49 protein-coding genes (1 of these 49 running past the window's edge) are annotated in these 56722 nt (G+C 68.8%); 15 read left to right on the top strand and 34 right to left on the bottom strand.

Going from position 1 to position 56722, the window contains the following annotated elements:
* The 4 genes from ACIA03_RS13350 to ACIA03_RS13335 form a co-directional block, all read right to left on the bottom strand.
* On the bottom strand, window positions 1-1667 hold the 5' portion of the coding sequence (locus ACIA03_RS13350; protein ID WP_396983112.1) for a choice-of-anchor J domain-containing protein. It extends 622 nt beyond the left edge of the window; 1667 of the gene's 2289 nt are visible here — the first part of the coding sequence; its start codon is at window positions 1665-1667; the stop codon falls past the left edge of the window.
* A 200-nt stretch (window positions 1668-1867) separates the two neighbouring features.
* Window positions 1868-2602, bottom strand: coding sequence for a hypothetical protein (locus ACIA03_RS13345; RefSeq protein WP_396983110.1), 735 nt, complete (start codon window positions 2600-2602; stop codon window positions 1868-1870).
* A 31-nt stretch (window positions 2603-2633) separates the two neighbouring features.
* Window positions 2634-2978, bottom strand: a complete 345-nt coding sequence (locus ACIA03_RS13340; RefSeq protein ID WP_396983108.1) for a VOC family protein — start codon at window positions 2976-2978, stop codon at window positions 2634-2636.
* Window positions 2979-3075: 97 nt separating this feature from the next.
* On the bottom strand, window positions 3076-3243 hold the full coding sequence (locus ACIA03_RS13335; RefSeq protein WP_396983106.1) for a hypothetical protein: 168 nt from the start codon (window positions 3241-3243) through the stop codon (window positions 3076-3078).
* A 295-nt stretch (window positions 3244-3538) separates the two neighbouring features.
* On the opposite strand from ACIA03_RS13335, the gene ACIA03_RS13330 reads away from it, so the two are divergent.
* On the top strand, window positions 3539-3757 hold the full coding sequence (locus ACIA03_RS13330) for a DUF1918 domain-containing protein (protein ID WP_396983104.1): 219 nt from the start codon (window positions 3539-3541) through the stop codon (window positions 3755-3757).
* A 33-nt stretch (window positions 3758-3790) separates the two neighbouring features.
* On the opposite strand, the gene ACIA03_RS13325 is transcribed toward ACIA03_RS13330, so the two are convergent.
* Together ACIA03_RS13325 and ACIA03_RS13320 are read right to left on the bottom strand one after the other, a co-directional pair.
* Window positions 3791-5227, bottom strand: coding sequence for an MBL fold metallo-hydrolase RNA specificity domain-containing protein (locus ACIA03_RS13325; RefSeq protein ID WP_396983102.1), 1437 nt, complete (start codon window positions 5225-5227; stop codon window positions 3791-3793).
* Between the two features lie 104 nt (window positions 5228-5331).
* Window positions 5332-6528, bottom strand: coding sequence for an AAA family ATPase (locus ACIA03_RS13320; protein ID WP_396983100.1), 1197 nt, complete (start codon window positions 6526-6528; stop codon window positions 5332-5334).
* 205 nt (window positions 6529-6733) lie between these two features.
* On the opposite strand from ACIA03_RS13320, the gene ACIA03_RS13315 reads away from it, so the two are divergent.
* Both ACIA03_RS13315 and ACIA03_RS13310 read left to right on the top strand, forming a co-directional pair.
* Entirely contained in the window at window positions 6734-7597 is an 864-nt protein-coding gene (locus tag ACIA03_RS13315) for an Fpg/Nei family DNA glycosylase (protein ID WP_396983098.1), read from the top strand.
* A 9-nt stretch (window positions 7598-7606) separates the two neighbouring features.
* Entirely contained in the window at window positions 7607-7933 is a 327-nt protein-coding gene (locus tag ACIA03_RS13310) for a rhodanese-like domain-containing protein (RefSeq protein WP_141791191.1), read from the top strand.
* Here ACIA03_RS13310 and aat read toward each other — a convergent pair.
* A complete protein-coding gene (aat, locus tag ACIA03_RS13305; RefSeq protein ID WP_396983096.1) occupies window positions 7930-8664 on the bottom strand; it encodes a leucyl/phenylalanyl-tRNA--protein transferase in 735 nt (244 codons plus the stop codon). The genes ACIA03_RS13310 and aat overlap by 4 nt on opposite strands.
* 57 nt (window positions 8665-8721) lie before the next feature.
* On the opposite strand from aat, the gene ACIA03_RS13300 reads away from it, so the two are divergent.
* On the top strand, window positions 8722-9417 hold the full coding sequence (locus ACIA03_RS13300; protein ID WP_396983094.1) for an EcsC family protein: 696 nt from the start codon (window positions 8722-8724) through the stop codon (window positions 9415-9417).
* A 5-nt stretch (window positions 9418-9422) separates the two neighbouring features.
* Here ACIA03_RS13300 and ACIA03_RS13295 read toward each other — a convergent pair whose 3' ends face one another.
* The 10 genes from ACIA03_RS13295 to ACIA03_RS13250 all read right to left on the bottom strand — a co-directional run bounded on the left by ACIA03_RS13295 (window position 9423) and on the right by ACIA03_RS13250 (window position 22427).
* Complete coding sequence (locus ACIA03_RS13295; protein ID WP_396983092.1) at window positions 9423-10619, bottom strand: hypothetical protein; 1197 nt, start codon at window positions 10617-10619, stop codon at window positions 9423-9425.
* A gap of 12 nt (window positions 10620-10631) precedes the next feature.
* The gene (locus ACIA03_RS13290; RefSeq protein ID WP_396983089.1) at window positions 10632-11750 is read right to left on the bottom strand and encodes a hypothetical protein; all 1119 of its coding nucleotides are present in this window, start codon (window positions 11748-11750) and stop codon (window positions 10632-10634) included.
* Window positions 11750-12859: a hypothetical protein gene (locus ACIA03_RS13285; RefSeq protein WP_396983087.1), complete on the bottom strand. Its 1110-nt coding sequence runs from the start codon at window positions 12857-12859 to the stop codon at window positions 11750-11752. Before ACIA03_RS13285 ends, ACIA03_RS13290 begins: the two co-directional genes overlap by 1 nt.
* A 100-nt stretch (window positions 12860-12959) precedes the next feature.
* Window positions 12960-13898, bottom strand: a complete 939-nt coding sequence (locus ACIA03_RS13280; protein WP_396983084.1) for a hydroxymethylglutaryl-CoA lyase — start codon at window positions 13896-13898, stop codon at window positions 12960-12962.
* A 126-nt stretch (window positions 13899-14024) separates the two neighbouring features.
* The gene (locus ACIA03_RS13275; RefSeq protein WP_396983082.1) at window positions 14025-15890 is read right to left on the bottom strand and encodes an acetyl/propionyl/methylcrotonyl-CoA carboxylase subunit alpha; all 1866 of its coding nucleotides are present in this window, start codon (window positions 15888-15890) and stop codon (window positions 14025-14027) included.
* Window positions 15890-17416 carry a carboxyl transferase domain-containing protein gene (locus tag ACIA03_RS13270; protein ID WP_396983080.1) on the bottom strand — a complete coding sequence of 509 codons (1527 nt, stop codon included), beginning with the start codon at window positions 17414-17416 and terminating at the stop codon, window positions 15890-15892. Before ACIA03_RS13270 ends, ACIA03_RS13275 begins: the two co-directional genes overlap by 1 nt.
* 66 nt (window positions 17417-17482) lie before the next feature.
* Window positions 17483-18046: a TetR/AcrR family transcriptional regulator gene (locus ACIA03_RS13265; RefSeq protein WP_396983078.1), complete on the bottom strand. Its 564-nt coding sequence runs from the start codon at window positions 18044-18046 to the stop codon at window positions 17483-17485.
* Between the two features lie 34 nt (window positions 18047-18080).
* Complete coding sequence (locus ACIA03_RS13260; RefSeq protein ID WP_396983076.1) at window positions 18081-18767, bottom strand: hypothetical protein; 687 nt, start codon at window positions 18765-18767, stop codon at window positions 18081-18083.
* A 10-nt stretch (window positions 18768-18777) separates the two neighbouring features.
* The gene (locus ACIA03_RS13255) at window positions 18778-21477 is read right to left on the bottom strand and encodes a DEAD/DEAH box helicase (RefSeq protein ID WP_396983074.1); all 2700 of its coding nucleotides are present in this window, start codon (window positions 21475-21477) and stop codon (window positions 18778-18780) included.
* A 56-nt stretch (window positions 21478-21533) separates the two neighbouring features.
* Window positions 21534-22427 carry an alpha/beta hydrolase gene (locus ACIA03_RS13250; RefSeq protein WP_396983072.1) on the bottom strand — a complete coding sequence of 298 codons (894 nt, stop codon included), beginning with the start codon at window positions 22425-22427 and terminating at the stop codon, window positions 21534-21536.
* Window positions 22428-22604: 177 nt separating this feature from the next.
* On the opposite strand from ACIA03_RS13250, the gene ACIA03_RS13245 reads away from it, so the two are divergent.
* From ACIA03_RS13245 to ACIA03_RS13230, 4 genes are all read left to right on the top strand, one after another.
* A complete protein-coding gene (locus ACIA03_RS13245; protein ID WP_396983070.1) occupies window positions 22605-23327 on the top strand; it encodes a molybdopterin-dependent oxidoreductase in 723 nt (240 codons plus the stop codon).
* A gap of 34 nt (window positions 23328-23361) precedes the next feature.
* Entirely contained in the window at window positions 23362-24969 is a 1608-nt protein-coding gene (locus tag ACIA03_RS13240) for a DHA2 family efflux MFS transporter permease subunit (RefSeq protein WP_396983068.1), read from the top strand.
* Window positions 24970-25031: 62 nt separating this feature from the next.
* Window positions 25032-25805, top strand: a complete 774-nt coding sequence (locus ACIA03_RS13235) for an endo alpha-1,4 polygalactosaminidase (protein ID WP_396983066.1) — start codon at window positions 25032-25034, stop codon at window positions 25803-25805.
* 113 nt (window positions 25806-25918) lie between these two features.
* Complete coding sequence (locus ACIA03_RS13230; RefSeq protein ID WP_396983064.1) at window positions 25919-26458, top strand: hypothetical protein; 540 nt, start codon at window positions 25919-25921, stop codon at window positions 26456-26458.
* Between the two features lie 7 nt (window positions 26459-26465).
* Here the strand turns inward: ACIA03_RS13230 and ACIA03_RS13225 are convergent, their stop codons facing one another.
* Together ACIA03_RS13225 and ACIA03_RS13220 are read right to left on the bottom strand one after the other, a co-directional pair.
* Complete coding sequence (locus tag ACIA03_RS13225) at window positions 26466-26978, bottom strand: hypothetical protein (protein ID WP_396983062.1); 513 nt, start codon at window positions 26976-26978, stop codon at window positions 26466-26468.
* Window positions 26978-28294 carry a putative T7SS-secreted protein gene (locus ACIA03_RS13220; protein WP_396983060.1) on the bottom strand — a complete coding sequence of 439 codons (1317 nt, stop codon included), beginning with the start codon at window positions 28292-28294 and terminating at the stop codon, window positions 26978-26980. The genes ACIA03_RS13225 and ACIA03_RS13220 overlap by 1 nt, the downstream gene beginning before the upstream one ends.
* A gap of 601 nt (window positions 28295-28895) precedes the next feature.
* Here ACIA03_RS13220 and ACIA03_RS13215 point away from each other — a divergent pair.
* Window positions 28896-29195 carry a DUF4333 domain-containing protein gene (locus ACIA03_RS13215; protein WP_396983058.1) on the top strand — a complete coding sequence of 100 codons (300 nt, stop codon included), beginning with the start codon at window positions 28896-28898 and terminating at the stop codon, window positions 29193-29195.
* A gap of 62 nt (window positions 29196-29257) precedes the next feature.
* Here the strand turns inward: ACIA03_RS13215 and ACIA03_RS13210 are convergent, their stop codons facing one another.
* A complete protein-coding gene (locus tag ACIA03_RS13210) occupies window positions 29258-30508 on the bottom strand; it encodes a hypothetical protein (RefSeq protein WP_396983057.1) in 1251 nt (416 codons plus the stop codon).
* Between the two features lie 186 nt (window positions 30509-30694).
* Between ACIA03_RS13210 and ACIA03_RS13205 the strand changes: the two genes are divergently transcribed.
* The gene (locus ACIA03_RS13205; RefSeq protein WP_396983055.1) at window positions 30695-31282 is read left to right on the top strand and encodes a hypothetical protein; all 588 of its coding nucleotides are present in this window, start codon (window positions 30695-30697) and stop codon (window positions 31280-31282) included.
* 14 nt (window positions 31283-31296) lie between these two features.
* Here the strand turns inward: ACIA03_RS13205 and ACIA03_RS13200 are convergent, their stop codons facing one another.
* From ACIA03_RS13200 to ACIA03_RS13190, 3 genes are all read right to left on the bottom strand, one after another.
* Complete coding sequence (locus ACIA03_RS13200; RefSeq protein ID WP_396983053.1) at window positions 31297-31683, bottom strand: hypothetical protein; 387 nt, start codon at window positions 31681-31683, stop codon at window positions 31297-31299.
* A gap of 68 nt (window positions 31684-31751) precedes the next feature.
* Window positions 31752-33026 carry a cytochrome P450 gene (locus ACIA03_RS13195; protein ID WP_396983051.1) on the bottom strand — a complete coding sequence of 425 codons (1275 nt, stop codon included), beginning with the start codon at window positions 33024-33026 and terminating at the stop codon, window positions 31752-31754.
* Window positions 33013-33318 (bottom strand): hypothetical protein, encoded by a 306-nt coding sequence (locus tag ACIA03_RS13190; protein WP_396983049.1) that lies wholly within the window; start codon window positions 33316-33318, stop codon window positions 33013-33015. The genes ACIA03_RS13195 and ACIA03_RS13190 overlap by 14 nt, the downstream gene beginning before the upstream one ends.
* 162 nt (window positions 33319-33480) lie before the next feature.
* Between ACIA03_RS13190 and ACIA03_RS13185 the strand changes: the two genes are divergently transcribed.
* Complete coding sequence (locus tag ACIA03_RS13185) at window positions 33481-34683, top strand: sensor histidine kinase (RefSeq protein WP_396983047.1); 1203 nt, start codon at window positions 33481-33483, stop codon at window positions 34681-34683.
* On the top strand, window positions 34680-35360 hold the full coding sequence (locus ACIA03_RS13180) for a response regulator (protein ID WP_396983045.1): 681 nt from the start codon (window positions 34680-34682) through the stop codon (window positions 35358-35360). Before ACIA03_RS13185 ends, ACIA03_RS13180 begins: the two co-directional genes overlap by 4 nt.
* A 111-nt stretch (window positions 35361-35471) precedes the next feature.
* Here ACIA03_RS13180 and ACIA03_RS13175 read toward each other — a convergent pair whose 3' ends face one another.
* From ACIA03_RS13175 to ACIA03_RS13150, 6 genes are all read right to left on the bottom strand, one after another.
* The gene (locus ACIA03_RS13175; protein WP_396983043.1) at window positions 35472-37553 is read right to left on the bottom strand and encodes a DEAD/DEAH box helicase; all 2082 of its coding nucleotides are present in this window, start codon (window positions 37551-37553) and stop codon (window positions 35472-35474) included.
* Between the two features lie 216 nt (window positions 37554-37769).
* Window positions 37770-39443, bottom strand: coding sequence for a M4 family metallopeptidase (locus ACIA03_RS13170; RefSeq protein ID WP_396983041.1), 1674 nt, complete (start codon window positions 39441-39443; stop codon window positions 37770-37772).
* A 165-nt stretch (window positions 39444-39608) separates the two neighbouring features.
* The gene (locus tag ACIA03_RS13165; protein ID WP_396983039.1) at window positions 39609-41561 is read right to left on the bottom strand and encodes a M13 family metallopeptidase; all 1953 of its coding nucleotides are present in this window, start codon (window positions 41559-41561) and stop codon (window positions 39609-39611) included.
* A gap of 50 nt (window positions 41562-41611) precedes the next feature.
* Window positions 41612-42820, bottom strand: a complete 1209-nt coding sequence (locus ACIA03_RS13160) for a M15 family metallopeptidase (protein ID WP_396983037.1) — start codon at window positions 42818-42820, stop codon at window positions 41612-41614.
* A 61-nt stretch (window positions 42821-42881) separates the two neighbouring features.
* Complete coding sequence (locus ACIA03_RS13155) at window positions 42882-43451, bottom strand: TetR family transcriptional regulator (protein WP_396983035.1); 570 nt, start codon at window positions 43449-43451, stop codon at window positions 42882-42884.
* Window positions 43452-43477: 26 nt separating this feature from the next.
* Window positions 43478-44899 (bottom strand): fatty acid desaturase, encoded by a 1422-nt coding sequence (locus tag ACIA03_RS13150; protein WP_396983032.1) that lies wholly within the window; start codon window positions 44897-44899, stop codon window positions 43478-43480.
* A gap of 77 nt (window positions 44900-44976) precedes the next feature.
* Between ACIA03_RS13150 and ppgK the strand changes: the two genes are divergently transcribed.
* Entirely contained in the window at window positions 44977-45732 is a 756-nt protein-coding gene (gene ppgK / locus ACIA03_RS13145) for a polyphosphate--glucose phosphotransferase (RefSeq protein ID WP_396983030.1), read from the top strand.
* A gap of 2177 nt (window positions 45733-47909) precedes the next feature.
* Here ppgK and ACIA03_RS13140 read toward each other — a convergent pair.
* The gene (locus ACIA03_RS13140) at window positions 47910-48524 is read right to left on the bottom strand and encodes a nitroreductase family protein (RefSeq protein WP_396983028.1); all 615 of its coding nucleotides are present in this window, start codon (window positions 48522-48524) and stop codon (window positions 47910-47912) included.
* A gap of 114 nt (window positions 48525-48638) precedes the next feature.
* On the opposite strand from ACIA03_RS13140, the gene ACIA03_RS13135 reads away from it, so the two are divergent.
* Complete coding sequence (locus ACIA03_RS13135; protein WP_396983026.1) at window positions 48639-49931, top strand: hypothetical protein; 1293 nt, start codon at window positions 48639-48641, stop codon at window positions 49929-49931.
* A gap of 8 nt (window positions 49932-49939) precedes the next feature.
* Here the strand turns inward: ACIA03_RS13135 and ACIA03_RS13130 are convergent, their stop codons facing one another.
* Window positions 49940-50575, bottom strand: a complete 636-nt coding sequence (locus ACIA03_RS13130) for a YitT family protein (protein WP_396983024.1) — start codon at window positions 50573-50575, stop codon at window positions 49940-49942.
* Window positions 50576-50699: 124 nt separating this feature from the next.
* Here ACIA03_RS13130 and ACIA03_RS13125 point away from each other — a divergent pair, with 124 nt between their 5' ends.
* Window positions 50700-52487, top strand: coding sequence for a phosphatidylglycerol lysyltransferase domain-containing protein (locus ACIA03_RS13125; protein ID WP_396983022.1), 1788 nt, complete (start codon window positions 50700-50702; stop codon window positions 52485-52487).
* Here ACIA03_RS13125 and pntB read toward each other — a convergent pair.
* The 3 genes from pntB to ACIA03_RS13110 form a co-directional block, all read right to left on the bottom strand.
* A complete protein-coding gene (gene pntB, locus ACIA03_RS13120) occupies window positions 52477-53877 on the bottom strand; it encodes a Re/Si-specific NAD(P)(+) transhydrogenase subunit beta (RefSeq protein WP_396983019.1) in 1401 nt (466 codons plus the stop codon). The genes ACIA03_RS13125 and pntB overlap by 11 nt on opposite strands.
* 11 nt (window positions 53878-53888) lie before the next feature.
* Window positions 53889-55418 (bottom strand): Re/Si-specific NAD(P)(+) transhydrogenase subunit alpha, encoded by a 1530-nt coding sequence (locus tag ACIA03_RS13115; RefSeq protein WP_396983868.1) that lies wholly within the window; start codon window positions 55416-55418, stop codon window positions 53889-53891.
* Between the two features lie 203 nt (window positions 55419-55621).
* Window positions 55622-56617 carry a DUF2332 family protein gene (locus ACIA03_RS13110; RefSeq protein WP_396983017.1) on the bottom strand — a complete coding sequence of 332 codons (996 nt, stop codon included), beginning with the start codon at window positions 56615-56617 and terminating at the stop codon, window positions 55622-55624.
* Window positions 56618-56722 lie beyond the last annotated feature (105 nt).

Below are 56722 nucleotides of genomic sequence, written 5' to 3'. Positions count from 1 at the left end.
CCGCCCGCAGGCACGTCGACCGACCGCACCACGGCCCGGTCGAGGTTCGGCCCACAACCCGAGTAGAGGGCCGCGGCCCCGGTGCCGTCGGCAGGCGGCGAACCGCAGCTGCTGTCGGCCGCCGTGGCATTCGGCGGGGTGGTGTCGACCGTCCATTCGACCGGCTTGGGCTCCAGCGACGTCGCGCCGTCGAAGCTCAGCGAGTCGATCTGGCCGGCGGACAGGTAGGTCCCGCCACCGTCGCGCAGGCGTACGTAGTCCGAGCCGTTCGGCGGTGCGCCGTTCTCGTTCCACGCCTCCGGGTTGTCCCAGTTGACCTTCGCGGACAGCGAGTCGGCCTGGAACCTCGCCGCATCACCGCCGGTCAGGTCGCCACCGTTGCCGTCCAGCGCCGCGTCGAGCGCGATCATGGCAGCCCAGTCGTGCAGCGTCTGCTGGGCGGAGACCCCGGCATGGAACTGGTCCAGCACCACCTGGAGACCGTCGAAACCGCCGGCATCCTCACGGTGGAGCGCACTGAGGAACTCCGGCCCGTAGCGACTGGCCAGATACTGCATGAAGGAGTACGCCGCACCGTAGTCGCACAGCGTCTCCGGCCCACCCTGGTCGCCCCAGCCGGTCAGCGAATTCTCCGGGCCACCGAACGCCGGATCGAGGTAGCCCATGAAGCACGCCAGGTGCGAGTCCGCGCCGGGATCGTCAGGTGGGGTGCTCGGATCGACGTAACCGACCAGCGTCTGGGCGTAGTCCGACAACCCCTCGTTGACCCAGGAGACCTCGTCGGCGTCCTCGTAGTACTCCAGCAGGTGCTGGTACTCGTGCGCGAAGGTGCCCTCGTACAGCAACGGCCGAGATGCTCCGATCTGCCGTCCGGCAGCGGTGTTCAGCTCCTGGTTGCAGGCGACGTACGCCGGGTCGGTGCTGTCGTCGGGCGGGTTGGCGCCGGTGCGGTGCAGCCAGTCGAAGACATCGATGCTCATCACGTTGCGGTCGAAGTACTCGTTGAAGACCGAGTAGAAGAAACCCGCGATGTAGGTCTGCCCGTCAGGGGTGGTCGGTTCGTAGAAGTTGGCGTCCCGGACGTTGTCGACCAGCACCACGATGTTGTCGCCGTCGCCCTTGTACTCCGAGGAGGGCAGGTTGGGGATCAGCCCCGGCAGGACGGCCTGCTTGCCGTCCCGGTCCGGCGGGACCGAGAAGGCGTCGGACTCGATCGGGTAGATCGTGTTGTCGAACTCCGAGATGAAGTTCGAGATCTGGGCGTCGGTGACCTCGGTCAGGCCGAGGTCGTTGCGGCAGTCGCCGGCCGGGAAGGCCCGGTTGTTGGCAACCCATACCTCGATGTTGTCGCCCACACCGCGCAGCGTGTAGTCCTTGAGATAGAGACTTCCCTGGAAGTCGTCGAGCCCCAGCCAGGTGCGGCTCTGGCCGACCTTCGCGGGTCCCTTCGGCGGCTGACCGGGCACGTCGCCCCGGTGCCGTTCGATACCGAGTCGCTTGCCGTTGTTGTAGTCGGACCCGGTCTGTTGGAGCTCCTTGGCGGCCCGGCCGCGATCGTCGTCCGACGGCGGCGCGCTGCCGGCGGGTGCGCCGGGCAGCGTCAGACCGAGGACGAGCGCTCCGGCGGCTCCGATGGTGAGGAGCCGCGTTCTCTTCCAACCCCACATGCGTGGTTCTCCCTCCACTCGTTCATGCTGCGCCCGAGATCGCTGCGGGAGTACGGCCCGATGTGATGTATGTCACGGACCATCCAGCAGTCAAGCACCGCCCGAACGCGAAAGGAAGACCGGTTTTCGGCATGTTTGCATGGGGTGAGCGGCGGGTGCCACCACGCGGAGAGTGCGGTCCCAGACCAGGATCGTCGCCCTCACCCCGCTGTCGCGGGGCCCCGCCGTTCCACCCGGCTCGCCGACAGCACGCCACCGAGCAGCAGAGCGAGCGATACCAACAGAAGTACGCCACCGGCGCCGAGCAGCACGCCGATGGCCGTGCCGAGCGCCGGGACGGTGGCACCGATGGCCGCGTCCGCGGTCACCGGAGCACTTCCGTCGGCGTTCATCACCACGAGGGTCCAGTCGCCCGACTCGATCTCCCAGGTGAGCGTCCGGGTCCCGGCTCCGGTCGTCGAGGCGGTCCAGATGCCGGCATCCGCGGGGAGGATCGCGGGGGATCCGCCGTCCACGGCGTCGTACGTCGGGGTGCGGCCGTCGAAGCCGTCGATCGTCGAGTGGCGGACGCCGGCGAGATAGTCCGCGACCTCCGCGGAGGGCGCGATGCCCACGAAGACCGGGGCCTTCTCGGCTGCGGTGACGACCAGCTTGGCGTCGCCGATCAGTCGGCCGGGTACGTCCACGCCGGCATCGGTCTCGATGGTGATCGACTCGGAGGTGATCGCGTGACCGGGGGCGGAGATCCTCGCCTCGTCGGTCATCAGGTAGCCGTCGGCGTCCCGCTGGGCGGATGCCACCGCGAGCGCACCGCCGCCGGCGATCAGGCCGAGCGAGACCAGCAGGAGCACGCTGCCGGCCACGACGGCGATGACTCGCCCGGCGGTCCAGCGGGATCGCTCCGGGAGAGGCTTCTCGGGTCGTTCGCTCGTCATCGGTCGAACCTCGCGCTGCCGCTCTGACTGGTCACTCACGGAACAGGCCGATGATGTTGCCGCCGGGGTCGCGGAACATCGCGAAGAACCCGGTGCCGGGGATCTCGGTCGGCGGTACGACGGTCTCACCGCCCAGCTCCCCGACGCGCTCGAGCGTGCCGTCGAGGTCGTCGGTCGAGGCGTACACGGTGACGTAGGCGGGCATCTCGTCGCGCGTCTGCATGATGCCGCCGCCGACGCCGCCCTCCGAGGCTGTCACCAGCCAGTAGTCGGGGCCGGCCCCTTGGATGTCCCAGCCGAACAGGTCTCGATAGAACCCGATGAGTCGCTCGCCGTCGGGTCCGGCGATCTCGAAGTGCACCACAGGATGTGCCATGTCTGTCTCCTTATGTCTCGCTCGAGCATCCGACGAGACGGCGGGGCGTCCCAGGGGCGAAGTGCCGCTACGGCTGGTCCTTGGTCCCCGACCGGTTTCAGCGATCTCGCCTCGACGACACCGTTCCTGCGTGCGACCCGCCGAGATCCAGAGCGATCGCGAGGATCAGGGTGCCGGTCCAGACGTTGACCGGGTCCAGCTGGAGGGGCTCGTGGGCCCCCACGATGTTCGCAATGAACCACACGATGAACCAGATGATCGTCATGGCGATCCCACCTTTCCGGTACGTCCACGACTGCGTTTGCCGTCGACGCTAGGCGTTCTCGCAGGCAGCCGAGGAGGGCCGAACTTCCCGTACGCGGGGACGGTGGTCCCCGACCCGGGGGGTGCGTCACGGTCGCCCGGGCCCGAGGACTCACACATGAGGGCCTTTGGACCGCTGCACCGAGCCTGACGGGCTCCTAGCGTCGACGACGTACCGGAGGTGGAACCACCGGCCGAAGCAGGACGTCCCATGGATGACCGGAGCACCTCGGCTGAGGAACGGATGGAGACCGAACATGATGTACGCAGCAGTCGGTGACCGGCTGGTGGTCCGTGGCCACAACGTCGGCGAGCCCGTGCGTGACGCCGAGATCCTCGAGATCCGACACGAGGACGGCAGCCCTCCCTACGTCGTACGTTGGTCCGACACCGGTCATGAGGCGTTGGTCTTCCCGGGCTCGGACGCGTTCGTGGAGCACTTCGAGCACGAGGCCCACCCGCACGAGCATCGGTGAGAGACCGACCGGGCTCCAGGAGGGCCGGGAGCATCAGGAGCCCAGGAGAACTCGTTCCCCCAGCCGGGGAACCACGGCCACGATGCCCAGCTCGTCCTGGATCCGGTCCGCGAGGGCTCGAGATGATGTGGGCTCGCCGTGCACGACGTAGACGGTCTGCGGGAGCTCGGGCGCCGAGGCGACCCAGGCGACCAGCTCGTCGGCATCGGCGTGCACGCTGAAGTCCGAGATCGCGACCACCTCCGCTCGGACCGGGACGTACCGGCCGTGCATCTTGACCGCCCGGGCACCCTCGACCAGCTGCCTGCCGCGGGTGCCCTGCGCCTGGTAGCCGGTGAGCACGACGCTGTTGCGGCGATCGGGAAGCTGGCGGAGCAGGTGGTGGACGACGCGGCCGCCGGTGGCCATTCCGGAGGCGGAGATGATGATGCACGGGCCCTTCGGGCGATTGAGCTGCTCGGAGGCGGCGGCGTCCCGGATCCGGTAGACGTCGAGGTGCTCGAGGTCCTGCAGCGGCGCCGCGTGCTTGCTGTCGAGCTCGTCGCTGTGCGCACTCAGCGCCGCCCGATAGACATCCAGCGCGGCCAGGGCCATCGGGCTGTCGACGAAGATCGGGACCTTCGGGATCCGGCCGGCACGGCGGAGCCGGAGCAGCTCGAGCAGCACCAGCTCGGTGCGGTCGACCGCGAACGCCGGGATCAGCACGACCCCGCCACGGTCCACCGTGCGGCGTACGGTGTCGGCGAGTGCATCGGGGTCGGCCGGCGGATGCCGTCGATCGCCGTAGGTCGACTCGAGCACCATGGCCGAGGAGGCCGGAGGCTTGGCGGGCGCCCGCAGGATCGGATGACCCGGCCTGCCGAGGTCACCGCTGAACACCACCCGCTCGCCGCCGACGTCGACCACCGCCACCGCCGAGCCCAGGATGTGGCCGGCGCGCTGCAGCGTCACGGCCATCCCGCCGATCGGCCAGCGCTCTCCGAACGCCACCGGGTGCAAGCGCGCCAGCGTCCGTTCCACATCGGCCGCCGTGTAGAGCGGCAGGGCCGGGTCGTGCTTCGACCAGCCGCCCTCGTTGGCATAGCGCGCATCCTCCTCCTGGAGGTGCGCGCTGTCTCGGAGCACGATGGCGGTGAGCGCGGCCGTGCCCGACGTGCACAGCGCCTCACCGGCGAAGCCGTCGTTCACCAGCCGTGGCAGGTAGCCGGTGTGATCGAGGTGGGCGTGGGTGAGCACGACGGCGTCGATGTCCGCGGGCGGCACCGGGAACGGCGCCCAGTTGAGCCGCCGCAGCTCGCGCAGGCCCTGGTAGAGGCCGGCATCGACCAGCAGCCGATCAGGACCGCCTGTCACCAGGAACCGGCTTCCGGTCACCGTGCCGGATGCCCCGAGGAACACCAGCGCGGGATTCTTCGTACGGGATGCGCCGGTGTCGATATCGCCGACGGCAAGGGTCTCGGAGTGCGCCATCGGGCTTCCCTTCGCAGGTGATGGTGTCACCACGCTGCGGCATCCCTCAGGCTGCGGGGAGGGTCATACGGCCTTCGCGAACGTGACCGATGACCCGTTCAGCCTCATCCCTGTTGGCGCAGGTAGCGGCCGAAGTGGGGGACGGTGAACGCGATCCGGCCGCGTTCACCGGAGTAGATCAGGCCCTTCTTCATCAGCGCGTCGCGCGCCGGGGAGAGGGACTGCGGCTTCTTGTTGAGGAACGCGGCGACGTCCGCGGTGGCGACGGTGCCGATGTCGTCGGCGCCCAGCTCGACGGCGGCGTCTGCCATCGCACGCAGGTAGTCCCGCTCGGCAGGGGTGGCGCGCTCGTAGCGGGACCCGAAGAAGCCGACCGCGAGCTCGCGCTCGGCCTCGGGGGCGGCGACCTTCACGTCCTCCACCGTGATCGGGGAGCGAGGCGCCTGGTCCCACACGGTCTTCCCGTAGGCCTGAATGAAGTAGGGGTAACCGCCGGTGGCGGCGTACATCTCGGCGAGAGCGTCGGGATCGAACTCGGCCTCCTCCTCGCCCGCCGGGGCGGCGAGGGCGCGGTCGGCGGCCTCGCGCTCGAGGCGGTCGATGCGCTGGTAGGAGAAGAGCCGCTCGGAGTAAGACTTGCTCGCGGAGAGCACGGCCGGGAGGTGTGGGAGGCCGGCACCGACGACGATCACCGGCAGCCCCGACTGGCTGATCTCGTGGCAGGCCGCGCACATCGCCGAGACGTCGTCCGGACCGAGGTCCTGCATCTCGTCGATGAAGACACCGACACCCTTGCCGACGTCCGCGGCGAGCCCGCCGACGTCGGTGAGCAGCTCGACCAGGTCGATCTCTATGTCACCGGAGTCCGCCCGACCCCGCACCGCCGGAGCCTCGATGCCCGGCGACCACTGCTCGCGCAGCTTGGCGTTGGGTCCCGCCTCCCGCTGGGCGAAGCTCCGGATCACGCCCAGAACGTGATCGACGTCGTCGGAGTTCGGATGGCCCAGCTCGCGCACGGCCTGGTGCAGCGCGCTCGACAGCGGCCGGCGCAGGGACTGGTCGGGCCGCGCCTCCATCTTCCCGGTGCCCCAGCCCTTGCGGACCGCCGCCGACCGCAGGGTGTTGAGCAGGACCGTCTTGCCGACGCCGCGGAGCCCGGTGAGCACCAGCGACCGCTCCGGCCGACCGCGCGCCACCCGCTCCAGCACCACGTCGAACTGCCCGAGCTGCTCGTTACGACCGGCGAGCTCCGGGGGCCGCTGGCCGGCGCCGGGAGCGTACGGATTGCGGATGGGGTCCATGATCAGACGATATCCACATCTCTAGGACGCGTCTTAGATTTCCCTAGCGAGCCAGATCTTTCACGAGCGTAGGTCTCTATTCGCCTTTCTAGGATTGATCATAGAAAGGCGCAGACTCTTACATCGATCACTATCCTCGAACGTTTGTTCGATGATAGCGGGATTCTCTCCCCTTGTGCAACCCACGCGCTCTAGACTCGCGAGCATGCCGGAACTCCCCGAGGTGGAAGCGCTCGCCGAGGACCTGCGCGGGCGTCTCGACGGCCGTGCGATCACGAAGGTGCACGTCGCCCAGTTCAGCGCCCTGAAGACGTACGATCCGCCGCTGACCGCGGTCGAGGGCACGCTCGTCGACAACGTGACCCGCCACGGGAAGTTCATCGACATCGAGGCCAGCGGCGTCCATCTGGTGCTGCACCTGGCTCGCGGTGGCTGGATCCGGTGGCGCGACGAGATCCCCGCCGCGCCACCTCGCCCGGGGTCCAAGTCGGGACTGGCGATCCGGATCGTGCTCGACGACGACACCGGGCTGGACATCACCGAGGGCGGCACGAAGAAGCGTCTGGCGCTCTACGTCGTCCATGATCCGCAGGACGTCCCGGGCGTCGCCTCGCTGGGCCCCGACCCGCTCGCCGACGACTTCACCCTCGACCGGTTCCGCGAGATCCTCGCAGGTCAGGGCCGCAAGCAGATCAAGGGCGTGCTGCGGATGCAGTCGATCATCGCGGGCATCGGCAACGCCTACTCCGACGAGATCCTGTGGGCCGCGAAGATGTCGCCGTTCAAGCCCGCCGAGATGACCGAGGAGGAGTCGGAGAGCCTCTACGACGCGCTGCGTACGACCCTCCAGGACGCCGTCGCGCGGGACTCCGGCCTGGCGATGAGCGAGCTCAAGGGCGAGAAGAAGACCAACCTCGCCGTGCACGGCAAGGCGGGCAAGAAGTGCCCGGTCTGCGGCGACACGGTCCTCGAGGTGAGTTTCGCCGACTCGAGCCTGCAGTACTGCCCCACCTGCCAGACCGACGGGAAGCCGCTTGCCGATCGCCGGATGTCCCGGCTCCTCAAGTAGGGTTGCCGGGTGACCATCCCCACCGTCGAGATCGCCGGCGTGCCCGATCCCTTGCCCGTGGCAGTCCTGGATGTCCGCGAGGCCGATGAGTGGGCCGCGGGCCACATCGAGGGCGCGACTCACATTCCCCTCCAGGAGCTCCCGGCGCGCCTCGGTGAGCTTCCCGAGGGCCAGACCTTGGTGGTCTGCAAGGTCGGCGGGCGCAGCGCCCAGGCGGTCAACTACCTCGCCCAGCAGGGCTACGAGGTCGTCAACCTCGCCGGCGGGATGCTCGACTGGGCCGCTGCCGGGCGGCCGATGGTCAGCGAGACCGGCGCCGAGGCGTACGTCCTCTAGGACCCCTCTGCCGAAGGACCGCCGAACGCCTCCGGGAGCGGCAGCCTGAGCGCCTTCTCCAGGCGGTCGAGGTAGTCGTTGCGGCCCACCTCCACGACGCCCAGCGAGGCGAGGTGGTCGGTGCGCCACTGCACGTCCAGGATCCGCTGGTCGATCGACCCCGCCTCGCGCAGCGCGGAGACAAGTCCGACCAGGGCGACCTTGGACGCGTCGCGGACGCGGTGGAACATCGACTCCCCGGCGAACAGCCCGCCGATGGCGACCCCGTAGAGCCCGCCGGCCAGACGTCCGTCCTGCCAGGCCTCGACGGAGTGTGCCCAGCCCAGCCCGTGCAGGGTGCCGTACGCCCGGCGGATACGCCTGTCGATCCAGCCGTGCGGCCGGCGCGGGTCGGCGCACGAGGCGACCACCTCGTCGAAGCTGGTGTCGATCCGGATCTCGAAGTCCCGCACCGACCTGCGCAGGGACCGGGACACGATGAGCCCGTCCAGCGGAAGTACGCCGCGCCTGACCGGCGAGAACCACATCATCGGATCGCGCGGGGACTCTCCGGGCATCGGGAACATCCCGTGCCGGTACGCAGCCAGGAGTGTCCCGGGCGCGACGTCCGCGCCCATGCCCACCAGATCGTCCAGCTCAGCCGCACCAGGGTCGCCCGCGCCGGGGTCCCGAAGGTCGGCGAAGGCCCACTGCGACGGCCCCGGTTCGATCGGACCCCCAAGATTCGCCACGACGAAACGTTATCGCCCCTCTGCGGCCGCAACCACCACACACTTAAGATTTGCCTCATGATCGGTCCCAAGTCAGTGCTCACCAGTGCGGCCGGCCGCCTCGCCCCCAAGGTCATCCAGTCCGCGCCGGGCGTGACCACCAACGTGGTCCGGCAGGCCCTGCACCACGCGATTGTCGGCGTCGGCCCGCTCCCGGCGGCAGCCGCGGCGGCCGAGAAGCACCTTGCGGACCACGACAACGACGCCGAGCTCGCGATCAAGCACATCATCGACAACCACGTGCGGCTGGCGGGCGTGGGCGGCTTCGCGACCAACATCGGCGGCCTGGTCACCCAGGCCCTGACGCTTCCGGCCAACATCACCGGGATGGCGATCATCCAGTGCCGCATGGTGGCCGCGATCGCGCATCTGCGTGGCTATGACCTGACCGATCCTCGCGTACGCAACGCCATCCTGCTCACCCTGCTGAGCGAGGAGAAGGTGAGCAAGCAGATCAAGGAGCGGAAGATCCCCGCCCCGCCGATGGCCGTCGCGACCGCTCCCGCCTACGACCGCGCGGTCGACGACCTCGTCGCCGCCGAGGTGGCCCAGGAGCTGATCGGGCGGGTCGCCGGCAAGCGCATCGTCTCGATGGTCGCCAAACGGGTCCCGCTGGTCGGCGGCGTCGTCGGCGCCGGCACCGATGGCTGGATGACCTACCAGATCGGTCGCTACGCCTCGCGCGAGCTGTTGCCGCGCCACCCCAACCGCTGAACGCCCTAGCGGCGCAGGAAGCGGTAGACCTTCAGCACGGCCCGACCCCACCAGCGACGCTCGAGCCCATGGAGGGCGCGCTGCTTCGGGATCAGCGAACGGGTGTGTTCCAGCTCGGCGTGCAGCCCGGCGACCTCGTCCTCGAGCCGGGCCTCGGACTTGCGCAGCCGGATGGCCTCCTGGAGCAGCGCGTCGATGGTCGCGACGCCGGCGTCGAGGACCTCACGCGAGGAGATGGTGTCGGGGTCGACGAACGGCTTGCCCGCCAGGTCAGCGGGGACCAGCAGCTCCTCCAGTCCGCCGACCACGTCGTAGCCGCGTCCGGACAGCGCCTTGACCCAGCTCTCGGAGAGCGACTCGACCCACGGCAGGATCGAGGGGGAGAGCGCCAGGCGCGCGGAGTCGCGGCGTTTGGCCAGCGTGCGGTGGGCCAGGAACTCGCGTACGAAGGGCCGGTAGTCGGCCGGCTCGAGCACCGGCACGACCGCCAGGTTGATCTCGCGGAGCAGGGCCGCCTCGGGTACGCCGAGGGACGGGTTGCCGCGGTCGATCCCCTCGAAGTCGATGGTCAGGTCGTCGAGGCCGAAGGCGGTGGAGAACCGCTCCCACAGCAGCGTCGAGGGCGATCCCGGCGGCGGGACGGTGATCAGGTGGACGCGCTCGGGCGGGATGCCCTGGGTCCACCGGTCGAGGATGTCGGGCAGCTCCTGGACACCCCAGAACCACGACCCGATGCGTCCCTCGCGGGCCGGGTCGCGGATCTCGTCGAGGAACTCGGCATAGGAGACGACCGAGCGGTGCTTGACGTTCTCCTGCCACTCGGCCGGGATCTGGCGGGCCAGGTCGCGGGCGGAGAGCATGATGTGGATCTCGGCGTCACCCAGCGAGTCCAGTGCGTGCTTGGCCTGCTGCCAGGACGCGCTCGCCAGGATCTCGTGGGAGATGATCACGGTGCCGTTCTGGACGGCGCGGACCTTCTCCGCGAGCGCGTCCCAGGCGCCGGTCGCCTCCTCCTCGATGCCGCCCCAGGGCAGGTCCATCAGGTCGAGGGCCGCCAGGAAGTGGGCGTCGAAGCGGTCGGCGAAGTAGTGAACCCCCTGCTCGGCGAGGGACTCCCGATTGTGGAAGAGGACGTCTTGAAGATAGGAAGTGCCCGTCTTCGGGGTGCCGACATGAAGCAGCACGCGCCGCCCAGTCTCCAACGTTCTACTCCTCTAGGAACGCCCCGCCAGCAATGACAACGCGAGCGCCAGCGCCCGGCGCTCATCGGGACCCTGTGTCGCCTTCCCCGAGGGGAGCAGTTGGTCAGGGTCTCCGTGGAGAGCGTATCCGGCTTCCACCAATGCATCACGTTGGGCCCGCGCCTGTGTTTCGACCCAGTCAAAACTTTCCGTTGGCACGCCGACCTCCCGAGCGTCCGGGACGAGGGGTTCGAGCTTCTCCAACCGGTGTCTCAGCTGGTCGACCAGCAGCTTCCGCTGGGTCTCGAGATCGGTTCGTACGCTGAGCACCTGCCCGATCACGCGGGCGACCTCATGGCCCTCGGCCGAGATCGGCCAGGGCCCGGGCACGCTGTCGACACCGAGCAGACCCGGCAGCAGGGCAGGATCGGTGACGATCTCGACGCGGCGCTTCCCGACCCGGTCGGCCCACCAGCGCGCGGTCCGGGGCAGGTCGGCACGGGGACCGAACCAGCCACGCCACTGCGAGTCGCGGATCCAGATGTTCCACGGGTTGACGCGGCTGGTGAAGGTGCGGAACTTCCATGCACCGGCAGCGACCTCGTCCAACGGACCACCGAGGACGTAGACGGTGTAGCCCTTGCCGCCGGGCAGCCTCCCCTGCCGCTCCAGCTCCTCGCGGATCGGCAGCGTGAGCCATGGGGAGCCGACCAAGCGATAGGGGAATCTCTGCTGTTCAGGCTCCACCTTCGGGCGTCGGCGTCGCCACCTTCGCGGGCGCGGCACGGGCGCGGTCTCCACCGTGTCCAGCAGGTCCTCGGCAAGCCGCACGCTCGCCGCCCTCAGCAGCTCCCGCGGCGACAACGCCGCCGGGTCCACAGGCAGCGGGCCGTACGTCCTCGTCGAGGTGTCCCCGAGCAGCGGCAGGTCGCGGCGGCCGCGGCCGGGCGGGCTCGTGCGCAGCAGCGCGTCGACCCGGCCCGGTTCTGAAGGGCCGGTCTCGTTGAGCCGGCGCAGCAGCTCGAGCATCTCGGCACCCGGCAGGTGGTCGGTCGTGAAGGGCGTGGCGGGCTCGGACCAGGATGTCCACGGAGTCGTCCCACCCTCGCGCAGGTGCGCGGCCCAACCCCAACCCCTGGTGGGTGTCGGCATCAGGAGCGTCGCCCCCGGACCCGGCGCATGACCCGGGCTGCGCGGGACGCGACCGGCCCCTGCGGCGGGTCGGTGCGCGCAGCCTCGACGACGACGGCGACCAGGGCATCGATCGCGGCGTCGGCGACGTCCTTGGTGCGCGGCGCGTCCGGGTCGACCCACTCGATGTCGGCGTCGGGTCGCTGCGGGCGGAGGTCGTCGAGCTCGCCGGCGATGTCGACCTTGGCCAGCTCGGCCCACTCGATCCAGGACTCGGCGACCTGGTCGGCCCAGTCGAAGGCGGACGGCGGCATGGTGACCCGCTCGCGACCGTCGCGGTGGGCGAGGGTGCGCTTGGCGATCACGTCGGTGACCAGGTGGCGGTAGTCCTCGCGGGTGAGCTCCTGCGACTCGAGACGTGCGTTGAGCCGGCGCAGCAGCGTCGCCTCGGCGCGGCCGAGGGACTGGTTGTGGCGGTCGCTGTCGATCGGGGTCCAGGACTCCTCGATCCCGACGACCTCGCAGAACCGGCGCCACAGCACTTCGCTCGGCGCCCCGTCGTGCGGCACGGTGACCAGGTGCACCCGCTCCGGCGGCAGGTTGCGACCCCACCGGCTGAGCACGTCGGGCAGGCCGTGCGTACGCCAGAACCAGGCGGCCGAGCGCGACTGCTTCGCCGTCTGCATCCGCTCGAGGTAGCGGGCGAAGGTGACCTTGCGCTCGCGCTGCACCTGGTCCTGCCACTCCGCCGCCAGCACGCGCGCGATGTCGCGGGCGGTGTAGACGATGTGCACCTCGGTGCGGCCGCCCTCGCCGAGGTCGGTCATCGCCTTCTCGACCCGGTCGGGCCGGGCACCGGCGAAGAGGTGGTGGCTGATCAGGATCGTCTCGGACTCGTGGCGGCGCACGCGCTTGACCAGCGTGTCCCACTCACCGTGGACGGTCTTCCTCATGCCACCCCACGGGCGGTCGATCAGGTCGAGCGCCGGCCGGAAGAAGTCCGGCTCGCCCCCGACCGGATAGAGGACGCCATGCTTCTCCAAGGACACCCGGTTGTGGAACAACCTGTCCTGGAGGTACGTCGTGCCCGTCTTCGGAGCGCCGACGTGAAGAAAGACTTTGCGCGCCATGATCCCGCTATTCTGCACCAAGTTAGTAGAGATTGTCGCGGCGGTCCGTCTTTTGTCACCCGGCCGTCACTCTTGGGTGCAGTCTAGGCGGTGTCACCACCTAGGAGCGCAGGGCACGTACGACGGCCGAAGGGCTCGGCCGGCCGAGGTGGTCGGCGAGCCAGCGGCTCGTGTCGGCGACCTTGTCGAGATCGACGCCGTGCTCGATCCCCAGGCCGTTCAGCATCCAGAGCAGGTCCTCGGTGGCGAGGTTGCCGGTAGCGCTCTTGGCATAGGGGCAGCCGCCCAGTCCGCCGGCGCTGGCATCGTAGGTCGTCACCCCGGACTGGAGGCCGGCGAGGGTGTTGGCCAGGGCCTGGCCGTACGTGTCGTGGAAGTGCAGCGCGAGGCGGTCGGTCGGGACGCCTTCTTGTGTGAAGGCTCGGATCAGGGCCTTCACGTGGCCGGCAGTGGCGACACCGATCGTGTCGCCGAGGCTGAGCTCGTCGGCGCCGAGGTCGAGGAGCTTCTTGCCCGCCTCGACCACTCGGGCGATCTCGACCTGGCCCTCCCAGGGGTCGCCGAAGCACATGCTGAGGTAGCCGCGGACCGTCATGCCATCTGCCTTCGCCCGGCTCATCGTCGGCTCGAACATCGCCCACTGCCCGTCGAAGCTCTGGTTGAGGTTCTTGTTGGCGAACGTCTCCGTCGCGCTGCCGAAGATCGCGATGTGCCGCAGCCCCAGCTCGAGCGCGCGGTCGAGGCCCTTCTCATTGGGAACGAGCACCGGGAGCTCTCGCGCCCTGTCGCCGAGTCTGTCGACCAGCTCTTCCATGAGCTGTTTCGCGTCGGCCAGCTGCGGCACCCACTTGGGATGCACGAAGCTCGTCGCCTCCACCGGGCTCAGCCCGGCGTCGAGCAGCCGGGTGATCAGGTCCGCCTTGACGCCGGTGTCGATCGCCGTCTTCTCGTTCTGGAGGCCGTCACGCGCACCGACCTCGTAGATCGTCACCCGTGCGGGGAGGCCGTCGTGGCGTACGACGGCGGGGAGGTCGGTCATCGGCTCGGCTCCTGGGTTGCTGGTTCTGGGTGTAACTCAGCGTGTAACACGCTGTTCGTACATCTACTCGCCCTATCCGATAGGGCGAATAGTCCTACGAACGACGTGTTACAGGGGCGGCGGCCGTCATTCATCGGCCACCTCCACCACGAACAGCTCCGCACCGAGCGGCACCTGGGAGCCGGCAGCAGCGCCGACGACGGTGACGGTGCCGGCGAACGGGGCCTTGAGGGAGACCTCCATCTTCATCGCCTCCATGACTCCGAGGACCTGGCCTTCGTCGACCTGGTCGCCGACCTGGACACGTACGTCGATGACGGTGCCGGGCATCTTGGCCTCGACCGCGCCGTCGCTGTGATGGGCGGCGGCGCCGGCGACGCGGTCGGGTGGGGAGAAGTCGAAGCGGTGTCCTTGGTGAACGATCTCGGCGAGGCCGGGCTGGACGTTGATGGCCGCCCAGTGACGTACGCCGTCGACGATGGCCACGAGGACGTGGTCGGCCGCGCTGATCTGCCGGACGAGGTGGGTGTCTACGCGGCCGGAGGGGCGGTCGACGGTGACGGTGCGGTCGAGGTCGACGATGGTCGGCGCCGGGGTCCCGGCGAGGCGCCAGCCGTCGGCACGGAACGGCGTCGTGGTGTCCGAGGCCGCGGCGAGCATCGCGCTCACCCAGGCGACGAGCGTCCGCGGGACCTCGGGGTCGGGGGCGGGCACCTCGTTGCGGTCGAGCCAGGCGGTGTCGATCTCCGCGTCACGGAAGGCGTCGGAAGCGGCCAGCACCCGCAGGAAACCGGTGTTGGTGGTCAGCCCGAGAACGGCGGTCGCATCGAGCGCCTTGATCATCGCCGCCCGAGCCTCCTCGCGGTCGGCGCCGTGGACGATGATCTTGGCAAGCATCGGGTCGTAGGCGGTGCTGACGACCTGCTCGCTCTCCAGGGCGTGCTCCACCCGAGAACCGGCGGGCCACCGCACGAGCGAGGTCCGGCCGGCTTGCGGCAGGAAGCCCTCGAAGGCGTCCTCGGCGTAGACACGGACCTCGATGGCGTGGCCGTCGACGCGTACGTCGTCCTGGGTGATCCCGAGCGGCTCACCGGCCGCGACCCGGAGCTGGAGTGCCACGAGATCGACTCCGGTGATCTCCTCGGTCACCGGGTGCTCGACCTGGAGACGCGTGTTCATCTCCAGGAAGTACGCGTCGCCGGTGGCGTCGTCGAGCAGGAACTCGACGGTCCCGGCGCCGGTGTAGCCGACCTGCTTCGCGAGCGCGACGGCGCTGGTCAGGACCAGGTTCCGCTGCTCGTCGGTGAGCGTCGGGGCGGGCGCCTCCTCGATCACCTTCTGGTGGCGGCGCTGGGTCGAGCAGTCGCGCTCGAAGAGGTGGATGACGTTGCCATGGGTGTCACCGAAGACCTGCACCTCGATGTGACGACCACGCTCGACGTACTTCTCGATCAGGAGGGTCTCGTCGCCGAACGCACTCAGCGCCTCGCGGGCGGCCGCCGCGCGCGCCTCGTCCAGCTCCTCCGGCGAGCGGACGATGCGCATCCCCTTGCCGCCACCGCCGGCCGCGGCCTTGACCAGCAGCGGGTAGGGGCTGTCCTCGCCCCGCGGCACCACAGGTACGCCGGCCGCGACCGCGATCTCCCGGGCCGCGTCCTTGCGGCCCATCTGCTCGATGACCTCGGGCGTCGGGCCGACCCAGGTCAGCCCGGCCTTCGCCACCGCCCGCGCGAACTCGGCCCGCTCGGACAGGAACCCGTAGCCCGGGTGGACCGCCTCGGCACCGGCCTCGGCGGCAGCGTTGACCACCGCGTCGGCGTCGAGATAGGAGACCACCTCGACGGCTTCGTCGGCGTCGCGTACGTGGGGTGCGTCCGCGTCGAGCGCGGTGTAGATCGCGATCGTCCGGATGCCGAGCTCGCGGCAGGTCCGGAAGACCCGTCGCGCGATCTCGCCACGGTTGGCGACCAGAACACTCTCGAACACGGCCATCACATCCTGAAGATTCCGTAGTTGGGCTCGGGCGTGGGCGCGTTCGCCGCCACCGCGAGCCCCATCGCCAGCACCCGACGGGTGTCGGCGGGGTCGATGATCCCGTCGTCCCACAGCCGCGCGGTGGCGTAGTAGGGGGAGCCCTGGGTCTCGTACTGGTCCCGGATCGGCGCCTTGAACTCCTCGTCGTCCGGCTTGCCGGCGACCGTCGCGAGCACCGAGGCGGCCTGCTCGCCGCCCATGACCGAGATCCGCGCGTTGGGCCACATCCACAGGAACCGCGGGTCGTAGGCGCGCCCGCACATGCCGTAGTTGCCGGCGCCGTAGGAGCCACCGATGACGACGGTGAACTTCGGGACCACCGAGCAAGCGACGGCCGTGACGAGCTTCGCGCCGTCGCGGGCGATGCCGCGGTTCTCGTACTCCTTGCCGACCATGAACCCGGTGATGTTCTGCAAGAACACCAGCGGGATGCCGCGCTGGTTGCACAGCTCCACGAAGTGGGCGCCCTTGAGCGCCGACTCGGAGAAGAGGATGCCGTTGTTGGCGACGATGCCGACCGGCTGCCCCTCGATGTGGGCGAACCCGCAGACCAGTGTCTCGCCGTAGAGCTGCTTGAACTCCTGCAGCTTCGACCCGTCGACGATGCGGCGGATCACCTCGCGCACGTCATAGGGGGTCCTGGTGTCGGCCGGCACCACGTCGGCGAGGGTCTCGGGAGACTCGACGGGCTCGTCGTACGTCCTCGTCCGCGTCTCCTGCTCGGGGAGCGTCGAGACGATGCCACGGACGATCTCGAGGGCGTGCTTGTCGTCGTCGGCCAAGTGGTCGACCACGCCGGACTTCGTCGCGTGGACGAGCCCGCCGCCGAGCTCCTCGGCGGTGACCTCCTCGCCCGTGGCCGCCTTCACCAGCGGCGGTCCGCCGAGGAAGATCGTGCCCTGGTCGCGCACGATCACGGTCTCGTCGCTCATCGCCGGCACGTAGGCACCGCCCGCTGTGCACGAGCCCATCACCGAGGCGATCTGCGGGATGCCCTTCGCGGACATGTTGGCCTGGTTGAAGAAGATCCGGCCGAAGTGCTCGCGGTCGGGGAAGACCTCGTCCTGCTTCGGCAGGAACGCGCCGCCGGAGTCGACGAGATAGATGCACGGGAGGTTGTTCTCCGCCGCGATCGTCTGCGCCCGGAGATGCTTCTTGACGGTCAGCGGGTAGTAGGTGCCGCCCTTTACGGTCGCGTCGTTCGCGACGATCATGCACTTGCGGCCGGCGACGAGGCCGATCCCGGCGATCACCCCCGCCGACGGCACCGCCCACTCGTCGCCGTCGTCGTACATCCCGTACGCCGCCAGCGGACTCACCTCCAGGAACGGTGACCCGGGGTCGAGGAGTCCGTCCACCCGGTCACGCGGGAGCAGCTTCCCGCGGTCGGTGTGCCGTTGCCGGGAGCGTTCGCTCCCCCCTTGCCGTACGCGCTCGAGCCGCTCTCGCAGCTCGAGGGTCAGCTCGCGCAGATTCGCAGCCATGGAAGGAGGTTAACGTTCATTAACCTCGTGTGACAAGCCCCACGCCGAAGTCACCCGCAGCGGCGGCTACTCGGCGAGGGCGGATCGGGCCATCTTGGTGAGCACCTCGCGCGTGGATTCCTCCGGAAGGACCCGGTTGTGCGGGGTGGAGTTGATGAGCCCGAAGACGGCGTGGGCCATGGCGCGGGCGTTGTCGAGAGTCAGCGACGGGTCGCGGTCGCGGAGCTGGTCGGCCCAGAGGTCGACGTACTTCCGCTGCAGGGTCCGCACCTGCTCGCGCGCCTCGTGCGGGAGCGACTGCCAGTCGCGCTCCTGGACGACGATCAGCGCCCGGTCGCGCAGGGCGAAGTCGACGTGCCAGTCGATCAGCGCCTCGATCGCCTCGGCGGTGCCCGAGGCGCCCTTCACCCGGGCGCGCCCCTCGCGGAGCAGCTCCTGGGAGATCGAGACGAGCATCTCGGCGAGCATCGCGTCCTTGCTCGGGAAGTGCTTGTAGAGGGCCGGTCCGGAGATGCCACAGGCAGCGCCGAGCTCGGAGACGGAGACGCCGTGGAAGCCGCGGGCCGCAAAGAGCTCGGCCGCGGTGTCCAGGATCTGCTCGCGCCTGGTCTTCGTCGGGGCCGAGGTCATTGCACGAGGTTATCGCGTGATCACCACAGGCATCTCACTCTGCGAGCAGGTGGCGTGCTCGGAGCACCGCGTCGAGCGCGATCTCGACGTCGTCTACCTGGTCTCGGGTCGCCTCGCCGGGCGCTGCGGTCTCGGCTGCCGCGGACCCGTCGTCGCGGTTCCGGGGCAGCGCCTTCCGCAGCCGGCCCAACAGCTCCTCACGCTCCGCTCCACGCAGATGAAGCAGGACGGACGCGTCCCGATCGACCGTCCAGCAGAGCTGGTGCAGCACCGCGAGCGAGTGGCCGCACACCGCATGCCAGTGGCCGCACGTGCAGGTCACCGCGAGCTCGTCGCCATAGGGGACCAGCTCGACCCCGGCCTCCTCGGCATGCTCGGCCACATCCAGCGGAAGCTCGCCGACGAGGAGTGCTTCGGCCCGCTCGGCCGAGGCGCCGAGGACCTCGGAGAGCGCGGCGACGTCGTCCGCGCTCAACACCGGAACCGTGCCGGTCACCGTCCACAGCCCGAGCTCGTCGTCGACCGCGGCCGCGAACCGGCCGGCCTCGACGACCAGACCGCCGATCCGCCCCGAGCGGGCGAGCGAGCGGGCTCCGGAGAGCTGGTTGGCGTCGTACGCCAGCTCCTCGATCGCCCGCAGGAACGCCCGCCCCCACCACGACTCGACCCTCACCATCCCGCGCCGGTGCGGCTCGCGGGCGAAGGTCAGCGGCGTGCTCATGATCGCTCGCTCATGAGGCGATCCGGCGGCGTTTCCGGCGCTTCTGGGGGCCGAGCTTGACCAGCTCGCGGAGCTCGGCGTTGGACAGCTCGGTGAAGGCGGCCTCGCCGGCCCCGAGGACCGCGTCCGCCAGGACCCGCTTGCGCTGCAGCAGCTCGGCGACGCGCTCCTCGACGGTGCCCTGGGTGATGAGCCGATGCACCTGGACCGTACGCGTCTGGCCGATGCGGTGGGCGCGGTCGGTCGCCTGGTCCTCGACCGCCGGGTTCCACCAGCGGTCGACATGGATCACATGGTCGGCACGGGTCAGGTTGAGCCCGACCCCGCCGGCCTTGAGCGAGAGCAGGAAGACCGGCACCTCGCCGTCCTGGAAGCGCTCGACCATGCGGGAGCGCTCCGCCACCGGGGTCCCGCCGTGGAGGAACTGGTGCTGCACACCGGCCGCGGCCCAGTGGGTCTCGAGGAGACGGGCCATCGCGACGTACTGCGTGAAGACGAGGACCGCCCCCGACTCGGCGAGCACCGTCGAGACCAGCTCGTCGAGGAGCTCGATCTTCTGCGACCGCCCCGTGATCCGGCCGCCGTCCTGCTTCAAGAACTGCGCCGGATGATTGCAGATCTGCTTGAGCCCGGTGAGCAGGCTCAGGACCAGCCCGCGCCGCTGCGGGTCGTCGGCGTCGAGCCGCTCGATCCTCTCCATGGCGTTTCGGACGAACGCCTCGTACAACACGGCCTGCTCCCGGGTCAGCGACAGCAGGTGGTCGGTCTCGGTCTTGGGCGGCAGCTCGGGGGCGACCCCGGGGTCCGACTTGCGGCGGCGGAGCAGGAACGGGCCGACGAGCGCCGCGAACTCCTTCGCCTTCCCGACGTCCGCACCGGCCTCGATCTGGCTCGCCCAGGCCCTCCGGAAGGCGAGGCGGCTGCCGAGCAGTCCGGGCACGCACCAGTCGAGCAGGGCCCACAGCTCGGTCAGGTTGTTCTCCACCGGGGTGCCGGTGAGCGCCACCCGGGCGTGCGACGGGATCTCGCGCAGCGCCTTCGCGGTCGCGGAGGCGGCGTTCTTCACGTGCTGCGCCTCGTCGGCGACGACGAGTCCCCACGACACCGCGGAGAGCAGCTCGACGTCGCGCCGCATCGTGCCGTACGTCGTCAGCACGACACCCGTCGCACCGTCGAGGTCGCGCTCGGCGCCGTGATGACGCCGCACCTCCACCTCGGGGGCGAACCGGGCGAGCTCCGCCTCCCAGTTGCCCAGCAGGCTCGCCGGGCACACCACCAACGTCGGCCCGGCGTGCTCCTTCTGGCGATGGAGGTGGAGCGCGATCGTCATCAGGGTCTTCCCGAGCCCCATGTCGTCGGCCAGGCAGCCACCGAGCCCGAGCGAGGTGATCCCGGCCAACCAGGTCAGCCCCTCGACCTGATAGCCACGCATGGTGGCCTGCAGCTCGGCCGGCACGTCGACAGCAGGCCCCGAGGTCGCCGCGATCACCTCGTCGCGAAGGCGCGCGATCGAGGCCCCGATGATCACCTGCTCACCCGGTGCCGCCTCGGCGACCTCCTTCGGCACCTGACCGGTCAGGGCGACAGCCAGCGCCTCGCCACCACTGATCCGTTTGAGCAGCCGCTTGCGCGCCCGGCGGAGGACGGAGGGATGGACGACCGCCCAGGCCCCTCTCAGCCGCAGCACCGGACCCGCGGCGGCCGCCAACGCGTCCATCTCGGCGGCGCCGAGCGGCTCACCACCGAGCGCCACCTGCCACTGGAAGGCGAAGAGGCCCTTCTCCCCGAGCGGCGACTCGCGCATCAGGTCCTCCCGCGCACGGGTCGAGGTCGACGGCGCCCGGTCCACCGCCACCGACGTCGTCAGGTCTCGCGACAGCGAGCGCGGCCAGAGCACGTCGACACCACGCTCCTTGAGCCACTCGACCCCGTCCTCGAGCAGCTCCGCGACCTCGTCGCTCGACAGCGTCAGCGACGAGGGCACCGGCGGGTCGAGCAGCTGGTCGAGCACCGGCCAGGCCTCCGCGGCACCGCGGAGAGCGACCTGCGCATGCGTACGCGCCCGTGGACCGAAGCCGTGATCGTCGGCCTCGTCCCACAGTCTCTCGGCATCGGCCACGTGCAGCGGGTCGGCCTCATCGTGCACCTGCGGCACCAACGTCAACGCCCCCGCGAGCAGGTCCTCCTCGGGCGCCTCGACCCGGAAGGAGAGGCGCACCAACGACGGCAACGCGGCCGTCACCGGCCCCTCGTCGGTCCGATAGCGCGCCAGCCGGGTCTGCAGCGACTCCCGGAACGCACCCGACCCGGATGCCTTCGGCGCCGAGGTCGGCACCGCGTCCGCCACCGCGGCCACGATCTCCCGCACCAGCAGCTCGGCCGACTCCTCGTCGAGATCCTCATAGGCGCGCGAGGCAGCCAGCAGCCGCACCCGCTCCTCGTCCTCCGGCGTGTAGCGGACCGCCCACGAACCATCGGCGGGTTCCAGCTGTCCCGCGGCCACGAACCGAAGCCCGAGATGAGCTGCCGACGCGACCAGAGCAACCGAGGGATGCAGGTCGGAGGCTGCGTACGCCTTCTTCAGGACCGGCAGCGCGGCCCGCATCGGCAACGACACCGACCGCCGGGAGTCGACGAACTCCACGGCCGAGTCCCGCGGCGGCTGCGCCGGCCGGAAGACGGCGCGGCCGGTGACGGGTACGAAGGACATGGACACGACCGTAGCCGCCACCACGGACAACCCCACCCAGGATCAGTGCATTGGGGTCAGTCGCCGAGCGCGGTGCGCAGGGTGGTCGCCATCAGCTCGATGGCCTCTTTGGCCGCCGGCACCGGGCCGGCGTGGGTGAAGTAGTGGTCGACGCCCTCGAACACGCGGTGGGTGACCGGAACACCCGCGGCGTCCAGGGCCTTGGCGTAGGCGTCGCCCTCGTCGCGCAGGCGGTCGTTCTCCGCGGTGATGACCAGGGCGGGAGGGAGTCCAGCGAGGTCGTCGGCCAGTCCCGGCGAGACGAGGGGATGCGCACGGTCGACCGGATCGGGGACGTAGGCGGCGGTGAAGACCCGCATGAGCTGAGGGCTGAGAAGCGGCTTGGCGATGAGGGACTGCTTGGTGGCAGGGTCGGCGAGCTGGTCGAGCGGGGCGGAGTCGATGATCTGGAGGCGGGGCGTGAACGTGCCGCGATCCCGGGCCAGGCGGCAGACCGCGGCCGTCAGGTTGGCACCGGCGCTGTGTCCGCCCACGGCGAGCCGTGAACCGTCCCAGTCGTTCGCCGGTCCGTTGTCGGCGATCCAGGCGGTGACGTCGTATGCCTGGGTGACGGGTACGGGGTACTGCCTCTGCGGTGCGACGGCGTAATCCACATTGATCACGACGCAGCCGGCCGTGGCGGCGATGTAGCGGCAGATGTGGTCGTCCTGCTCCGGGCGGCCAACCACGAAGCCGCCCCCGTGGAAGTTGACGTACACGGGGGCGAGCGCCGCGGTCGTGGCCGGCGGGCGGTAGACGGTGCACGTGACGGGTCCGGCACCGGTCTCCACCCGCAGGGCTTCCGTGCGCTTCGGGACGTCGGCGAAGCGCAGTTCCTTGTGTACGCGCGCCATGACGCGGCCGAGCAGCAGCTGGATGCCTCTGGCCTGGATTCTTGAGCTGAAGGGCATGACTTCGCCTCGTGTCTACGAAGTTGAAACAACAGGAATCCTGATAATGGACTATCCTGCCCCCTCCGCACAAGGCTCGGAGGGACACCCAGCCGACGGTTTCTCATCCTCGAGGATGAGGTGGTCGCTCTCCAAGGTTGAGGCGCGCCATGCCGGAGCCCTGCCACGGTGGCTGACATGACCAAGACCACCCACTCGCCCGCCGCCCTCCCGCCAGGCCAGCGGCGCATCGACTTCTTCCCGCGCTTCGGGCGACGCGTCGGCCAGCCGCCACCGCCCGTGCCCGCACATCCGACAGTCGTCTTCGGCGGAGCGCTCACGGCACCGATCGAGATCACCGTGGACGAGCTCGTCGGCACCGATCGCCACGAGCTCCGTGCCGACTTCCACTGCGTCGCCGGCTGGTCGGTGACCGGCCTCGCCTGGGAGGGCGTCGCCTTCGCCGACGTCTATCAGCGGTACGTCGCACCGGCCGTCGCCCCCGGCACGATCGTGACTCACGTGATGGTCCGCGGCCTCGACGGCGAGCACTTCGTGGCCGAGCTGGAGGATCTCCTGGCCGACGACGTCCTGCTCGCCGACCGGCTCGGCGGCCGGCCGCTCGACGGCGCTCACGGCGCCCCGCTGCGACTGGTCAACCCGGCGCAGTACGGGTACGCCAACATCAAGCACGTGTGCCGCATCGACGTGCTCGCCGGCGCGCCCGCGGCAGGCTCACCGGCGCTGCTCGACCGGCTGCTGCAGTCCCACCCGCGGGCGCGGGTCTGGGAGGAGGAGCGCCACGGCACGCTGCCCGGCTGGCTGATCCGCCCGGTCTACCGAGCCATCAAGTTCGTCATGCTCTCCGCGGCCGCTCGCCGCGGTGAGCCAGGTCACCAGTCAAAGGTAAATATTGGCTAGGGGACCTATCAACCCACACGTAGGCTGTCAACCCGTGACAGACATTTCTGCCAAGCCTGAGAAGGCGCCCGACGACCACCTCGACAAGAGCGTGCTCATCGTCGCAGGCGTCGTCGTGCTCGGATCGATCATGTCGATCCTCGACATCACCGTTGTCTCCGTCGCACTGGAGACCTTCCAGCGCGAGTTCGACGCCACCTCTGCCGAGGTCGCCTGGACGATGACCGGCTACACCCTCGCCCTGGCGACGGTGATCCCGCTGACCGGTTGGGCCGCCGACCGGTTCGGCACCAAACGCCTCTACATGACTGCGATCGTGCTCTTCGCGCTCGGTTCGGCGCTGTGTGCACTGGCCACGAGCCTGCCGATGCTGGTCGGCTTCCGTGTCCTCCAGGGCCTGGGTGGCGGCATGCTGATGCCGCTCGGCATGACCATCCTGACCCGCGCCGCGGGCCCCGAGCGGGTCGGTCGGGTGATGGCGATCCTCGGCGTACCCATGCTGCTCGGCCCGATCCTCGGCCCCATCATCGGTGGCGCCCTGATCGACTCCGCCTCGTGGCACTGGATCTTCCTGATCAACATCCCGATCGGCGTCATCGCCCTGGTCTACGCCTGGCGCGCGCTCCCCAAGGACCACGTCGAGCCGTCGCAGTCCTTCGACTTCCTCGGCATGGTGCTGCTGTCCCCGGGTCTGGCGCTGTTCCTCTACGGAGTCTCCTCGATCCCCGAGGCCGGCACGATCCTGGACACGAAGGTGCTCTCCTTCATGGTCGCCGGCCTGGTGCTGATCGCCGCGTTCATCCCGTGGGCGCTGTCGTCTCGCAACGACCACCCGCTGATCGACGTACGTCTCTTCGGCAACAAGGAGCTCACCGTCGCGGTGATCACCCTGTCGATCTTCGCGATGGCCTTCTTCGGCGCCTCGCTGCTCTTCCCGCTCTACTACCAGCAGGTACGCGGCGAGGATGCCCTCCACGCCGGCCTGCTGCTGGCTCCGCAGGGCCTCGGCGCGATGGTCACGATGCCGCTGGCCGGCATGCTCGCGGACCGCACCGGTCCGGGCAAGATCGTCCTCAGCGGTCTCACCACGATCTCGGTGGGCATGTTCATGTTCTCGCGGCTCGACGACACCACGCCCTACTGGTATCTCCTGGTGTCGCTGTTCATCATGGGTCTCGGCATGGGCGCGACGATGATGCCGACCTTCGCGGCCGCCCAGGCGACGCTGCGCGAGCACACCATCGCCCGCGGCACGACCCTGGTGAACATCGTCCAGCAGGTCGCCGCCTCCGCCGGCACCGCGCTCTTCTCAGTGCTGCTGACCAACGCCCTGTCCGGCAAGGAGTCGATCTCCGCGGCGGGTGACCTTGCCGACAAGCTCGGGGTCTCCTCCGACGGCCTGCAGAAGTTCATGGCCGATCCGGCCAACCAGCAGAAGGTCGGTGAGGCGGCAGCGTCGCTGGGTCTCGACCCGGCCAAGCTGCCGGAGGTCTTCAAGGCGATCCCGGTCGAGATGGCCGAGGCCTTCTCGACCACGTTTGTGATCGCCGCGATCCTGGTGCTCGCCACGCTCATCCCCGCGTGGTTCCTGCCCAAGAGCAAGGCCGAGCACGGAGCTGCCGCTCCGACGGTTCTCCACTGATCCGCCCACGCGCACGTACGCAGGGCCGGGCTGCCGCTGGCAGCCCGGCCCTCGTCGTGCTCGTGGGTCTGTTCGCGCTGACGGGCTGCGGCGCTCCTTCTGTCGCTCTCCCGCCGAGTGACGGCGTCTTCGACTACCAGCTCGGCGGCACCGCGGATGAGATGTCCGACGGCACCCCGATCGACGTGGTCGCCCGCGACGCCACCGCCGCACCCCTCGATGGCGCCTACAACGTCTGCTACGTCAACGGCTTCCAGACCCAGCCCAGCGCCGACTGGTCCGAGCACCCCTCGGCGCTCCTGCGTGACGCCGCCGGCGATCCCGTACGCGACCCCGACTGGCCCGACGAGATCATCCTCGACCCCTCCACCGCCTCCGCACGGGAGGCGATCCTCGAGGTGGTCGGTCCGGTCATCGAGGGCTGCGCGGACGACGGCTTCGACGCCGTCGAGATCGACAACCTCGACACCTGGACCCGCTTCGACATCTCACGGAAGGGTGCCTTCGCCCTCGCCTCGGCGTACGTCTCCACCGCCCACGACCTCGGCCTAGCGATCGCCCAGAAGAACGCCGCCGAAGCCACCCGCCCCGCCCACGACGACCTCGGCTTCGACTTCGCCGTCGTCGAGGAGTGCGGCGCCTACGCCGAGTGCGCCGCCTACACCGATGTCTACGGCCCGCACGTGCTCCAGATCGAATACCCCGACTCTCTCGCCGAAGCCGGCCTCTCCTTCGCCGACGTCTGCGCCTATCCCGCCCGCGCCCCGCTCACCATCCTCCGCGACCGCGACCTCGTTGAGCATGACGACCCGGCGTATGTCTCCGAGGCCTGCTGAAGCACTAGCCCGGATAACGTCGGCACGCTTACATCGGCACATGCCAACCGAGCGGACATCTCGGGCACGGCACTCGTCCTCGCATCATGCTCTGATGTGGTTTGCTGTCCACTGTGACCGATCAGAACATGCCTCCCGTCGCGTACGAACTGTTTGCGCGTGTCCAGCAAGCAGCGGCTGACACGCCATACAAGGTCGTCCCCACTGCAAAGGGATTCGACGTGGAGTTAGACGTAGCTGATGCAACCTGGTTCGGCCTCTTCAACAAAGCAGGACTCAAGCACGCCTTTATCCATCACGTTTCCGTTCCAGAGAATGGCATCTATTCGGTGACGGACGACGCGAGGACAGTGGAGTGGATCGCAGGCACTCCGAGAATCTCCTATGAGGCCAGTCGAGAGGTTGGACGCGTCAAGAAGGTGTCATTCAACCGAACGTATGCGTTTAATGAGCGTGGCGAGTTCGGCAAGGTTGTTGACTTTACGTTCAACTCCGAGGAAGGCCGTGCGCTGATTTCTTCCGCAGCGGCGGAACTGGGGTACCGGCAAGTACGAGGATCGATCGAGAAAGTCGGTCTCATTATTGGCCTAGGAACGCTGGCCTTGCTCGTGTTGATGGGCGTAGTTATCGGCGCCATCATGCTGACCCGCTAGGACCTCGTCAATCTGCTTCGTCCTCGCTGGATGAGGCAAGAACCTCGACGGTTCTCATGAACTCTTGGAACTCGTCTTTCATTTGCTCCGACTGCCGATAGAGGCAAGTTAAAGAATAGGTGATGACGAATCGCTTGATTGGGTCGTTGACATCAACGATTCCGGCGATGGCTTGGAACCGGCGAACGTCGAATCGACGTCCTTCGTACACCGCCGTGCCAGCAAGTGACTGTGCAATGGCGGGAGCATGCGATGTGCCCACTTCGGTTCGCTTGACGAGCTCTACATCCGTCGCATCATTTTCAAGTACCTCAATCGACTCGTCGGCAATCTCCTGAAACGACGCGGCGTCGGTACGCCACCCACCCGAGACAGTCAGCACAGGCGCGTATCCATCGTGGAAGCCGCGTCGAACGGCCGCGAATACGGCGTTTGTTAGTCCGAGTTCGGATGGATCGGACTGGACCCACTTATCGTTCGGCATCCTGAATGTCACTGGAAAGGGGAACGCCTCAAGCATCAGAACAGCCCTCCGATCGCATCGACCAAGTCTCCACCAGCATCGGCTACCTCTCCGGCGTCGATCGTAAAGTCTAAGTCGACCTTTCCGCCGAGCCCGAGGCCAACACCAAACTCGCCACCGATAGTGATCTTGCCGTCGTCCCAGCCGACCTCTGCATCGGCTGCCGCACCGACGCCCGCCCAACCTTCGACACCTGCCGTGCCTCCAACGCCAGCAACGTCTCCGCTTACCTTTGCATCGGCCTTTGCTCCCGCGAACGCCTCGCCACCAACATGCGCACCCTCCGAGAGGGTAACGCTGGCCGTTCCTTTAGCCTCGGCCGCGACCTCGGCTGATGCTTCCGCGTTGACCTCCGCGTAACCATACTCGGCACCAGCTTTTCCTTCGACGCGGACAGCAGTCGCCTTCGCAGCGACCTCGGCTTCTATCCCGTCACTGACGATCTTCGCCGACGCCTTTCCGGCGACCTCACCGACGATTACCTTGCCTTCGGCGTTGACCTTGACGTCACCCCAGTAGTCTTCGACCTTCCCCTCGTAGCCCCACGCGCGAAGTTTCCCTTCAACCGACCCAAGACTGATCTCGAACGGTGGCTTCTTCGAGCCATCCCTTCCGAGGAGATCGTCCTTGCCCATCCCCTGCCCGAACGTGTCGGACCAAGCGCCCCATTTGATCTTGGGTCCCTTGGCCTCAAACTCGGCATGGCCCATCTGTCCATGTTCCGTCTTCGCTCCAGGTAGGCCCCCAAGCTCATTGACACACGAGAGGCCGGCCTTGTCGAGTGATTCACGAGCATCCTTGAGTACCTCGCGGGCCTCCTCGCGCAGCTTCTCCCCGGGGTCAACAAACTGGCCCGGCTGCGCGGGCCCAAACGACGGGACCTGCGACGGATTGCATCGTTGCTGCTCAATCCATTGGTTGTACGAGGCGACCTGATCGTTGTATGCGGTAGTCGCATCCCTGGTGGCCTTCTCGCCCTCGTTCCACTTGTCGATCGCTGTCTGTGCATGCCCTTGTGCGACACCAAGCGCGTCGGCATATGAACTCAGACTGTCTCCGGAAGCCTTGAGCAGGTCCCTGTACGCCTCCCACTTCTTGATCTCGGCAGATCGGTTCTGAAGGTAGGTCGCCTTGCCATCTCCCCCTTGCCAAGTTGGGATCGCCATACCCTCGATGCTCTGAAGGATCCCGGCCACCCGCCTCCTCTCCTCGTGGAGCACGGCTGCCCGCTCGGCGATGGCGGATTTGTCGCCCTTGATGAGATCCGTCGCGTCGGTCGTGCTACCAAGCTCTGCGCCGTCTGGGAGGCTCATTAGTTCTCCCCAGACGAAGGAGGCTGCCCGCTGGGGCCAGGCGCGGGGAAACCGGGAAACGGTTGTGGTAACGAGGGACTCGTCCCTGGCCCGTACGGGAAGGACGAACTTTGCCCTGGAGTGAAAGGACTTGGCCCCCACGGCCCGGGTGCCATCCGCCAGGCACTTTGCTCGTCGGCCTCCTGATAGTCAGCCGCCTTGCCCTTCAAGAACGTGGCTAGCGCATCAAGGCCGTCGCCGAGGGCGACGTGAGCGTTCCCGACCTGCTCCATCACCGCGGTAAGCCAGCCAGCCAACTCGACGTGGCCGAGAACGTCCGGCGAGAGCTGCGAATCCGGGACGCGGGACGTACCGAGGTCGCCCTTCAGCGTGTCGTACTTGCCTGCAGTCCGTCGCAAGTCGTCGACGGTAACTTCGTATCCGCTCACAGCGTCCTCCGATCAGGTTGGTACCTCTCTTCTACCCCGACTTCTGAACTTCAAACATTCAAAGCACGAGATTCTCGAGAACGACGCAACTCAGTGATCCATACCGAGACAAACCAACGAAGACGATTGTAAGGTGACGCGAGCCAACCGTCTCGGATTGAAGGGCTCCAGTCATGTTCCGTCGCACCGCCCCTGCCTGCATCTTCGCTGCGATCCTCGCGCTTGGCGTCTCCGGCTGCGGTGGCGTCGCGGTGTCCCAGGAGAAGGTCGAGAAGACTATTTCCGACCAACTCGAGGCTCAGGTAGGACAGAAGCCCGACAAGATCGAGTGCCCAGGTGACCTTTCTGGCAAGGTCGGCGAGACGATGAAGTGCACGCTCACGGCAGGAGCCGACGAGCTCGGTGTGAACGTGAAGGTGACAGAGGTCGACGGCACTGATGTCAAGTTCGACATCCAAGTCGATGGACAGTAGGCGATCTCAAAGACGGGCCCGAGGCGCCAGGTAGTGTCTCGGACCAAACGCCCCGAAAGCCATCAGGCCTTGCCCTTCCCGGAGCCGTCGTCCTGCGATTCGTTGGGGGTCCAGCCGCGGGAGGCGTTGGGATCCAGGACGTCGCTCGCGGTCTCGGTCCAGTCGTCGGTGTAGTCGGCTTCCCACTCTTGGTTCTGGCTGCCGTTCTGGTCCCGCTTCTTGGCGCCACGACCGCCGGCCGCACCGGCTCCGCGGCCACCCGCTCCGCGCCCGCCGGCTCCCCGGCCGCCAGCGCCGGTGCCGCGCGCTCCGGCTCCCGTGCCACGGCCACCAGCACCGCGGGCTCCGGCACCGGCTCCTGCGCGAGCACCTGTGGCGCCGGCCCTGGCAGCGGCGGCCCTGGAGGTCGCTCCGGCGATCGCCGCTTTCGCGGAGGCACCGGCCGCGAACCGGCTGGCGATCGCCTTGGCGACGCCGGCACCCAGGAGGGCGCCACCGCCGGCGATAGCGAGGGCGGACATGCCGCCTGTGCCACCGGCGAGGGGCGCGAGGCCGTCAGCGGTCTCGACCATCGCGTACGACGTCGATGGCGCAGGGGTGCCGTCGGCGTTGATCCACTCGGTGCCGTTCCACTCCGGCTTGTTCTCGGCTTCATGCGCCGCGATGTTCGCCTTCTCCTGGGCGATCAGCTCGTGGCCCCAGCCGTCGGGGTAGAGGGTTCCGGAGTTGTACTTCGACACACGCTCACGGGAGGCCGCGACCTGGCTCGCCGATCCGGGCTTGGACGAGGTGCCAGGGGGTAGAGCGTTGGAGTCGCTGCCGTCGTCATACAAGGCGCGTACCTTCGGCTCGGCCTCTTCGACAGATACATCGACTGCCTGAACCCGCTGCGCTGCTTCGCGCTCGGCATCGGCAATGGCCGCCTCAGCCTCGGCGTAGTCCCGCTTAGCGTCCGCATACTTCTGCTGATTCGCCGTCGCTTCGGCGGCCGATGTGCCGCCACCCGGCTTCGTGTTGAAGGACGATTCCGGCGGGACTGGGTTGTGAGAAGCAGGCAACGTCGCCTCGAGCCGCTTGTGCGCCTCCATCGCCTCGTACAACTTGGCGTGGACGATCCACAGCGCGTCGATCGCATCCTTGAGCACATCGCGCTTCTTGTTGGTCTCTTTGCCCGAAGTCTCCATGTCACGCCGAGCCGCCTGGCCGGACAACGAGGTCTCCGAGAAGCCGTCTTCGACACGTCCAGCGTTGTCAAGCATCGTCTTGCCGGCGCCGTTGAAGTTGTCTCGGGCTCCCTCCCAGCTTCTGAGCATCGCTTCGATAGCAGCGATGTCTCCACCCCGCACGTAGTCGCTTAGCCGAAGCATCCACTGACCCTTGACTGCCATTGTCCCTCCCGAGGGCTTGGTTGCGGGACCGCTCGATCCCAAGATGCATGTTGTGCGACTGGCTGGGCATCGCACCCCGCCTGCACGGTGGTCTGTTCTAGAGTCTGCCCCATGACGATGTCCCGGGCGAGCGCCATGGCCGCATTGATCCTGTCCGTTGCTCTCGCCGGTGCAGGCTGCGCATCATCAGGCAGCAGCGGCAATCCCCCCGAAACCGCCGACCCGAAGGCCACACCCTCGGCCTCACCCACTGAGTCGTCAGCTCCTGCGGATTGGAAGGTCGCAGCGATCGAAGATGCTCAGGTCCAGATCCCGCCGGATTGGACGACCGAGCAGGCGGGGAAGTGGACCGTGTCCCTTGTCGCCCCGAAAGATGACCTCGGCTCGTCCGCTGGATTCGGCACGTTCCTATCGGGCCCCCTCGGACCGGGAGATCTGGAGAAGGCCGCCGAGTACGAGAAGGACATACTCGTCGATGACGGCGCCGAGAACCTCAAGCGCCTCCCCGACGTCACCGTCGACGGATCAGTGTTCTACCACTTCCAGTACGAAACCGGTCACACCTGGAACGACAGCTACGGCACCAAGGACGGCGAAACGCTCATCGAGATCAACTGGGACTTGTCCAAGACCAGCCTCGACCGGAAGGAAGCGGACACCCTGATCGCCAAGGTGCTGCCGACGTTCCAACTGCTCTGACTCCGTCGGCAGAGTCAGATCGCGAGGTACTTACCGGGGCCTTGGTTCTTGTTGAAGATGACCAATGGGTTGCTCATCAGCGCGAGGGCATTGGCGAACTTCTGGGCATTGACCGCAGCGTCGACGTCAGCACCTTCGATCGCGACCATGGCTTCGTGGATCGCTTCGCTGGTCTCATGGAGACCCTTGGCGGTGTCCCCGAGGGAACTGTCGATGTTCTGGTGCCCCTTCCGGACCACAGCTCCCAGCCACTCGCCTCGCGCGGAACCACCGAACATGCCGCCAACCGGGTCAGCGAGCTGCTTCCGGGCCTCCAACACGCGTTCGCGTCGATCGTTGAGATCCTGCCGTGCTGCATCAAGCCGCATTGCGTCGACGCTGACCTGACCGTCGTCACCCATTGTCTGCCCTCCCGAGGCTTCCGATCGCACCCCCGGCGGGTGCCTCAGTAGAAGTAGTACACCACGGCTCACAGGGCGACGGGGAGGGATGCGTAGCCGCGGAGGATGCGGGTGGGGCGGCGTACGGGTTCGCCTGTGACGTGCAGGTTGGGGAAGCGCTCGAACAGCATGCGGAGGCCTACGCGAGCTTCGAGGCGGGCGAGGCTGGCGCCGAGGCAGAAGTGGGCGCCTGCGGAGAAGGAGAGGTGCTGGTCGGCGTTGGGCCGGGTGATGTCGTACGTGTCGGGGTCCTCGAACACCGACAGGTCGCGGTTGGCGCCGCCGAGGAGCACGGCGACGGCAGTTCCACGAGCAACGTCCACGCCGGCGACACGGGTGTCCGCGTAGGCCTGGCGAACGGTGGCCATGACAGGCGGGTCCCAGCGAAGGGTCTCCTCGATGACGCCGTCGACCTGCGACGGGTCCGCAAGCAGAAGCGACCGCTGGTCCGGGTGGGCGTCCAACGCGGCGACCGCGTTGCCGAGCAGGTTGACGGTGGTCTCGAAGCCGGCCGCCAGGACCAGGAGCCCGAGGGCGTGGAGCTCGATGTCGTCGAGGTCGCCGGCGATCACCAGGGCGCTGAGGAGGTCGTCGCCGGGGTCGGAGCGGAGGCGACGTACGTGGTCCTCGAACCAGTGGTGCAGGGACCTCATCGCGGCCTCGACCCGGGAGTAGTCCCGCCAGGAGAGGCCCGGATCGAGGATCGCGGCAGCCTGGTCGCCCCAGCGCAGGATGTCTGCCCGTTCCGCGTCAGGCACCCCCAACAGCTCGGCGATGACGGCGATCGGGAGCTTCGCGGCGTACCTCTCGATGATGTCGACCTGCCCCTCGCGCGGGTCGATCTCATCGAGCAGGTCGCCGGCGACCGCGGTGACCATCTCGGCCATCGAGCTGATCCGGCGGGCGGTGAACGCCTTCGAGACGTGCTTGCGGTAGCGGGTGTGCAGCGGCGGGTCGACGGCGAGCATCGACGGCGGGTCGACCGGGCCCAGGGCGTTGGGCGCACTCACCTTGCCGAGCAGCCACCGCAGCGGCACCGGCAGCTCGCCCTGGCCGTCGCCGACGCCGAAGTCGCTGCTGCGCAGGATCTCGTTGGCGGCGGCGTAGGAGACGGTGCCGGCCATGAACGGGTTCGTGTGGATCGGGCCGCGCGCTCGCAGCCGGGCGTAGTCCGGCATGTCGTGTGACCACATCAGCTCGGCGAGCGGGTCGCCCCGCCTCGACGCGTAGCTCAGGACCGCGCGGTTGAGGCCCTGGGAGAGAGCCCAGCGGGCGTACGACCGGGGCACGTCAAGCCGAGGCATCGGCCAGCTCCTCGCGGAACTCGTGGGTGCCGATCCGGCCCATCAGCGGTGCCAGGTCGGCCAGCAGGTCGGCGAAGGTCGCCTCGTAGTCATCCTGCGACAGCGTCGGGTCGAGCTGTGCCTGGAAGCGAATCCGCCACCGGTGACGCAGCGCCTGGGCCAGACGCTCCGGGGTCCCGAAGGCGTCGGCGTGGGCCGGCGACCAGGGCAGTCGCCGCGCGAAGCCGGCGCGCAGCTCCGCCTCTGCCTCGTTCAGCAGCCGGTAACGCTCATGGGTCTGCGTCCACGTCATGGTCCTCACCTTCTCCGTCGTTGGTGTGGGTTCGACGCTACGGATCGGCGACGCCGCCGCGCATCGGACGAGGGCAGGCACCTGGATTCCTACCGTGGTAGGAGCACGGCCGCCTGCCACGGTCGGATGCGACCCGTATCCTCCGTTCCTAGACTGGACGGCATGAGTGTCCAGGACCGAGCTCGCGAGGCGCGTGATTTCCTGGAACGCCGCTGCCGCAGCAAGGGCCTCGACATCCCGTGGTGGGCGCCGCTGCTCTCGGCCGCCGGCCTGGTCGCCATGGTCACCGTGGCGATCCTGCAGCGCGGGGCAGCAGGTGAGATGGTCGTCGCGGGCCTGGTCGTCGTCGTGCCGTCGCTGAGCATCTTCTTCATCCCGAACACCGGCGAGTGGCTCAAGCACCACATGTGGGCGGTCGATCTCCTGCCCACCCTCGCCGGGTCGGCCTGGCTGATGTCGCAGCCGGCCACGGCGTTCTGGCATCAGCACGACTTCGCGCCGGCGGTGCTGGTCCCACTCACCCTCGAGATGGTCGTCCGCGAGGGCCTCCGGACCGGGAGCCTCTACGCGGTCGCCTCCGCCGTCACGATGGTGGTCTTCGCTGCGGACACACCCAGCGGCATCGGGATCCATTTCCTGCTGCTCGTCGTCGGCTGGATCCTCGGGCTGTTGATCCTCGCTCAGATGCGGACGTTGCGCGCAGAGCGCCAGGCCCGCGAGCAGGAGCACTCCCGTGCCACCGAGGCCGAGCGCACCCGGATCGCCCGCGAGATCCACGACCTGGTGGGGCACTCGCTCTCGATCACCCTGCTGCACCTGACCGCGGCGCGACGCTCCGTCGCCGAGGGGGACGACCCGGACGAGGCGGTCTCCGCGCTCACCGAGGCCGAGGCCGTCGGGCGCCGGGCGATGGCCGAGATCCGGCGTACGATCGGGGTGCTGTCGACCTCCGGCGCCGGCACTGCGCCGCTCCCCGGCGCCGCGGACGTGGTCCGGCTCGTGGAGGAGGGTCGCAGCGCGGGGCAGGCGATCACGTTCTCCTCCTCCGGAGACCTCTCCCGCATCGACGCCGGCGTCGGGCTGGGCATCTACCGGATCCTGCAGGAGTCGCTCGCCAACGCGATCCGGCATGCTCCCGGCGCGCCGGTCTCGGTCTCGTTGGCGGTCGCGGACGGCGTACGCCTCTCCGTGCAGAATCCGCTCGTCGGCACCCGGCGCGGGGTCGGCGAGGGGTCCGGGTTGGCCGGCATGGCCACCCGCGCCGAGCAGCTCCGCGGCCGGTTGTCGGCCGGGGCCGAGGAGTCGATGTGGAAGGTTGACCTGGTGATCCCATCGCACTGTCTCGTACGCAGGGCCCTCGCATGACCCCGGTCAACGGCTCCTCCCCGATCCGGGTGATCGTGGTCGACGACCAGGAGCTCGTACGCAGCGGCCTGCGCCGCATCCTGCGGCGGCGTGACGGGCTGGAGATCGTCGCCGAGTGCGGCGACGGCTCGGAGGTGGTCGCGGCTCTCGAGGCCAATCCGGCCGATGTCGTGGTCATGGATCTCCGGATGCGGCAGGTCGACGGGATCACCGCCACCGGTCTGGTGCGGGCGCTGCCGTCGGCGCCGCCGGTGCTGGTGCTGACCACGTTCGACGAGGACGAGCTCGTCTCCGGCGCCCTCCGTGCCGGCGCCGCCGGCTTCATCCTCAAGGACTCGCCCGCCGAGGAGCTGGTCATGGCCGTACGCTCCGTGGCCCTTGGCGACGCCTGGCTCGACCCCGCCATCACCGGCCGGGTCCTGGCCACCTACCGCTCCGCGGTCGCACCGTCGGCATCGGACGCCGTCGAGGTCTCCGAGCTCACCGACCGTGAGCTCGAGGTCCTCCGCGGCCTCGCCTCGGGCTGGACCAACTCCGAGATCGCCGAGCGCCTCGTCATCTCCGAGCTCACCGTCAAGTCCCACATCGGCCGGATCTTCGCCAAGCTCGACCTGCGCGACCGCGCCGCCGCCATCGTCTTCGCGTACGACCACGGCATCGTCAGGCCCGCGATCTGAGGGGGCGTTCCTTCGTCAAGGTATGCAGGCGAGGGAACACATCCCACGCGGAGGTCCGCTAGGGATGTGGCCTGTGGCCTGCATACCTTGACGAAGGAACAGACCAGCGCCCTACGTCGTGGTCGCCAGCACCAACGGGCTCACCGAGCCGGCGCCGGCGTCGAGGAGGGCGCGGGCGGCGAGGGTGACGGTCCAGCCGGTCGCGATGCGGTCGTCGATGAGGAGTACGTCGGCGCCAGGGGGAACGTCGGCGTGCAGAGAGAAGCGGCGGCCGACGGCGGCGACGCGCTGGGCTGAGTTGGAGGCGCCCTGGCCGGGGCCGACGTCGGGGTCGACGATGGCCCAGGAGCCGAGGACGGGGACGCGGAGATAGCGCGAGAGGCCTTCGGCGAAGTCGCGGGTCAGCGTGGGACGGGTCGACGACTCGACATAGACGATGCCGCCCACCGCGGGGCGCCAGTCACCCAGGACCTCGACCACCGCCTTCACCAGCGGCACGGGGACCGGGCCGTCCTGGGCGGGCTCACGGAAGAGATCGCGCAGTGCCTGGCCGTAGCCGAGGTCGGTCAGCCGCGCGACCGCGCGACCCTCGAGCGGGCCCTCCTTGATCTTGCCCTTGAGCGCGATGCCGAGCCGGTCGAGGCCGGTGGGCCACATCTTCTTCGGCTCCACGACCACTCCGGGGCGGGACAGGCGCGCCGAGGCCTCCTCGACCGCACCCTCGGAGACCGACGAGATCACAGCGAAGCCGCCGCAGTTGTCGCACCGGCCGCAGTCGACGGCACCAGGATCGTCGAGCTGCTCGCGGAGGAACCGCATCCGGCACTGGTCGGTCGAGATGTAGGCGAGCATCGCGTCCTGCTCGCGGCGCCGGGCCTCGGCAACCCGCGCATACCGCTCCGCGTCGTAGTCCCACGGGACCCCGGTCGCCTCCCAGCCACCGCCGACCCTGCGCGCGGCGCCGTCGACGTCGAGCACCTTGAGCATCTGCTCCAGGCGTGACCGCGACAGATCGACGTACGTCTCCAGCGCCTGCGTCGACAACGCCCGCCCCGCCTCCGACAGGACCCCGAGGGTCTGGCGCACCTGCTCCTCGCGCGGGAAGGCCAGCGAGGCGAAGTAGGCCCAGATGTCGCGGTCCTCGACGCCGGGGAGCAGCACGACGGAGGCGTCGGAGGTGCCACGGCCGGCGCGGCCGACCTGCTGGTAGTAGGAGACCGGTGAGGAGGGCGCGCCCATGTTGACCACGAAGCCGAGCGTCGCGTCGAAGCCCATCCCGAGCGCCGAGGTCGCCACCAGCGCCTTGATCTTCCCTGCTGCCAGCGACTCCTCCAGGTCGGCTCGCTCGGCCGCCTCGGTGCGCCCCGAATAGGCGGCCACGTCATGACCGCGAGAGCGCAGATAGTCGGCGATCTCCTCGGTCGCGGCCACGGTCAGGCAGTAGACGATGCCCGATCCGGGCTGCTCGGAGAGGTGGTCGGAGAGCCAGGCCAACCGCTGCTCGGGAGTCTTCAACGTGACCACCCCGAGCCGCAGCGACTCCCGGTCCAACGATCCTCGAAGCACGAGAACCCCCGAACCCATCTGCTCGGCGACGTCCGCCGTCACCCGGGAGTTGGCGGTCGCGGTCGTCGCGAGCACCGGGATCCCGGCCGGGAGATCGGCCAGCAGCGTACGGATCCGGCGGTAGTCGGGCCGGAAGTCGTGCCCCCAGTCGGAGATGCAGTGGGCCTCGTCGACCACCAGCAGGCCGCACTCGGCCGCCAGCCGCGGCAGCACCGCGTCGCGGAACTTCGGGTTGTTGAGCCGCTCGGGGGAGACCAGCAGGACGTCCACCTCGCCCGCGTGGATGGCCTCCTCGATCGCGACCCAGTCCTCGGGGTTGGTCGAGTTGATCGTCACCGCCCGGATCCCGGCCCGCTGCGCCGCCGCGATCTGGTTGCGCATCAGCGCGAGCAGCGGGGAGACGATCACGGTCGGCCCGAGCCCGGCCTCCCGGAGCAGCAGCGTCGCCACGAAGTAGACCGCCGACTTCCCCCACCCGGTCTTCTGCACGACCAGCGCCCGGCGACGTTCGACGGCAAGAGCCGAGATCGCCGACCACTGGTCCTCGCGCAGGGTGGCATCATCGCGGCCGACGAGGGAGCGCAGATGCGCCTCGGCACGGGAACGTACGTCGCTCATGGCGTCCATGTCTATCAGCCGCCACCGACACGAACGCCGAGCCGGCGCTGTTGGTCCTCCCCCACGGGGACCCGCAGAACCGGCCCGGCATCTCCAGTATGCGTCCTATCGACGCACCGGCATAACCACACGCCCGAATTCGTACTTTAGTTACCGAAAGCGGACGACGGCGCCGTCTTTCGAAGCACGACGCCGTCGAACGCGATCGATGAAGGTGCGATCTGGTCAGTTCACCGAGACCGCGGACCACGCGGCCTTGACCGCGGCGACCTCGGCGCTGGAGGCGCCGTAGAGGTCGGTCGCAGCCGAGATCGTGCCGGTGCGAGCAGAGGCGTAGTTGGTCGTGGACGTGAAGTAGGTCGTCAGCGCGCGGAACCAGATCTTCTCCGCCTTCGTCCTGCCGATGCCGACGACCGTCGAGTTGTTGCAGGTCGGGCTGTTGTGCGCGACGCCACCGATCGTCTTCGCGCCGGAGCCCTCAGCCAGCAGGTAGTAGAAGTGGTTGCCGACGCCGGACGAGTAGTGCACGTCGAGGTTGCCGACCGACGACGACCAGCAGTTGACCGAGGACCCGTCGGAGTCCGGGTCATCCATCCGGCGCAGCCCCTGGGTGTTGTTTCCCTTGAGGAAGAAGCGCTCACCGATCAGGTAGTCGCCGGCATCGTTGGAGTTGTTCGCGTAGAACTCCACCATCGTGCCGAAGATGTCCGAGGTGGCCTCGTTGAGCCCGCCGGACTCGCCGGAGTACTCCAGGCCGGCGGTGTTCTCGGTGACACCGTGCGACATCTCGTGACCGGCCACGTCGAGCGAGGTCAGCGGGCCGTACGTGGTGCCGTCACCGTCGCCGTAGGTCATCTTGGTGCCGTCCCAGAACGCGTTCACGTAGTTCGACCCGTAGTGGACGCGGTTGTAGGAGCCCGAGCCGTTGCCGAAGATCCCGTTGCGGCCGTGGACGTTCTTGTAGTAGTCCCAGGTGACGTTGGTGCCGTACTGGGCGTCGGCCGCCGCGGACGCCCGGTTGGAGTTGACCCCGTTGCCGAACGTGGTCGTCGACGAGGTCACCAGGGTGCCCGTCGAGCAGCCCCAACCGAGCAGCTGGCACAGGGTGCTGTCGGTCGCGTTGTTCATGTCGGTGGTGTACGTCCCACCGCGGGTGGAGTCTTTGAGCTGGTAGGTCGAGCCGCTTTGGGTGACCTGCAGCGGCACGGTGCCGGAGTACAGCGTCTGGCCGGAGCCGTCTGCGGTCTCGATGCCCTCGATGCGGCGCAGCACCTTGCCGGTGCCAGCGTCGACGTAGGTCGCGAGGCGGGAGGGGGTGCCGTCGGCCTGCTTGCCCTTGGTGGTCACCCGCCACGCCAGCGTCGGGGTGCCCTCGACCGCGTCGACGACGAGCTCGGGCGCGTGCTTCTTGTCGGCCTCGAGGCCGGTGATCGCCTTGGTGACGGCGTCGAGGGTCAGCGCGGCCTTCGTGGCCGCGGTCTCGGTGAGGGTCGGCTTCACCGAGAGGTCGAGCACCTCGGTCAGCCCCTGGGAGACGGAGGTCAGGGCGCCGGCCTTGGTCTGGTGGGCGACCAGGTCGCCGCCGACGACCTCGAGGCCCTGGTACGTCCGGTTCATCCGCACGTGGGTGGCACCGTTGGCGTCCTTCAGGGTCACCACGGGCTCGAGCTCCTGGCCCGTTCCGACCTTCCAGGTCGACGGCTTGCCGGTCAGCGCGCTGATGGCCTTGTCGGCGATCGACTCGTCGTCGACGATCTTCTGGGCGGCCAGCGACTCTGGCGTGAGGGTGGAGGCGGATTCGGCGGGGGTGGCGCCGGCGGGGCTCCCGAAGGAGGCGATGAAGGCAGTTCCTGCAACAGCGGCGGCGGTGGCCGCTCCCGCTACTCGAGCAATACGCATCGTGGGGTTCTCCTCGATTGTGGGGACCAGGATGAACGGAATCCTTGCACCCGAATCGATACCGCGAAGAAACAATTTCCTGCAATGCGGATTTGTGAAGATGCCTCCCCGCGCAAGCCCTTTACGTTGTTATCGAATATTAACCAATACCCCTACCCCCAGGGGTCACCAGATCCGCACGCGCTCCTCCGGATCGAGCCACAGACCGTCGCCCGGAGCGGTGCCGAAGACCTCGTGGAACTCGTCCAGGTTCCGCGCGATGTTGGCACGGAACTCCGGCGGGCTGTGCGGGTCGATCGTGAGGTATTGCTGCGCCTGCTCCTTGCGGCGCACCGTACGCCACACGTAGGCCCAGTTGAGGAAGAGCCGCTGCCGGTCGCCGACGCCGGCGGAGCCACCGGTCGCGAGCATGTAGGCGGTGTGCGCGATCGTCAGGCCACCCAGGTCGCCGATGTTCTCGCCGACGGTCAGCGCGCCGTTGACGAACTCACCCGGCAGGTCCCGCGGGGAGAGCTTGGAGTACTGCTCGATCAGCGCCTTGGTCTTCACCTCGAAGGCCGCCTTGTCCTCCGGCGACCACCAGTCCTGCATGTTGCCGTCGCCGTCGAACTGCGCGCCCTGGTCGTCGAAGCCGTGGCCGACCTCGTGGCCGATCACGGCGCCGATGCCGCCGTAGTTCTCCGCCGGATGGGCGTCCTTGTCGAAGAAGGGACGCTGCAGGATGCCGGCGGGGAAGCAGATCTCGTTGGTGCCGGGGTTGTAGTAGGCGTTGACGGTCTGCGGGAGCATGAACCACTCGTCGCGGTCCACCGGCCCACCGAGCTTGCCGAGCTGCCGGTCGGTCTCGAAGACCGAGGCCGCCGAGACGTTGCCGATCAGGTCGTCCTTGGAGATGGTCAGCGCCGAGTAGTCACGCCACTTCGACGGGTAGCCGATCTTCGGCGTGAACTTGTCGAGCTTCTCGTAGGCCTTCTCCTTGGTCTCCTCGCCCATCCAGTCGAGCTCGGAGATCGACTTGCGGTAGGCCTCCAGGAGGTTGTGGACGAGCTCGTCCATCTGAGCCTTCGCCTCGGGCGGGAAGTGCCGCGCGGCGTACTCCTTGCCGACCGCCTCCCCGATCGCGCCCTCGACCAGCGCGACCCCGCGCTTCCAGCGTTCCCGCAGCTCAGGGGTGCCGTTGAGGGTGCGTCCGTAGAAGTCGAAGTTGGTCTCGACGAAGTCGTCGGTCAGGTAGGGCGCCGCCCAGCGCAGCACGTGGAAGTAGAGCCACAGCTTCCAGTCGTCGATGTCGACCTCGCCGAGCACGGTGGCGAGGTGGGCGAAGTAGGACGGCTGCCGCACGACCACCTCACCGAGCACCGCCTCGGTGGTCAGCTTCGAGCCGGAGAGGTTGCGGACGTACGCATCCCAGTTGAAGTTGGGGGCCAGCTCACGCAGCTCGGCGAGGGTCAGCAGGTTGTAGGTCTTCTGCTTGTCGCGGGTCTCCTCGCGGGCCCAGTGGCCCTCGGCCAGGCGGGTGTCGATCCGGATGATCGTCTCGGCGGCCGCACGCGGGTCGGGGTGCTCGGCGAGCGTGTAGAGCCGCTCGAGGTAGTCGGCGTACTTCGCGAGCACCTCGGCGAACTTCTCGTCGAAGTAGTAGTCCTTGTCGGGCAGCCCGAGGCCACCCTGGAGCAGGTTGAAGATGTAGCGGTCGGACTGCTTGTCGTCGTTGTCGACGTAGGACCCGAACAGCCCGTGCCCGCCGATCCGCTCGACCTCGCCCAGGAACGCCGCCAGGTCGTCCGCATCGCGGAGCCCGTCCACGGCGGCGCGGAGACCATCCAGAGGCCGTACGCCACGCTCGGCCACCCCGGCCTCGTCCATGAAGCTCGCGAAGAGGTCACCGATCTTCTGGGCGTCGCTGCCCGGCTCGCCACCGGAGGCCGCGAGCTCCTCGATGATCGCGCGCACGTCCTTCTCGGCCTGGTCGGCAAGCATCACGAACGGCCCCCAGCTGGACCGGTCGGAGGGAATCTCGACCTCCCGGAGCCAGGTTCCGTTGACGAACCCGAACAGGTCGTCCTGCGGGCGGATGCTGTCGTCCATGCCCGGGCGGGCGTCATCAAGGATTGTCACGCCCCCCAGCGTAGATGCGGGCCCCCAAGCGCGTGGGCAACAACCCCGGATCAGCCCGGTTTGACGATGCGGTTCATCTCGAAGTGCATGGGGTCGGTCCATCTCCAGTTGCCGCCCCAGGTGAAGCCCCAGCGCTCGAAGATGGCGACGACGGTGCGGTCCATCTCGCCGACCGTGCCGCGCTGGTTGCCGGCGGTGTTGAGGTCGACGGCGGTGCCGAAGGCGTGGTTGGAGAGCTGGGTGGTGTTGGCGATGAAGCGGGGGTAGTAGCACCCCGCGTACTGCGACGGGATGATCTTCTTGGACAGCCCGCGGTCGACGACCTCCTGCAGCGCCGCGCGCAACTGCGGGATCATCACCTTGTTGCAGGTCACCGAGCCGAGGATCGGCACCTGGGCGGTCACGATGTGAGAGCTCACCCAGCTGGAGGCGGGGGTGATGGTGCCGTCGCCGTTGGCCCGGTAGGTGTAGTTGCCGACGGCCTCGGCGACGGTGCCGACGACGTACGCCTTCTGGGGAGCGTTGGGGTCGAGGCCCGCGCGGGCGACGACGTCGAGGCGCTGGACCGAGGCGTCCGAGCCGACGACCTTCTGGATCGGCGCCACGACCCGGTTGGGGGCGACGGCCGCGGTGGAGACGATGAGCGCGTTGCCCTTCTCCATGCCCATCTCCTCGCCCCACTTGTCGTTCACGACGGCAGCGGTGAGACCCGGCGGCTGGGGAGCGTAGGCACCGACGTGGACGGAGGTCGCGTCCTTCTTGGAGCCGAGGCGTACGAAGCCGTCCTTGTCGGCCGGCAGCTCGTCCTGGCGCTCGGGGTCGATCGCCATCTCGCCTCCGGCCACGCGCTGCCAGACCTCGTCGGAGTCGGCGCTCTGGAAGGGGGCGAAGTTGCGGTAGGTGGACGGGTCGACGGCGACGACCTTCACCAGCCGTCCCTCGACGCTGACCTGGGCCATCGAGATCTGCTCGACGCCGGAGACGCCGTCGAGCCCACGGATCTTCTTGACGTCGCCGGACGAGAGGGTGTCCTCGGAGAGGATCAGCAGGTCGGTGGAGTGCAGCGTGCCCTCGCGCTTGCCGGGCATCTCCACGGCGTGCGAGGGATCGGCGACGGGGCTCTCGCTCTTCGCGGGCCCGCTGGCGCTGGGACTGCCGCTCGGGGAAGCCGGCTTCGACGGCTCGCCCGCACAGGCTGCCAGGGTCACCACGAGCACTGTCCCGATCGCCGCGGCCGCCCTCATTGAGACCTGTCGCATCCAGTTACCTCCCCGCAGGAAGGTTAGGCGAGGGCTGGTGAGCACCCAACTCGCGGGTAGCTCAGCCGAGGACCCGCGACACCAGCCAGGAGATGTCGTCGGCGGTCTCGTCGGGTGACTTGGTCGGCTGCATGACGTGGCTGAGCACGACGCGCACGATCGTCTCGATGGCGACGTCCGCCTGATGGGCGCTGAGCCCGTGGTCGAACCGCTCGATGTGCTCGTGGATGATCTCGATCGCGTAGCCGAGCAGCCCCTCGCTGTGGCTGGTCAGGTAGGGCAGCAGCTCGGTGTCGGCACCATGGGTCGCCGAGACCACCGCGTGCAGCAGCTTGTTGTCCTGGGCACGGTCGAGCACCCCGTACGTCGCCTGCCGGATCGCCTTGAGGAAGTCGTCCTCCTGGTCGAAGGCCGCGCTCACGACGGCGAGGAACTGCTCGAGCTCGCGCAGGATCAGCGACTTGGCCAGTGCCGGCTTGGCACCGATGTCGTTGTAGACGGTCTGGCGGCTGACCCCGCAGCGCTCAGCGATGCGCGACATCGTCACGCTCGCCCACCCGGTCTCGGTCGTCATCTCGACGGCAGCGTCGAGGATCCGCTGCCGGGTGGTTTCAGGTGCGCCGGCGGCCATGGGCCAGAGTCTAGTGCTCCCATGAGCTAGGACTCGACCGAGTCCGAGGCCAGCGGCACGAAGTCGACCTTCTCCCGCACACCGCAGTCCGGGCAGCACCAGTCGTCGGGTACGTCCGCCCACGCGGTCCCGGCGGCGAAACCCTCGGCCTCGTTGCCCTCCTCGACCCGGTAGGTGTAGCCGCAGCCGGGGCAGCGGGCCGCCAGCACCTCGGCCGCGATGACCCGGGCGACGGTGTCGTCGCCGGCCTCGGCCCGGTCGGCTTCGGGCGGCGGGTACTTCGCCAGGATCCGGTCCCGCTTGCGCGGCAGGATGTTGGCCCGCGACATGTCGCCGTCGAAGTGCGCCAGCACCCGGGGATCCATCACCCGGCGCCAGACCGGCGGCAGGATCGCGAGCAGGATCATCCCGGCGTAGCCGGTCGGCAGCACCGGAGACTCCTTGTAGTCGCGCAGGGTCTGATAGCGGCGTACGGGGTTGGCGTGGTGGTCGCTGTGGCGCTGCAGGTGGTAGAGCAGGACGTTGGTGGCGATGTTGTTGGAGTTCCACGAGTGGCTCGGGTCCACGCGCTCGTAGCGCCGGCCGACGCGCTGGCGCAGCATCCCATAGTGCTCCATGTAGTTGATCACCTCGAGCAGCGAGAACCCGACGACGGCCTGGATCAGCAGGAACGGGATCACCACCGGCCCGAGCCACCCGATCAGCGCACCCCAGAGCACCGCGGACATCAGCCAGGCGTTGAGTACGTCGTTGCCGATCCGGAACGGGTGCTGGTCGCGGCGGGCGTACCTCTTCTTCTCCAGCCTCCACGCGCTCTTCAGCGAGCCCGAGACGGTGCGCGGCCAGAAGGCGTAGAAGGACTCGCCGACCTTGGCCGAGGCCGGGTCCTCGGGCGTCGCGACGCGGACGTGGTGACCGCGGTTGTGCTCGATGTAGAAGTGGCCGTAGAAGCTCTGCGCGAGCGCGATCTTGGACAGCCAGCGCTCGACGTCCTCGCGCTTGTGGCCGAGCTCGTGGGCGGTGTTGATGCCGATGCCGCCGATGCAGCCCACCGAGATCGCCAGCCCGACCCGGTCGATCATGCTCAGCGGGTGGCCGTCGAAGGAGCCGTGGGCGGCGATGGCCATGCCGCCGATGAAGACGGCGTACTGCAGCGGGAGGTAGGAGTAGACGATCCAGCGGTAGTAGCGGTCGTTCTCCAGCGCCTCGATCATGTCGTCGGGCGGGTTGGACTGGTCGAGCCCCGCGAACAGGTCGATCGCGGGCACCACGACGAGGATGATGATCGGTCCGGTCCACAGGAACGCGCCGATGTCGGTGAGATGCCAGCCACCGATCGCGATGAAGCCGAGGATCGGAACCACCAGGCCCAGCAGCCACAGATAGCGCTTCTTGTCGCGCCACTGCTCGGTCGAGCCCGCGGGCACGGTGCTGTTGGCGAACTCCATCGTCGGCCCCCTTGACAATTCTGGATGATATGTCAAGTGTCGTACGTCACGTCGGTGGTTGTAAATAGGATGGCCGCATGACGACGAGCCTGCCCTTCGGCATCGACTTCGGCGGCACGGGCATCAAGGGTGCCCCGATCGATCTCGCCACCGGCGAGTTCGCCGAGGAACGCGTACGCATCCCGACCCCCGAACGCTCCACACCCGAAGCCATCGCGGAGATCTTCGTGGACCTGCTCGCGCAGTTCCCGGACTACGACGGGAAGGTCGGCGTGACCGTCCCCGGGGTCGTACGCCACGGGGTGGTCCACTCGGCAGCCAACATCGACAAGTCGTGGATCGGCGCCGACGCGGACGCGATCTTCACCGCGGCCACCGGGCGCGACGTGCACGTGGTCAACGACGCCGACGCCGCCGGCCTGGCCGAGGTCCGCTACGGCGCCGCGAAGGGCCGCCGCGGGCTGGTCATCATGACCACCCTCGGCACCGGGATCGGCTCGGCGCTCCTCTACGACGGCGTGCTCGTGCCCAACTCCGAGCTCGGTCACCTCGAGCTCGACGGCCACGACGCCGAGACCCGCGCCTCCAACGTCGCCCGCAAGCGCGAGGAGCTCTCCTGGAAGCACTGGGCCAAGCGGCTGCGCAGGTACTACCAGCACCTGGAGATGCTCTTCTCGCCCGACCTATTCCTGGTCGGCGGAGGGGTCTCGAAGGAAGCGGCGGAGTTCCTGCCGCTGCTGGAACTGGACACCGAGATCATCCCGGCGAAGCTGCTCAACACCGCCGGGGCCGTAGGGGCCGCGCTGTACGCCGAAGAGCTCGCCACCGACTGACGGCGGTGGCCCCGGTGGCGGAGGCGGTCCCTGCGGTCCGGAGGGCCTCGACGGGCCCGGCGGTGTCGGGGCCGGACGGTCCCAGGGCGCCCCGGCCCTCTTCGTCTCCTTCACCTGCGCGAGGAACGCACGCCGGTCCGCCCGCCGCTTGCGCGCCGCGGCGATCCGGCGACGCACCGCCGCGCTGCGAACGCCCCTGAAGATCCCGTACGCAGCCGCAGCAAGCGCGACCAGTGCGACCAGACCTGCCAAAAAGGCCCAGGCCGCCCGGTCGCGCACCCCCTCGGCCGTCGCCGACGCGTCGTCGAGGTGCCCGTTGTCCAGGTCCTGCCGCGCGCTCGCCGCGCCGGTGTCCAGGAACAGCACGAGCTCGCCGAGCTCGGTGATCGGGTTCTGCGTGCCGGCGACCGCCGAGCTGGCCGCGCCGACCTCCTTGGTCGCTTCCGCCGCCTTCGGCAGCATCGTTGCGAGCTGTTCGTACTCGCTGGTGACGTTCGCGGTCTCGTAGGCCTTCTCGACCGCCGCTGGCACCGGGATACCGGCCGCTTCCGCCGCCTCCTGCACCGCGACGGCGTCCTTGCTGCTGCCCTCGACCATCTCGATGACGGTCTCGGCGCTGTGGAACTGCCAGAACGACATCGGATCGCGCACGCCTGCCGGCGGCACCCAGTCGCCGTTGGCACGGTCGAGGGCTTCGTACGTCTTGCGGGCTTCGGCGTGCGTCGCGAGGTGTTTCACATCAGGCTTGCTGAGGACCCAGGTGCGCAGTGCCTTCTCGGCCTTCTTCGGCGAGGCGCCGTGCTTCACGGCGAGATCCAGGAAGGTGGACCAGTCGCCCGGCCGCGGCTCGTCGCCGTCCGACACGTTGGTGTAGGCCGTACGCCCCAGATAGACGTCGCTCAGCAGAGCCGTGAGCTGCTTGTCGGAGAGGCCGTCGAGAATCGCGGAGACCGCGGTCAGGGAGGCCGGGTAGCCGTAGACGTCGGAGCCTTCGACGCCCGCGCGGGCCCGAGAGTCCCAGAACGTGAGCGGGAAGGCGTCCTTGCTGCGACGCTTCACTTTGCCGTAGGTCTGCCCCTTGGCACCGGTCGCCTTCGTGACCCGTTGGGCGACCATCTCGGTCAGCCCCTCGGAGAGCCACCGCCCGCGGACGGTGTCGGGATTGATCCAGGCGTGGGTCATCTCGTGGTAGAGGACTGCGGCATCGAGGTCCTCGGAGACGACGATCTCATCGGCGTCGGGATCGAACCAGGCATATCCGAGCGCCTCGGAGGAGACGTCCTCGCGGATGGTGTCGAGGCCGCCCGGCCACTCCTGCCCGATCGTCTTCTCCAGGACGGGCAGCCCGGCGCGCACCTGCTTCTTCGCGAACTCGCGCCACTCTTCGTCGCCGGGGAAGCTCTGCAGCGAGACGTCGGTGTCGCCGACCGCCATCTTCTCTTCGTCGTAGACCTTCGGGTCGCGCGCGGACACACCGCCCTCGATGAAGCCGCCCGTGACCTTCCAGGTCTCCGTGTGTCCCTTGACCTTGCTCCTGAAGCCCGGGACGGAGCTGGAGAAGTCCATCGTCCGCGGCAGCACGACCTCGACGGTCACCGAGTCGTCGTCGCCGACACCGAGGACCGGAAAGACGGCGTACCCCTTGCCGATCCGGATGTGGTTCTTCTTCGCCCGGATCGGGGCGCCTCGCAGCTCATAGGTCCACGTGATCGTGCGGGACTTGCCGTAGTAGAGGTTCGGGAACGAGACCGAGGCAACCTGCAGGCCGGTACCCCCGATCTTCTCGGTGCTCACCGCGAGCCTCGAGCCGTTGCTGGTCGCCCTGACCTTCCTCGCCCCGGCAGGGATCGGGATCGCATGACCGGTGAGGAAGTAGTAGGTCGTCGCCGTGCTGGGCCGCTGGTTGGTGACCGTGATCGTGGATTTCACCCGGACGGCACCCTCGTCGAGCACATAGCGGGTGCGGGAGGACTCGGCGATGCCGTCGTCGGGGGCGGCGGTCGCGGCGGGCGCGGTCAGCACGAGCCCAGCACCCAGCACCCCGAGCACGATCAGACCTGCTGTCATGCGCCGGAGCAGACCCGCTCCCTGACCTCTCTTCACCAGGAAACCTTAGACCGATGCCCCGCCGGGTACGACCTTTTTGGCCCGCTCCCCGGACGGCCACCCGGGGCGGATCAGGCCCAGGGAGTGCCCCACTTGTCGGCGTACGCGACCTCCTCGAGCGGCCGCCGCACGCGCTCGCGCTCCTCGCGCTCGGCATCGCGTGGGTCGACCTGCGCGGGGTCGCCGTGGCGACCGACCGCGATCCCGGTCATCACCTTCCACCAGTCCGGTACGCCGAAGGCCGCTGCCACGGCATCGTGGTCGAACCCGGCGAACTGGTGAGAGGACAGCCCCAGGGAGGCAGCCTGGATGGTCAGGTGTGCGGCCGCCTGGCCGAGGTCGTAGTGGGAGTAGTCGGACCACTTCGGGCCGTTGCCGTCCGGGCCCACGCCGACCTGGGCGATCGCGACGAAGACGGCGGAGGCCCGCGGCACCCAGCCGGAGTTGCCGCGGGAGAGGTGGCTCACGAAGGTCTCGTGGCCGGCGGATCCACGGGGCAGGACCAGGAACGACCACGGCTGGCTGTTGCCGGCGCTCGGCGCCCACCGGGCCGCCTCGACGAGCAGCCTGATCTCGGCGTCGACGAGCTCGTGGGCCGGGTCGAAGACACTCACCGACCAGCGGTCACGCAGGTGCTCGGTCAGGTCCTCGGCGCCGGGCTGGGGCGCGCGCTTCGCGGCAGTCATACGTCCACTCTGCACCATCCACGCCAGCGTCATTCCGACTGACCAACTGGGCACATCCATGCAATACGACTCTTTATCAGGCAAAAAACGACAAACCATGGCAATCATATGAACATGCAGCCAGCTAGTCCTTACCCAACCAAGCGCCACCATCTCATCGGTGTGTGGGTGCTTGGCGGTCTGATCCTTGCCCTGATCGTCTACGTCGCCAGCACCCTCGTCTACACCGAGCTGCGAGGTGATGGCGACGCGTCCGGACCGGGGCCGGTGACCTCGGAACCGAAGGAGGTCTGGTCCTGGACCTCGGACCAGGAGATCGCGTACGCACAAGACCTTCCGAACGGCGGAGCACTCGTCAGTCTCAGCGGTGATGCCGACGGAATCGTGGCCCTCGACAAGAGCGGCAAGGAGGTGTGGCGGGACGAGAGGCACCCCTACAACGTGACCATCGTCCACGAGAAGGAGCAGTTGATCGAGGCGAGTTGGTACGTCGCGCGGGCATCCAGCAGCGGAAGCACCAGCGACAGCGGAACGATACTTTTCGACTTCGACGGCAAGGCGGTCTGGGAAGCGCCGGAGGGGGTCGACCTCTACTCCATCCAGGAGGACGGCAGCTATCTCGTCTCCGACGACGACAGCATGACCAAGCTCGACCCGAGGACGAATGAGGAGAGCTGGACCATCAAGGGCACCTGGTTCTCGCCGACCGACTCTGCGATCTATGCCCTCGACGTGAGCGACCTCGTCCGATACGACCTCGACGGCAAGGAGGAGTGGCGTACGGCGCTACCCACGGGGTACGACGACGGCCTCGACGAGTACGGCCGGACCTACCTCTACGTGTCCGACCAGATGCTCCTCGTCGCGTCTGGTTCGCTCCTGGCGTTCGCCCCGGACAGCGGCAGGCAACTCTGGACCGACTCGACCCACGGCGAGGTCATCCACGCCGCGAAGAACCGGTACGTGGTCGTCCCGGCGGCGCAGTCGGACCCGCTCACCGGCTCGAAGCAGCCACTGGATGGGCCGTTCCCGATCTTCGGACCGGACGGTCATATCGGCGACATCGATCTCGCCACCAGCGGTGCGTACCTCACCATGGACGTGATCGAGCTCGACGGCCGACCGGTCAACTTTCACCAGTCCTCGGGCACTCTCTTCGATGCCGACGGCGCGGTGATCGACAAGGGCTACGACCACGTCACCGTGGCCTTCGACGAAGGCGCCTACACCGTCGACGGCTCCACGATCGGCTACCGCGCTTGGAACAGCGAGAAGGCCGCCTGGACCCTCGACCTCGAGGATGTCGATTCGATGGCCGACGACTACTACCCCGAGGACGTACGAGTCGGCGCATCGGCGCACGGGATCTACGTCAACGACAGGACGTCCGTACGTCTCTACCGCTGACGACCGGGTCAGGCGAGGTAGCGGCCGGGCCGGTGGTTGAACGCCAGGATGATGTTGAGGACGACCGCGCCGACGGCGGAGAGCAGGACGGTCACGGGTGGGACGACGAAGAGCGCGAGCAGGATGACGCTGATGTCGAGGCCCATCTGGACGTACCCGGCTCGCAGGTTGAGCCGCTCCTGGAGGAGCAGGGCCAGCACGTTGAAGCCGCCCAGCGAGGCGCCGTGACGGAAGATCACCAGGAGCCCGAGGCCGACGAGCAGGTTGCCGGCCACGACGCCGTAGACGGTGTCGAGGCCGTCGAGCGGGAGCAGGTCGGCGTGGACCCGGGTCATCAGCGAGACGGCGATGACGCAGCCCAACGACCGGAGGGTGAACCCGATGCCCTTCTTGGAGAGCGCGAGCCCGAAGAAGGGCAGGTTGACCAGCACGAAGAGGACCTCGAACGGCAGCCCGGTCCAGTAGCTCACCAGCAGGCTCAGGCCGGCGGTGCCACCGGTCACCGAGCCGACCGACTGGATCAGGTAGAGACCCAGCGAGGTCACCACGATGCTGGTCACGTAGCCGAGCGCGTCCTCCAGCAACGTGTGGGGGACGCGGATCGACTCGAGGGAGTCAGTGAACGGCTCGGACACGAGACTCATTCTGGGTGTCAGGCCCCGGTCGCGCAGAATTCACCAGAGCGAGACCTGCATCACGTTTGCGCTGGTCAGGGCTGGGATATCCCCGCAATGGGACGCGCGCCGATCCAGCCTTAGGATCTGCGCCATGGCACACAGGCGCGCCTCCAGGGCCCTCCGTACGCTGCAGTCGCCGCGATCGGTCAGCAACGTCGTTCTCGGCGTCGGCATCATCACCCTTCTCGGGGTCTTCGCACCCGATCTGGCGCGACGTACCGACCTCGTCGAGAACATGGTTCCCGACGTCTTCCCGGCGGCAGCGACGACGGGCTCGCTCGCGATCGGTGTGATCCTGCTGGTCCTGGCGCGCTCGCTGCGCCGCGGCAAGCACCGCGCCTGGCTGATCGTGACGGTGCTGGTCGCGGTGGACACCGTCTTCCAGGTCGTACGCGCGCTGAGCCTGGTCGAGGCGCTGCTCTGTGCGCTCCTGACCGCTCTCCTCATCAGTGCCCACCGCAACTTCGCCGCGCTGCCGGACCCGCGCTCGCGGCTGCGGCTGCTGGCCGTGGTGCTGCTCGGGCCGGTGGTCGCGACCGGGGTGGGCTACGGCTGGCTCGCGATCGTGACCCGCGGCCAGCTCGCCGACACGACCGGCTACGAGCGGCTGCTGCAGGCGCTGCTCGGGCTGGCCGGGATCCCCGGACCTATCGACTTCGTCAGCGACATCGCTGCGGCCCGGTCGGCCGTGGGCCTGGCCGTGCTCGGGGCCGCGCTGCTGCTGGTGGCGCTCCTGGTCGCGGTGCAGCCGGCCGACGGCCCGCACCACCTCACCGATGACGAGGAGGCGCGCGTACGCGGCCTGCTCGCGAAGTGGGGCTGGGTCGACTCGCTCTCCTACTTCGCCACCCGCGGTGACCGCTCGGTGATCTTCAGTCCCTGCGGCCAGGCCGCGATCTCCTATCGCGTCGTCGGGAGCACGTCGCTGTCGGCCGGCGACCCCGTCGGCAACCCGTCGGCGTGGCCGGGTGCGATCGGCGCCTGGCTCGACGAGGCCCGCTCCTACGGCTGGACGCCCGCCAACCTCGGCTCCTCCGAACGCGGCGCCACGGCACTGTGCAAGGCCGGGCTCAACGTCCTCGAACTCGGCGACGAGGCGATCGTGCACCTCTCGGAGTTCAGCCTCGAGGGGCGCTCGATGCGGGGCGTACGCCAGGCCGTGGCCCGGACCCGGCGCGCCGGTGTCACCGCGGACTGCGTACGCGTGAAGGACCTCGCCCCCGACACCCTGGACCTGGTGCGGGAGCGGGCGGACGCCTGGCGCGAGGGCGAGGTCGAACGCGGCTTCTCGATGGCGCTGGGGCGCTTCGGCGACCCTGCCGACGGCGATGCGCTGCTGGTTCTCGCCCGGGACGGTGACGGCGATCTGGTCGGGCTGCTCCACTTCGTCCCGTGGGGCGACGACGCACTCTCGCTCGACCTGATGCGCCGCTCGCGCGACTCCGAGAACGGGGTCATCGAGCTGATGGTCGCCACCCTGTGCCAGTGGGCGCCCGATCTCGGGATCTCCAAGATCTCCCTCAACTTCGCCGTCTTCCGCAGCGTCTTCGCCCACGGCGAGCGGCTCGGCGCCGGGCCGTACGTCAGGGCCTGGCGGGCGGTGCTGCTGTGGGCGTCACGGTTCGCGCAGATCGAGTCGCTCTACCGCGCCAACGCGAAGTACCACCCCGAGTGGGCGCCGCGCTTCATCGCCTACGAGGGCCCGTCCGACATCCCGACCGTGGCCACCGCTGCCCTGCGCGCGGAGGCGTTCCTGGCCCTGCCCACGTGGTTGCGGCTGCCGGGACGCAGGGCCCCGGAGGTCCAGCCCGACCTGCCGGCCACGGGACACGAGGTCCCGAGGCCGGCACCTGGCCGGTCGCCGGCCGTCAGGCGTTGATGCGGAGGAGCGCGCCGACGATCTCGTCGACCCTGGTCTTGGCGTCGCCGAAGAGCATCTGCGAGTTCTCGCGGAAGAAGAGCGGGTTCTGCACACCGGCGTAGCCCGCGGCCATCGACCGCTTGAAGACGACCACGTTCTTGGCCTCCCAGACCCGCAGGACGGGCATGCCGGCGATCGGGCTGCTGGGGTCCTCGGCGGCGGCCGGGTTCACGGTGTCGTTGGCACCGATGACCAGGACGACGTCGGTCTCGGCGAGGTCGTCGTTGATCTCGTCCATCTCGAGGACGATGTCGTAGGGCACCTTGGCCTCGGCCAGCAGCACGTTCATGTGGCCCGGCAGACGGCCGGCGACCGGGTGGATGCCGAAACGTACGTCCACGCCCCTCTCCCGCAGGATGCGGGTGAGCTCGGCGACCGGGTACTGCGCCTGGGCCACCGCCATGCCGTAGCCCGGGGTGATGACCACGGAGGAGGCGTCGGCGAGGAGGTCGGCGGTGTCCTCGGCGTTGATCTCGCGGTGCTCGCCGTAGTCGACGTCACCGGACGGCCCGGCCTCGATGCCGAACCCACCGGCGATGACCGAGATGAACGAGCGGTTCATCGCCTTGCACATGATGTAGGAGAGGTACGCACCCGAGGAGCCGACCAGGGCACCGGTGACGATCAGCAGGTCGTTGCCCAGGAGGAAGCCCGAGGCGGCCGCGGCCCACCCGGAGTAGCTGTTGAGCATCGAGACCACGACCGGCATGTCGCCGCCACCGATGGAGGCGACCAGGTGCCAGCCGAGCGCCAGCGCCACGACGGTGACGGCGATCAGCAGCGGGAGCGTCGGGTTGATGACGTAGACGACCGTCAGGATCACGAAGACGACCAGCGCGCCGATGTTGATGACGTTCTTGCCCGGCAGCATCAGCGGCGCCGACTTGATCCGCGCCGAGAGCTTGAGGAAGGCGACGATCGAGCCGGTGAAGGTGACCGCACCGATGAAGACGCCGATGAAGACCTCGGCGTCATGGATGGCGCCCCCGTGGCCTTGGCCGATGGCGGCCTCGAAGTGGCCGTTCCAGCCGATCAGGACGGCGGCCAGACCCACGAAGGAGTGCAGCAGCGCGATCAGCTCGGGCATGCCGGTCATCTCGACGACCTTGGCACGCCACAGGCCGATGACCGCACCGACGGCGACCGCGCCGACCAGGACGAAAACGGCGGTGCTGGTGCCCGCGTCGGCGACCTGGAGGACGGTCGCGATCAGCGCCAGCGCCATGCCGGAGACACCGTAGACCCAGCCCTGCGAGGCGGTCTCGTGCTTGGACAGACCTGCCAGGGACAGGATGAAGAGGAGCGCGGCGACGAGGTAGGCCGCGCCGGCGATCGAGAAGATATCCATGGTTTCGTCCCTCAGGCCTTCCGGAACATCGAGAGCATGCGGCGGGTCACGGCGAAGCCACCGAAGATGTTGATGCTCGCCAGCAGCGTGGCGATGCCCGCGAGCACCAGGACCACGTTGTCGGCGACGGTGAGCTGCAGCAGGGCGCCCACCACGACGATCCCGGAGATCGCGTTGGTCACCGACATCAGCGGGGTGTGCAGCGCGTGGTGCACGTGACCGATCACGTAGAACCCGATCACCACCGAGAGCGTCAGCACGGTGAAGTGCCGGGTGATCTCGGCCGGGGCGACCGCGTTGAGCAGGAAGAGCGCGAGCGCGCCGGTGCCGACGAGCGCGAGCTTCGCGCCGGCGGAGAGTGGCTTCTGAGTCTCCCTGACCGCCACCTCGGCGGGGGCGGCCGCGGCCGGAGCCGCGGAGACCTGCACGGGCGGGGGCGGCCAGAGCACGCCGCCGTCGTGCACGACGGTCAGGCCGCGCTGGACCTGGTCCTCGAGATCGAGAGCGAGTACGCCGTCCTTCTCCGGCGTCACCAGCTTCATCAGGTTGACCAGGTTGGTGCCGTAGAGCTGGCTGGACTGCGCGGGAAGGCGCGCGGGCAGGTCGGTGTAGCCGATGATCGTGACGCCGTTGGGCGTGGTGACGACCTCGTCCTTGACGCTGCCCTCCACGTTGCCGCCCATCGCGGCCGCCATGTCGACGATGACCGAGCCGGACTTCATGCTCGCGACGTCAGCCGCCGTGATCAGCTTCGGCGCCGGGCGTCCCGGGATCAGCGCGGTGGTCACGATGATGTCGACGTCGGCGGCCTGCTCGGAGTAGATCTCCGCGGCCCGCTGGTCGTAGGCCTCGGACGTCGCCTTCGCGTAGCCGTCGGTCGACTCCTCGACCTCGACCTCGACCTTCAGGTATTCACCACCGAGCGACTTGACCTGGTCGGCGACCTCCGGACGGGGGTCGGTGGCGCGCACGATCGCGCCGAGCGAGCTCGCCGCGCCGACCGCGGCCAGACCGGCCACACCGGCACCGGCCACGAGCACCTTCGCCGGCGGCACCTTGCCTGCCGCGGTCACCTGGCCGGTGAAGAAGCGGCCGAAGTGGTGGGCAGCCTCGACCACTGCGCGGTAGCCGGCGATGTTGGCCTGGCTGGAGAGGATGTCCATGGACTGCGCCCGCGAGATACGCGGCACGGCGTCCATCGCGAAGGCGTCGACCTTGCGGGCGGCCAGGGCGTCGAGGAGCTCAGCGCTCTGTGCCGGCGCCAGCGGGGCGACCAGCGTGGCACCGCTCTTCAGCAGCTCGACCTCGCCGACCGAGGGCGCGTTGACCCGGAAGACCAGGTCGGCACCCCAGGCGTCGGCGGCCGTGCCGATGCGGGCGCCGGCCTCGGCGTACGCCTCGTCCTTGAAGCTGGACGCCTCCCCGGCGCCACCCTCGATGACGACGTCATAGCCCAGGCCGGTCAGCTGTTTGACCGTCGCGGGTGTTGCCGCCACCCGAGTCTCCCCAGGCTTCGTCTCTCGGGTCACTCCGATGAGCATCCTCGGCTCCTTCGTCTGCTTCGCGGTGTCTTCAGTCTCCAGCATGGCGGGGTTCCGGTCAGCCGATCTGCGTGTGACCGATGGACGACCGACAACCGAACCGGAACCCCACCGTGCTGGTTACCGGCGAGTAACGGTAGGGCAGATCGACAGGTGGACACCAGGATTGGCCGTTTGTATCGGTCCAAGACCTGTGGTCTTCCTCACGGCCTCACGGCTGGCGTCCAGCCGAGTGCCGCGCCGTGGCCCTGGAACCAGCCGACCGCTCGTCCGTCGACCGCAAGACAGAAGTGATCTGCGGGCAGCGGGCTCGGCACCGCCGCGGCGAGGGAAGGAATCACCCGCGGGCCTTCCAGGCTGATCCAGTGGCAGCGGCCGGCCGCGACGAGCGTACGCATGCGGTTCTCGATCTCGACGCGATCGCGCTCGTCCAGGTAGGCCACGGCGGCGCTGTGATGGACCACCGGCGTGCCGCCCGAGGCGGCGGCGACCTCGAGCGCGCTGTCCAGCCGGTCGAGCATGTCCCCGACGATGAGCTGGGGTGGCTCGGCCCGGGTCACCTCGATCGCCGCGGCGAGGCGGTCGTGGCGCTCGTCGTGGCCCGGCCAGATCAGGGTGAGCAGCCAGCTCATGTCGTCCGGGGCGGTGACGTCGAGCGGGTTGAGGTCGACCCCGACGCGCGCGGTGATGTGTGGGTGTCGTCCGGGGACCGGGACCGGCCCGACCACCGGGACCCGGAGCGTCGGCCCACCCGATCCGCCGAGCTCGCCCGCGCCGTCCCAGACGTAGTCGTAGCGGTCCGGGTAGAGACACAGGCCGGCGCTGGCGCCGAGCTCCACCAGGGCGAGCGGCCCGTCCCCGAGCATGCCGAGCGCCGGGGTCAGCGCCGCCAGCCGGGCGACCTCGTTGGTCTGCGTACGCCGCGCCAGGATCGTCTCGCGCACCGCCGGCCACTCCGGCCCGAGGAGCATGGCCCGGAGCTCGTCGTAGGGACCGGGGTCCAGGCCGTGCCACCTGGCCGCGGCGAAGACGAGGTTGGCCTGCTGCTTCACCGTGGGCAGGTCGCTCAGCACCCGGAGCACCTCCGGGTCGTCGGCGACGGCGCTCGCCCAGGCGTGGTAGCAGGGCGAGGTGGACATCTCGGCGGCGTGGAGCCGATAGCTCTCCCGGATGTCGGTCAGGTCGTTCAGCGGCAGCATGGCGTCTCCTCCTGGAACGGGTCGAGAGCCCACCGTGCCGCCGCCGGGCCCGGCCACGCGATGTCGATCGAGTCGACATGGCGGCGGGGCCGGTCCATGGGCGAG

The organism is Nocardioides sp. NPDC051685 (assembly GCF_044453405.1).
Lineage (GTDB): Bacteria > Actinomycetota > Actinomycetes > Propionibacteriales > Nocardioidaceae > Nocardioides.
Note: the sequence above shows the minus strand (reverse complement) of the source record. Positions and strands in the feature narration are given on the sequence as shown.

Coding starts and splice junctions, on each gene's coding strand:
- ACIA03_RS13175 (WP_396983043.1), bottom strand. CDS start 37,553: ATGGACGCCATGAGCGACGTACGTTCCCGTGCCGAGGCGCATCTGCGC.
- ACIA03_RS13190 (WP_396983049.1), bottom strand. CDS start 33,318: ATGACGTGGACGCAGACCCATGAGCGTTACCGGCTGCTGAACGAGGCA.
- ppgK (WP_396983030.1), top strand. CDS start 44,977: ATGACGACGAGCCTGCCCTTCGGCATCGACTTCGGCGGCACGGGCATC.
- ACIA03_RS13135 (WP_396983026.1), top strand. CDS start 48,639: ATGCAGCCAGCTAGTCCTTACCCAACCAAGCGCCACCATCTCATCGGT.
- ACIA03_RS13150 (WP_396983032.1), bottom strand. CDS start 44,899: ATGGAGTTCGCCAACAGCACCGTGCCCGCGGGCTCGACCGAGCAGTGG.
- ACIA03_RS13280 (WP_396983084.1), bottom strand. CDS start 13,898: ATGACCGACCTCCCCGCCGTCGTACGCCACGACGGCCTCCCCGCACGG.
- ACIA03_RS13225 (WP_396983062.1), bottom strand. CDS start 26,978: ATGCTTGAGGCGTTCCCCTTTCCAGTGACATTCAGGATGCCGAACGAT.
- ACIA03_RS13285 (WP_396983087.1), bottom strand. CDS start 12,859: ATGGCGCGCAAAGTCTTTCTTCACGTCGGCGCTCCGAAGACGGGCACG.
- ACIA03_RS13270 (WP_396983080.1), bottom strand. CDS start 17,416: ATGGCTGCGAATCTGCGCGAGCTGACCCTCGAGCTGCGAGAGCGGCTC.
- ACIA03_RS13335 (WP_396983106.1), bottom strand. CDS start 3,243: ATGACGATCATCTGGTTCATCGTGTGGTTCATTGCGAACATCGTGGGG.
- ACIA03_RS13180 (WP_396983045.1), top strand. CDS start 34,680: ATGACCCCGGTCAACGGCTCCTCCCCGATCCGGGTGATCGTGGTCGAC.
- ACIA03_RS13315 (WP_396983098.1), top strand. CDS start 6,734: ATGCCGGAACTCCCCGAGGTGGAAGCGCTCGCCGAGGACCTGCGCGGG.
- ACIA03_RS13185 (WP_396983047.1), top strand. CDS start 33,481: ATGAGTGTCCAGGACCGAGCTCGCGAGGCGCGTGATTTCCTGGAACGC.
- pntB (WP_396983019.1), bottom strand. CDS start 53,877: ATGGATATCTTCTCGATCGCCGGCGCGGCCTACCTCGTCGCCGCGCTC.
- ACIA03_RS13170 (WP_396983041.1), bottom strand. CDS start 39,443: ATGCGTATTGCTCGAGTAGCGGGAGCGGCCACCGCCGCCGCTGTTGCA.
- ACIA03_RS13115 (WP_396983868.1), bottom strand. CDS start 55,418: ATGCTCATCGGAGTGACCCGAGAGACGAAGCCTGGGGAGACTCGGGTG.
- ACIA03_RS13340 (WP_396983108.1), bottom strand. CDS start 2,978: ATGGCACATCCTGTGGTGCACTTCGAGATCGCCGGACCCGACGGCGAG.
- ACIA03_RS13255 (WP_396983074.1), bottom strand. CDS start 21,477: ATGTCCTTCGTACCCGTCACCGGCCGCGCCGTCTTCCGGCCGGCGCAG.
- ACIA03_RS13300 (WP_396983094.1), top strand. CDS start 8,722: ATGATCGGTCCCAAGTCAGTGCTCACCAGTGCGGCCGGCCGCCTCGCC.
- ACIA03_RS13110 (WP_396983017.1), bottom strand. CDS start 56,617: ATGCTGCCGCTGAACGACCTGACCGACATCCGGGAGAGCTATCGGCTC.
- ACIA03_RS13260 (WP_396983076.1), bottom strand. CDS start 18,767: ATGAGCACGCCGCTGACCTTCGCCCGCGAGCCGCACCGGCGCGGGATG.
- ACIA03_RS13205 (WP_396983055.1), top strand. CDS start 30,695: ATGACGATGTCCCGGGCGAGCGCCATGGCCGCATTGATCCTGTCCGTT.
- ACIA03_RS13210 (WP_396983057.1), bottom strand. CDS start 30,508: ATGCTCAGAAGCTGGGAGGGAGCCCGAGACAACTTCAACGGCGCCGGC.
- ACIA03_RS13250 (WP_396983072.1), bottom strand. CDS start 22,427: ATGCCCTTCAGCTCAAGAATCCAGGCCAGAGGCATCCAGCTGCTGCTC.
- ACIA03_RS13320 (WP_396983100.1), bottom strand. CDS start 6,528: ATGGACCCCATCCGCAATCCGTACGCTCCCGGCGCCGGCCAGCGGCCC.
- ACIA03_RS13125 (WP_396983022.1), top strand. CDS start 50,700: ATGGCACACAGGCGCGCCTCCAGGGCCCTCCGTACGCTGCAGTCGCCG.
- ACIA03_RS13215 (WP_396983058.1), top strand. CDS start 28,896: ATGTTCCGTCGCACCGCCCCTGCCTGCATCTTCGCTGCGATCCTCGCG.
- ACIA03_RS13290 (WP_396983089.1), bottom strand. CDS start 11,750: ATGCCGACACCCACCAGGGGTTGGGGTTGGGCCGCGCACCTGCGCGAG.
- ACIA03_RS13195 (WP_396983051.1), bottom strand. CDS start 33,026: ATGCCTCGGCTTGACGTGCCCCGGTCGTACGCCCGCTGGGCTCTCTCC.
- ACIA03_RS13330 (WP_396983104.1), top strand. CDS start 3,539: ATGATGTACGCAGCAGTCGGTGACCGGCTGGTGGTCCGTGGCCACAAC.
- ACIA03_RS13160 (WP_396983037.1), bottom strand. CDS start 42,820: ATGCGACAGGTCTCAATGAGGGCGGCCGCGGCGATCGGGACAGTGCTC.
- ACIA03_RS13220 (WP_396983060.1), bottom strand. CDS start 28,294: ATGAGCCTCCCAGACGGCGCAGAGCTTGGTAGCACGACCGACGCGACG.
- ACIA03_RS13130 (WP_396983024.1), bottom strand. CDS start 50,575: ATGAGTCTCGTGTCCGAGCCGTTCACTGACTCCCTCGAGTCGATCCGC.
- ACIA03_RS13155 (WP_396983035.1), bottom strand. CDS start 43,451: ATGGCCGCCGGCGCACCTGAAACCACCCGGCAGCGGATCCTCGACGCT.
- ACIA03_RS13325 (WP_396983102.1), bottom strand. CDS start 5,227: ATGGCGCACTCCGAGACCCTTGCCGTCGGCGATATCGACACCGGCGCA.
- ACIA03_RS13265 (WP_396983078.1), bottom strand. CDS start 18,046: ATGACCTCGGCCCCGACGAAGACCAGGCGCGAGCAGATCCTGGACACC.
- ACIA03_RS13275 (WP_396983082.1), bottom strand. CDS start 15,890: ATGGCCGTGTTCGAGAGTGTTCTGGTCGCCAACCGTGGCGAGATCGCG.
- ACIA03_RS13245 (WP_396983070.1), top strand. CDS start 22,605: ATGACCAAGACCACCCACTCGCCCGCCGCCCTCCCGCCAGGCCAGCGG.
- ACIA03_RS13140 (WP_396983028.1), bottom strand. CDS start 48,524: ATGACTGCCGCGAAGCGCGCGCCCCAGCCCGGCGCCGAGGACCTGACC.
- ACIA03_RS13345 (WP_396983110.1), bottom strand. CDS start 2,602: ATGACGAGCGAACGACCCGAGAAGCCTCTCCCGGAGCGATCCCGCTGG.
- ACIA03_RS13200 (WP_396983053.1), bottom strand. CDS start 31,683: ATGGGTGACGACGGTCAGGTCAGCGTCGACGCAATGCGGCTTGATGCA.